This window comes from Leisingera sp. SA215 (genome assembly GCF_055902035.1).
In genome coordinates, this window is the sequence record NZ_JBVVXU010000026.1 from 1 (window position 1) to 56,993 (window position 56,993).

The 56,993-nt window shown below is 62.6% G+C and carries 40 protein-coding genes, 2 tRNA genes, 3 rRNA genes and 1 pseudogene; 23 read left to right on the forward strand and 23 right to left on the reverse strand.

Annotated elements, in window-relative coordinates; all coding sequences use genetic code 11:
• Nucleotides 1-517: 517 nt before the first annotated feature.
• From AC0KW6_RS19390 to AC0KW6_RS19415, 6 genes are all read left to right on the forward strand, one after another.
• Nucleotides 518-1,982, forward strand: a 16S ribosomal RNA gene (locus tag AC0KW6_RS19390).
• 259 nt (nucleotides 1,983-2,241) lie between these two features.
• Nucleotides 2,242-2,318: transfer RNA gene (locus AC0KW6_RS19395), tRNA-Ile, on the forward strand.
• A 20-nt stretch (nucleotides 2,319-2,338) separates the two neighbouring features.
• Nucleotides 2,339-2,414 (forward strand) — tRNA-Ala (locus tag AC0KW6_RS19400).
• 411 nt (nucleotides 2,415-2,825) lie between these two features.
• Nucleotides 2,826-5,667, forward strand: a 23S ribosomal RNA gene (locus tag AC0KW6_RS19405).
• Nucleotides 5,668-5,878: 211 nt separating this feature from the next.
• Nucleotides 5,879-5,993, forward strand: a 5S ribosomal RNA gene (gene rrf, locus AC0KW6_RS19410).
• Together the 16S, 23S and 5S rRNA genes with 2 tRNA genes alongside form the textbook arrangement of a ribosomal RNA operon.
• Nucleotides 5,994-6,392: 399 nt before the next feature.
• Nucleotides 6,393-8,294, forward strand: coding sequence for a methyl-accepting chemotaxis protein (locus tag AC0KW6_RS19415; protein ID WP_323784058.1), 1,902 nt, complete (start codon nucleotides 6,393-6,395; stop codon nucleotides 8,292-8,294).
• A gap of 83 nt (nucleotides 8,295-8,377) precedes the next feature.
• On the opposite strand, the gene AC0KW6_RS19420 is transcribed toward AC0KW6_RS19415, so the two are convergent.
• Both AC0KW6_RS19420 and AC0KW6_RS19425 read right to left on the reverse strand, forming a co-directional pair.
• On the reverse strand, nucleotides 8,378-10,591 hold the full coding sequence (locus AC0KW6_RS19420) for an NADP-dependent isocitrate dehydrogenase (RefSeq protein WP_474035793.1): 2,214 nt from the start codon (nucleotides 10,589-10,591) through the stop codon (nucleotides 8,378-8,380).
• A gap of 308 nt (nucleotides 10,592-10,899) precedes the next feature.
• On the reverse strand, nucleotides 10,900-11,397 hold the full coding sequence (locus AC0KW6_RS19425) for an SH3 domain-containing protein (protein WP_474035794.1): 498 nt from the start codon (nucleotides 11,395-11,397) through the stop codon (nucleotides 10,900-10,902).
• Nucleotides 11,398-11,605: 208 nt separating this feature from the next.
• Between AC0KW6_RS19425 and AC0KW6_RS19430 the strand changes: the two genes are divergently transcribed.
• The 5 genes from AC0KW6_RS19430 to AC0KW6_RS19450 all read left to right on the forward strand — a co-directional run bounded on the left by AC0KW6_RS19430 (nucleotide 11,606) and on the right by AC0KW6_RS19450 (nucleotide 19,559).
• Nucleotides 11,606-12,592 carry a 2-hydroxyacid dehydrogenase gene (locus tag AC0KW6_RS19430; RefSeq protein ID WP_474035763.1) on the forward strand — a complete coding sequence of 329 codons (987 nt, stop codon included), beginning with the start codon at nucleotides 11,606-11,608 and terminating at the stop codon, nucleotides 12,590-12,592.
• 41 nt (nucleotides 12,593-12,633) lie between these two features.
• The gene (ggt, locus tag AC0KW6_RS19435; protein ID WP_474035764.1) at nucleotides 12,634-14,412 is read left to right on the forward strand and encodes a gamma-glutamyltransferase; all 1,779 of its coding nucleotides are present in this window, start codon (nucleotides 12,634-12,636) and stop codon (nucleotides 14,410-14,412) included.
• 131 nt (nucleotides 14,413-14,543) lie between these two features.
• A complete protein-coding gene (locus tag AC0KW6_RS19440) occupies nucleotides 14,544-15,947 on the forward strand; it encodes an FAD-binding oxidoreductase (protein WP_474035765.1) in 1,404 nt (467 codons plus the stop codon).
• Nucleotides 15,948-16,486: 539 nt separating this feature from the next.
• Nucleotides 16,487-16,828, forward strand: a complete 342-nt coding sequence (locus AC0KW6_RS19445) for a hypothetical protein (protein ID WP_474035767.1) — start codon at nucleotides 16,487-16,489, stop codon at nucleotides 16,826-16,828.
• A gap of 223 nt (nucleotides 16,829-17,051) precedes the next feature.
• On the forward strand, nucleotides 17,052-19,559 hold the full coding sequence (locus tag AC0KW6_RS19450) for a GcvT family protein (RefSeq protein ID WP_323783538.1): 2,508 nt from the start codon (nucleotides 17,052-17,054) through the stop codon (nucleotides 19,557-19,559).
• Nucleotides 19,560-19,862: 303 nt separating this feature from the next.
• Here the strand turns inward: AC0KW6_RS19450 and AC0KW6_RS19455 are convergent, their stop codons facing one another.
• Both AC0KW6_RS19455 and AC0KW6_RS19460 read right to left on the reverse strand, forming a co-directional pair.
• Nucleotides 19,863-20,204, reverse strand: coding sequence for a GIY-YIG nuclease family protein (locus AC0KW6_RS19455; RefSeq protein WP_474035768.1), 342 nt, complete (start codon nucleotides 20,202-20,204; stop codon nucleotides 19,863-19,865).
• A gap of 90 nt (nucleotides 20,205-20,294) precedes the next feature.
• On the reverse strand, nucleotides 20,295-21,611 hold the full coding sequence (locus tag AC0KW6_RS19460) for a hypothetical protein (RefSeq protein WP_474035769.1): 1,317 nt from the start codon (nucleotides 21,609-21,611) through the stop codon (nucleotides 20,295-20,297).
• Between the two features lie 45 nt (nucleotides 21,612-21,656).
• Here AC0KW6_RS19460 and AC0KW6_RS19465 point away from each other — a divergent pair, with 45 nt between their 5' ends.
• Entirely contained in the window at nucleotides 21,657-22,634 is a 978-nt protein-coding gene (locus AC0KW6_RS19465; protein WP_323784096.1) for a PAS domain-containing protein, read from the forward strand.
• Nucleotides 22,635-22,768: 134 nt separating this feature from the next.
• Nucleotides 22,769-23,188 (forward strand): PRC-barrel domain-containing protein, encoded by a 420-nt coding sequence (locus AC0KW6_RS19470; RefSeq protein ID WP_323784094.1) that lies wholly within the window; start codon nucleotides 22,769-22,771, stop codon nucleotides 23,186-23,188.
• Nucleotides 23,189-23,259: 71 nt separating this feature from the next.
• Here the strand turns inward: AC0KW6_RS19470 and AC0KW6_RS19475 are convergent, their stop codons facing one another.
• Nucleotides 23,260-23,850, reverse strand: coding sequence for an HD domain-containing protein (locus AC0KW6_RS19475; RefSeq protein WP_323784092.1), 591 nt, complete (start codon nucleotides 23,848-23,850; stop codon nucleotides 23,260-23,262).
• 98 nt (nucleotides 23,851-23,948) lie between these two features.
• On the opposite strand from AC0KW6_RS19475, the gene AC0KW6_RS19480 reads away from it, so the two are divergent.
• Entirely contained in the window at nucleotides 23,949-24,800 is an 852-nt protein-coding gene (locus AC0KW6_RS19480; RefSeq protein WP_474035770.1) for a LysR family transcriptional regulator, read from the forward strand.
• Between the two features lie 274 nt (nucleotides 24,801-25,074).
• On the opposite strand, the gene AC0KW6_RS19485 is transcribed toward AC0KW6_RS19480, so the two are convergent.
• From AC0KW6_RS19485 to AC0KW6_RS19495, 3 genes are read right to left on the reverse strand one after another with little or no spacing between them, the layout of a single operon-like run.
• Nucleotides 25,075-25,731: a DUF938 domain-containing protein gene (locus tag AC0KW6_RS19485; protein WP_474035771.1), complete on the reverse strand. Its 657-nt coding sequence runs from the start codon at nucleotides 25,729-25,731 to the stop codon at nucleotides 25,075-25,077.
• Entirely contained in the window at nucleotides 25,731-26,801 is a 1,071-nt protein-coding gene (locus tag AC0KW6_RS19490) for an NAD(P)/FAD-dependent oxidoreductase (protein WP_474035772.1), read from the reverse strand. Before AC0KW6_RS19490 ends, AC0KW6_RS19485 begins: the two co-directional genes overlap by 1 nt.
• A 4-nt stretch (nucleotides 26,802-26,805) precedes the next feature.
• Nucleotides 26,806-27,750, reverse strand: a complete 945-nt coding sequence (locus tag AC0KW6_RS19495; protein ID WP_323780822.1) for an aldo/keto reductase — start codon at nucleotides 27,748-27,750, stop codon at nucleotides 26,806-26,808.
• A gap of 135 nt (nucleotides 27,751-27,885) precedes the next feature.
• Between AC0KW6_RS19495 and AC0KW6_RS19500 the strand changes: the two genes are divergently transcribed.
• The 3 genes from AC0KW6_RS19500 (at nucleotide 27,886) to AC0KW6_RS19510 (ending at nucleotide 30,249) form a co-directional block, all read left to right on the forward strand.
• Nucleotides 27,886-28,320: a hypothetical protein gene (locus AC0KW6_RS19500; RefSeq protein WP_323780825.1), complete on the forward strand. Its 435-nt coding sequence runs from the start codon at nucleotides 27,886-27,888 to the stop codon at nucleotides 28,318-28,320.
• Nucleotides 28,321-28,323: 3 nt separating this feature from the next.
• Complete coding sequence (locus AC0KW6_RS19505; protein ID WP_323780828.1) at nucleotides 28,324-29,559, forward strand: HlyD family secretion protein; 1,236 nt, start codon at nucleotides 28,324-28,326, stop codon at nucleotides 29,557-29,559.
• Between the two features lie 102 nt (nucleotides 29,560-29,661).
• Nucleotides 29,662-30,249, forward strand: a complete 588-nt coding sequence (locus AC0KW6_RS19510) for a hypothetical protein (protein ID WP_474035773.1) — start codon at nucleotides 29,662-29,664, stop codon at nucleotides 30,247-30,249.
• 71 nt (nucleotides 30,250-30,320) lie between these two features.
• Here the strand turns inward: AC0KW6_RS19510 and AC0KW6_RS19515 are convergent, their stop codons facing one another.
• The 7 genes from AC0KW6_RS19515 to xdhA all read right to left on the reverse strand — a co-directional run bounded on the left by AC0KW6_RS19515 (nucleotide 30,321) and on the right by xdhA (nucleotide 39,842).
• Nucleotides 30,321-31,397 (reverse strand): BMP family ABC transporter substrate-binding protein, encoded by a 1,077-nt coding sequence (locus tag AC0KW6_RS19515; RefSeq protein ID WP_323780834.1) that lies wholly within the window; start codon nucleotides 31,395-31,397, stop codon nucleotides 30,321-30,323.
• A 57-nt stretch (nucleotides 31,398-31,454) separates the two neighbouring features.
• On the reverse strand, nucleotides 31,455-32,375 hold the full coding sequence (locus AC0KW6_RS19520) for an ABC transporter permease (RefSeq protein WP_323780837.1): 921 nt from the start codon (nucleotides 32,373-32,375) through the stop codon (nucleotides 31,455-31,457).
• 1 nt (nucleotide 32,376) lies between these two features.
• Nucleotides 32,377-33,459 carry an ABC transporter permease gene (locus tag AC0KW6_RS19525; protein WP_474035775.1) on the reverse strand — a complete coding sequence of 361 codons (1,083 nt, stop codon included), beginning with the start codon at nucleotides 33,457-33,459 and terminating at the stop codon, nucleotides 32,377-32,379.
• Nucleotides 33,460-33,558: 99 nt separating this feature from the next.
• Entirely contained in the window at nucleotides 33,559-35,076 is a 1,518-nt protein-coding gene (locus tag AC0KW6_RS19530; RefSeq protein ID WP_474035776.1) for an ABC transporter ATP-binding protein, read from the reverse strand.
• Entirely contained in the window at nucleotides 35,073-36,032 is a 960-nt protein-coding gene (xdhC, locus tag AC0KW6_RS19535; RefSeq protein ID WP_474035778.1) for a xanthine dehydrogenase accessory protein XdhC, read from the reverse strand. The genes AC0KW6_RS19530 and xdhC overlap by 4 nt, the downstream gene beginning before the upstream one ends.
• Nucleotides 36,022-38,421 (reverse strand): xanthine dehydrogenase molybdopterin binding subunit, encoded by a 2,400-nt coding sequence (gene xdhB / locus AC0KW6_RS19540; protein WP_474035779.1) that lies wholly within the window; start codon nucleotides 38,419-38,421, stop codon nucleotides 36,022-36,024. The genes xdhC and xdhB overlap by 11 nt, the downstream gene beginning before the upstream one ends.
• Nucleotides 38,418-39,842 (reverse strand): xanthine dehydrogenase small subunit, encoded by a 1,425-nt coding sequence (gene xdhA, locus AC0KW6_RS19545; RefSeq protein WP_474035780.1) that lies wholly within the window; start codon nucleotides 39,840-39,842, stop codon nucleotides 38,418-38,420. Before xdhA ends, xdhB begins: the two co-directional genes overlap by 4 nt.
• 360 nt (nucleotides 39,843-40,202) lie before the next feature.
• On the opposite strand from xdhA, the gene dnaE reads away from it, so the two are divergent.
• A complete protein-coding gene (gene dnaE / locus AC0KW6_RS19550; RefSeq protein ID WP_474035781.1) occupies nucleotides 40,203-43,715 on the forward strand; it encodes a DNA polymerase III subunit alpha in 3,513 nt (1,170 codons plus the stop codon).
• A gap of 60 nt (nucleotides 43,716-43,775) precedes the next feature.
• Here the strand turns inward: dnaE and AC0KW6_RS19555 are convergent, their stop codons facing one another.
• Both AC0KW6_RS19555 and AC0KW6_RS19560 read right to left on the reverse strand, forming a co-directional pair.
• Nucleotides 43,776-44,213, reverse strand: coding sequence for a nuclear transport factor 2 family protein (locus tag AC0KW6_RS19555; protein WP_323783940.1), 438 nt, complete (start codon nucleotides 44,211-44,213; stop codon nucleotides 43,776-43,778).
• Between the two features lie 182 nt (nucleotides 44,214-44,395).
• Nucleotides 44,396-44,590, reverse strand: coding sequence for a SlyX family protein (locus tag AC0KW6_RS19560; protein ID WP_474035783.1), 195 nt, complete (start codon nucleotides 44,588-44,590; stop codon nucleotides 44,396-44,398).
• Between the two features lie 224 nt (nucleotides 44,591-44,814).
• Between AC0KW6_RS19560 and hisS the strand changes: the two genes are divergently transcribed.
• The 3 genes from hisS to hisG are packed head-to-tail and all read left to right on the forward strand — an operon-like array spanning nucleotide 44,815 to nucleotide 48,100.
• Entirely contained in the window at nucleotides 44,815-46,314 is a 1,500-nt protein-coding gene (hisS, locus tag AC0KW6_RS19565) for a histidine--tRNA ligase (protein ID WP_474035785.1), read from the forward strand.
• 2 nt (nucleotides 46,315-46,316) lie between these two features.
• Nucleotides 46,317-47,405: an ATP phosphoribosyltransferase regulatory subunit gene (locus AC0KW6_RS19570; RefSeq protein WP_323781601.1), complete on the forward strand. Its 1,089-nt coding sequence runs from the start codon at nucleotides 46,317-46,319 to the stop codon at nucleotides 47,403-47,405.
• On the forward strand, nucleotides 47,402-48,100 hold the full coding sequence (hisG, locus tag AC0KW6_RS19575; protein ID WP_323781604.1) for an ATP phosphoribosyltransferase: 699 nt from the start codon (nucleotides 47,402-47,404) through the stop codon (nucleotides 48,098-48,100). Before AC0KW6_RS19570 ends, hisG begins: the two co-directional genes overlap by 4 nt.
• Nucleotides 48,101-48,235: 135 nt before the next feature.
• Here the strand turns inward: hisG and AC0KW6_RS19580 are convergent, their stop codons facing one another.
• Nucleotides 48,236-48,667 (reverse strand): DUF1489 family protein, encoded by a 432-nt coding sequence (locus tag AC0KW6_RS19580; protein WP_323781607.1) that lies wholly within the window; start codon nucleotides 48,665-48,667, stop codon nucleotides 48,236-48,238.
• A 198-nt stretch (nucleotides 48,668-48,865) separates the two neighbouring features.
• Here AC0KW6_RS19580 and AC0KW6_RS19585 point away from each other — a divergent pair, with 198 nt between their 5' ends.
• The gene (locus AC0KW6_RS19585) at nucleotides 48,866-51,151 is read left to right on the forward strand and encodes an adenosylcobalamin-dependent ribonucleoside-diphosphate reductase (RefSeq protein ID WP_474035787.1); all 2,286 of its coding nucleotides are present in this window, start codon (nucleotides 48,866-48,868) and stop codon (nucleotides 51,149-51,151) included.
• 986 nt (nucleotides 51,152-52,137) lie between these two features.
• On the opposite strand, the gene AC0KW6_RS19590 is transcribed toward AC0KW6_RS19585, so the two are convergent.
• Genes AC0KW6_RS19590 through AC0KW6_RS19600 form a run of 3 tightly spaced genes read right to left on the reverse strand, consistent with a single transcriptional unit; the run spans nucleotide 52,138 to nucleotide 53,599 of the window.
• Nucleotides 52,138-52,539: a hypothetical protein gene (locus AC0KW6_RS19590; RefSeq protein WP_474035789.1), complete on the reverse strand. Its 402-nt coding sequence runs from the start codon at nucleotides 52,537-52,539 to the stop codon at nucleotides 52,138-52,140.
• Nucleotides 52,529-53,170, reverse strand: a complete 642-nt coding sequence (locus AC0KW6_RS19595) for a hypothetical protein (RefSeq protein ID WP_474035790.1) — start codon at nucleotides 53,168-53,170, stop codon at nucleotides 52,529-52,531. Before AC0KW6_RS19595 ends, AC0KW6_RS19590 begins: the two co-directional genes overlap by 11 nt.
• Nucleotides 53,171-53,185: 15 nt before the next feature.
• Nucleotides 53,186-53,599: a hypothetical protein gene (locus AC0KW6_RS19600; protein ID WP_474035791.1), complete on the reverse strand. Its 414-nt coding sequence runs from the start codon at nucleotides 53,597-53,599 to the stop codon at nucleotides 53,186-53,188.
• 1,100 nt (nucleotides 53,600-54,699) lie between these two features.
• Here AC0KW6_RS19600 and AC0KW6_RS19605 point away from each other — a divergent pair.
• Nucleotides 54,700-55,331, forward strand: a pseudogene (locus AC0KW6_RS19605) (tyrosine-type recombinase/integrase).
• A gap of 161 nt (nucleotides 55,332-55,492) precedes the next feature.
• Here AC0KW6_RS19605 and AC0KW6_RS19610 read toward each other — a convergent pair.
• Nucleotides 55,493-56,026, reverse strand: coding sequence for a hypothetical protein (locus tag AC0KW6_RS19610; RefSeq protein WP_474035792.1), 534 nt, complete (start codon nucleotides 56,024-56,026; stop codon nucleotides 55,493-55,495).
• Nucleotides 56,027-56,490: 464 nt separating this feature from the next.
• Nucleotides 56,491-56,993 (reverse strand): IS3 family transposase (locus AC0KW6_RS19615; RefSeq protein WP_474035266.1); only part of this gene is annotated, 503 nt, incomplete at its 5' end.

Sequence of the window (56,993 nt, forward strand, 5' to 3'; positions counted from 1 at the left end):
CCCCTCACCGGCGGCGCTGAGGCGCAGCGGGACACACCGGACGGGGCGGCGGCGACGCAGGAACGGACGGGAGACACGGCGGAGAGACGCCGGGACGGGCCGGAGAGACGGCAGGACACCCGGGAGAGACCGGGGCATTTTGCAGGATATGGCAGGCGGGCGCGCTGGGGAACTGGCGCATCGGTCCTGTTTTTGACCTCGGGATGTTTGCTCTTTGACATTGATGGATAACTGAAGAGATATGCGGGCGGTTTGGTTCATTTCGATGGATCAGCGTCTGTATGTCAACGCTCATAGGGGGTTCGCTTCCGATGATTGAGTGTCAGCTTCACTGTCTTGTTCGGCTTCGGTTTCTTTTGAAACCAAGCACAACAGACAGAGAATGATTGGTTGCAGTTCCGGTTCCTAGCCGGGTCGGATCGCAAGGCGTGTCAAACCCCCGTGTTTGGCGGCTTTGTTAAAGCAACCAGTGATGTGCAGAGGTTCGAACGTCAAGGATACGCTGGCAACGGCGTTTCAACTTGAGAGTTTGATCCTGGCTCAGAACGAACGCTGGCGGCAGGCCTAACACATGCAAGTCGAGCGCGCCCTTCGGGGTGAGCGGCGGACGGGTTAGTAACGCGTGGGAACGTGCCCTTCTCTAAGGAATAGCCACTGGAAACGGTGAGTAATACCTTATACGCCCTTCGGGGGAAAGATTTATCGGAGAAGGATCGGCCCGCGTTAGATTAGATAGTTGGTGGGGTAACGGCCTACCAAGTCTACGATCTATAGCTGGTTTTAGAGGATGATCAGCAACACTGGGACTGAGACACGGCCCAGACTCCTACGGGAGGCAGCAGTGGGGAATCTTGGACAATGGGCGCAAGCCTGATCCAGCCATGCCGCGTGAGTGATGAAGGCCTTAGGGTCGTAAAGCTCTTTCGCCAGAGATGATAATGACAGTATCTGGTAAAGAAACCCCGGCTAACTCCGTGCCAGCAGCCGCGGTAATACGGAGGGGGTTAGCGTTGTTCGGAATTACTGGGCGTAAAGCGCGCGTAGGCGGACCAGAAAGTAAGGGGTGAAATCCCAGGGCTCAACCCTGGAACTGCCTCTTAAACTCCTGGTCTTGAGTTCGAGAGAGGTGAGTGGAATTCCGAGTGTAGAGGTGAAATTCGTAGATATTCGGAGGAACACCAGTGGCGAAGGCGGCTCACTGGCTCGATACTGACGCTGAGGTGCGAAAGTGTGGGGAGCAAACAGGATTAGATACCCTGGTAGTCCACACCGTAAACGATGAATGCCAGTCGTCGGGTAGCATGCTATTCGGTGACACACCTAACGGATTAAGCATTCCGCCTGGGGAGTACGGTCGCAAGATTAAAACTCAAAGGAATTGACGGGGGCCCGCACAAGCGGTGGAGCATGTGGTTTAATTCGAAGCAACGCGCAGAACCTTACCAACCCTTGACATCCTCGGCCCGCCAGAGAGATCTGGTTTTCACTTCGGTGACCGAGTGACAGGTGCTGCATGGCTGTCGTCAGCTCGTGTCGTGAGATGTTCGGTTAAGTCCGGCAACGAGCGCAACCCACATCCTTAGTTGCCAGCAGGTCAAGCTGGGCACTCTAGGGAAACTGCCCGTGATAAGCGGGAGGAAGGTGTGGATGACGTCAAGTCCTCATGGCCCTTACGGGTTGGGCTACACACGTGCTACAATGGCAGTGACAATGGGTTAATCCCAAAAAACTGTCTCAGTTCGGATTGGGGTCTGCAACTCGACCCCATGAAGTCGGAATCGCTAGTAATCGCGTAACAGCATGACGCGGTGAATACGTTCCCGGGCCTTGTACACACCGCCCGTCACACCATGGGAGTTGGTTCTACCCGACGACGCTGCGCTAACCCTTCGGGGAGGCAGGCGGCCACGGTAGGATCAGCGACTGGGGTGAAGTCGTAACAAGGTAGCCGTAGGGGAACCTGCGGCTGGATCACCTCCTTTCTAAGGATGATGCTGGCATCATGGAGCTTGCTCCTGATCGTGCATCACTTAGCATGGGCAGCAATCAAAGCTGCCCGCATCGGGGCATCGCAAGATGCCCTCCGGACCGGACCGTCCTCATATCTCTTCAGGAACACACGCGGCAGCAGCCGTTACTGGCAGCTGTCCGGTGACATAACCACTGAGTGCTGCTCTCGGGCATTGCCTTGCAATACCCTGTCGCACACCGGTTTTGTTTTGCAGAGCGAAACGAAAACCTGGGTCGGTAGCTCAGGTGGTTAGAGCGCACGCCTGATAAGCGTGAGGTCGGAGGTTCAAGTCCTCCTCGACCCACCATTATCCCTCGGGGTATATTTGGGGCCTTAGCTCAGCTGGGAGAGCGCCTGATTTGCATTCAGGAGGTCAGGAGTTCGATCCTCCTAGGCTCCACCACCGCCCGCGGGGGCGCCGCAAGGAAGAACATATCTTCAAGCAGTTGATGACTGTTTGAACGTCTGTTCTTCAGACGAAAATTGACATCGTAAAGAGAGATACAATCAACAAGACTGTTGGCCGCCCGAGTGAGGGACCGGTCTCAGTCAGGTGCTGACTGTCCTTCGGGACGGGATGCGAGCTTCAGAATACGTCATGTTTCCTCAGACGTCCTGAAGTCTGCCTGATTGAAAAGACAGTGTTGTCCAAGTCAAGTACACTAACCCGCATGATCCGAGGATCATGCAACAAGTTCCTGGTCGCATCAGTGGCCGGGAGCGGGATAGTTTGCTTTTTGGTTCAGAAATAGCGGCGCCGGTTCGTTACCAGCTTCCGGTGCCCTGAAAGGTAACACTTTCTCTTTCTGGATCAAATCAAGCGCGAGAAGGGCGTTTGGTGGATGCCTTGGCAGTAAGAGGCGATGAAAGACGTGATACCCTGCGATAAGCTTGGGGGAGCCGGGAATAGGCTTTGATCCCAAGATCTCTGAATGGGGGAACCCACCTGAAAGTTTGTTATAATAGCCGCCGGTTCATTCCGGATGGCTGCTTATAATGGGCTTAACCAGGTACTTATGGACTGAATACATAGGTCTATAAGAGCAAACCCGGGGAACTGAAACATCTAAGTACCCGGAGGAAAGGACATCAATAGAGACTCCGTTAGTAGCGGCGAGCGAACGCGGACCAGCCGAGCCTGATGAGTGAGAAGAACATGTTGGGAACCATGGCCATAGCGGGTGACAGCCCCGTATTCTAAGCTCTGAGGGACGTATTAAGTAGGGCGGGACACGTGAAATCCTGTTCGAAGATCGGAGGACCACCTCCGAAGGCTAAGTACTCCTTACTGACCGATAGCGAACCAGTACCGTGAGGGAAAGGTGAAAAGCACCCCGGCGAGGGGAGTGAAACAGTACCTGAAACCGAACGCCTACAATCAGTTGGAGGCCCCTTGAGGGCTGACAGCGTACCTTTTGTATAATGGGTCATCGACTTGGTCTCACGAGCAAGCTTAAACCGTTAGGTGTAGGCGCAGCGAAAGCGAGTCTTAATAGGGCGCATGAGTTCGTGGGATCAGACCCGAAACCGAGTGATCTAGGCATGGCCAGGTTGAAGGTGCGGTAACACGCACTGGAGGACCGAACCCACATCCGTTGAAAAGGATCGGGATGAGCTGTGCCTAGGGGTGAAAGGCCAATCAAACTCGGAGATAGCTGGTTCTCTGCGAAATCTATTTAGGTAGAGCGTCATCCGAATACCCCGGGGGGTAGAGCACTGGATGGGTAATGGGGCCCCACAGGCTTACTGATCCTAACCAAACTCCGAATACCCGGGAGTACTGGATGGCAGACACACGGCGGATGCTAACGTCCGTCGTGGAGAGGGAAACAACCCTGACCTCCGGCTAAGGCCCCCAATTCATGGCTAAGTGGGAAAGCAGGTGAGACGTCCAAAACAACCAGGAGGTTGGCTTAGAAGCAGCCATCCTTTAAAGATAGCGTAACAGCTCACTGGTCTAATCAAGATGTCTTGCGGCGAAGATGTAACGGGGCTCAAGCCATGAGCCGAAGCCGAGGATGCACATCGTGCATGGTAGCAGAGCGTAGTGTGACATAGTCTCATTCCTCCTTAGTTCCTTCGGGAGCATTGGAGGAGAGAGGCTTTCGATGAAGCGGGCGCGTGAGCGATCCCGTGGAGAGATCACTAGTGAGAATGATGACATGAGTAGCGACAAAGAGTGTGAGAGACACTCTCGCCGAAAGTCCAAGGGTTCCTGCTTAAAGCTAATCTGAGCAGGGTAAGCCGGCCCCTAAGCCGAGGCCGAAAGGCGTAGGCGATGGGAACCACGTTAATATTCGTGGGCCAGGAGGATGTGACGGATTGTGAAGGTAGTTCATCCTTATCGGATTGAATGGGCTGCTGATCAGTCCCTGGAAATAGCCCTCCGTCAGACCGTACCCTAAACCGACACAGGTGGACTGGTAGAGAATACCAAGGCGCTTGAGAGAACGATGTTGAAGGAACTCGGCAAAATACCTCCGTAAGTTCGCGAGAAGGAGGCCCGGGTCCTACGCAAGTGGAATCCGGGGGCACAAACCAGGGGGTGGCGACTGTTTATTAAAAACACAGGGCTCTGCGAAGCCGCAAGGCGACGTATAGGGTCTGACGCCTGCCCGGTGCCTGAAGGTTAAAAGGAGGGGTGAGAGCTCCGAATTGAAGCCCAGGTAAACGGCGGCCGTAACTATAACGGTCCTAAGGTAGCGAAATTCCTTGTCGGGTAAGTTCCGACCTGCACGAATGGCGTAACGACTTCCCCGCTGTCTCCAACATCGACTCAGCGAAATTGAATTGCCTGTCAAGATGCAGGCTTCCCGCGGTTAGACGGAAAGACCCCGTGCACCTTTACTACAGCTTCGCACTGGTATCAGGATTGTGATGTGCAGGATAGGTGGTAGGCATCGAAACCGTGACGCAAGTCGCGGCGGAGCCTCCCTTGAGATACCACCCTTCGCACTCTTGATATCTAACCGCGGTCCGTTATCCGGATCCGGGACCCTGCGTGGCGGGTAGTTTGACTGGGGCGGTCGCCTCCTAAAGAGTAACGGAGGCGCGCGAAGGTTGGCTCAGAGCGGTCGGAAATCGCTCGTTGAGTGCAATGGCAGAAGCCAGCCTGACTGCGAGACTGACAAGTCGAGCAGAGACGAAAGTCGGCCATAGTGATCCGGTGGTCCCGAGTGGAAGGGCCATCGCTCAACGGATAAAAGGTACGCCGGGGATAACAGGCTGATACTGCCCAAGAGTCCATATCGACGGCAGTGTTTGGCACCTCGATGTCGGCTCATCTCATCCTGGGGCTGGAGCAGGTCCCAAGGGTACGGCTGTTCGCCGTTTAAAGAGGTACGTGAGCTGGGTTTAGAACGTCGTGAGACAGTTCGGTCCCTATCTGCCGTGGGTGTAGGATACTTGAGAGGAGTTGCCCCTAGTACGAGAGGACCGGGGTGAACGAACCACTGGTGGACCTGTTGTTGCGCCAGCAGCAGTGCAGGGTAGCTATGTTCGGACAGGATAACCGCTGAAGGCATCTAAGCGGGAAGCCCCCCTCAAAACAAGGTATCCCTGAGGGCCGTGGAAGACCACCACGCCGATAGGCCGGAGATGTAAGTGCAGCAATGCATTCAGTTGACCGGTACTAATCGCCCGATAGGCTTGATTTGATCCAGTAACAGACAGTGTTACGGAAACACCAAACAAGCAAACACATCCCAAATAACAAACACTTGGACAACCTTGATTGTAACGCCTGCCCTTGTGGATATGTCATGTGACATAGCTCAGGTGCGGCAACGCATGTTTGCTTCGCAAACACGCTGCCTGCCGCTGACCGAGAAACATCCACAAGCCGCAGGCTTGTTGGATTTTTCTCGGTTTGGTGGCTACAGCGCAAGTGAAACACCCGGTCCCTTCCCGAACCCGGAAGTTAAGCACTGCCGCGCCGATGGTACTTGGGCTCAAGCCCTGGGAGAGTAGGTCACCGCCAAACCTAGTAAAATCCAAATCTCTCGCAACGATGCTTATACACAAAACCGCCGCTGCGCATAACGCCAGCGGCGGTATTGCGTTCGGCAGTTCAAAAAAACAGGCCGGAAACAGGCTTTCGCCGCAATCCCCCAGCGCCATTGGCCCGGGGGCAATGGCCGGCGGCAACACCCGGCAGCGGCCACAGATTCAACAGCGCGCCTAACGTACTGGATCGCGGCTTTGCCGCAAGCATCCCGGAGCGGAAACGGAGTGGGCGCCAGGGGGAGGGCGGGTCTTTGCCTTTCCGGTTTGCGGCGTGAAGCTTGCTGAAAGCGGTGGAAATCTGCATCCGGCTAGGGAATTGTTAGAGGGTGCGGTTTAAACCTGCAGGCAACATTCACGCAATGAAGGTTCCGCACTGATGCCCCGACTTCCCGATTTTCTGTACCGTCTGCCTGTCCGGATCTATGCGCTGGCGGCGCTGGCTCTCAGCCTGACGGCTGTGCTGACGTTCCTGCTGCTGTCGCAATCCGTGAAAAACGCCTATGAAATGCGCTATACTGAGCTGCACAACGTCACGGACACTGCGGTCAGCCTGCTGCGCGATCTGGAGGAAGGTGTCAAAGACGGCCGCTTCACCGAAGAACAAGCCCGTGATATCGGCCGCGAGCGCCTGACGGCGCTGCGCTTTGGCGATTCGGGTTACGTGTTTGTCTTTGACCACGACCTGGTGGTGCAGGCGCATCCGACCGTGCCCGCCTGGAACGGCACCAACCAGGGCGCCTATGAGGATGTGACCGGTATCAAAGTGTTCCGGGAGCTGGAGAAGATCGCTGCCGCCAAAGGGGCAGGGGAGCTTACATATTACTTCAAGAAACCGGACTCCGAGGTGATCGAGGCCAAGATCGGCTATGTGCAGGCCTATGAACCCTGGGGCTGGATCGTCGGCACCGGCGCCTATGTCTCGGATATCGAGGCTGACGTTGCACGGATGCGCAATGAGGCGCTGATCCTTCTGGGCATCAGCCTGGTGGCGTTGTCGATTGCTGCTTATTTCATCACCCGCAGCGTCACCGGTCCGCTGAATGGCCTCAAATCCCGTATGCAGACACTGGCCGATGGCGACACAGACAGCGAAATCCCCCATGCCACTGCGCGCAGCGAACTGGGCGAGATTGCCCAAAGCCTTGATGTGTTCCGCCAGGCACTGATCCGCCAGAAGGATCTGGAGCGGGCCGAGCAGCAACGCAATGAAAAGCGCAGCAATGTCGTGAGTGTGCTCAGCAGCAAACTGTCAGCCCTGTCGCAGGGGGACCTGACCGCGCAGATCACCGGTTCCTTCCCGGAGGATTACGAGCAGCTGCGCCAGGACTTCAACACCACCGCGCAGAACCTCAGCGCGACCGTGGAACAGGTGATTGCCGCGGCCAGCAGCATCCGCAGCGGTGCGGCTGAAATCAGCCAGGCTTCGGATGACCTGTCGCACCGCACCGAAAGCCAGGCCGCGACTCTGGAAGAAACCGCTGCCGCCCTGGATGAGCTGACCGCTTCGGTCAAATCGGCAGCTGAGGGTGCCCGCAGCGTCGAGGCCACCATGGAAGACGCCAAGGGCGAAGCCCGCACCAGCGGCGAAGTGGTGCAAAGCGCCGTCGCCGCGATGACCGAGATCGAGGAATCTTCGGCGCAAATCTCGCAGATCATTTCGGTAATCGACGATATCGCCTTTCAGACCAATCTCCTGGCGCTGAACGCCGGGGTGGAGGCCGCCCGCGCTGGCGAAGCGGGCCGCGGCTTTGCGGTGGTCGCCTCCGAGGTGCGGGCGCTGGCGCAGCGGTCTTCGGACGCGGCGATGGAGATCAAGACCCTGATCGGCAACAGTTCCGGTCAGGTCGCCCGCGGCGTGGATCTGGTCGGCAAGGCGGGCGAAGCGCTGCAAAGCATCGTTTCGCAGGTCAGCCATATCTCGCAGCTGGTCTCCGGCATTGCCGAAGGCGCCGCCGAGCAATCCACCGGCCTGCATGAGATCAACACCGGTGTCACCCAGCTGGATCAGGTCACCCAGCAGAATGCTGCCATGGTGGAACAGGCCACTGCGGCCGGCCATTTGCTGAAGACCGACGCCACCAAGCTCAGCGATCTGGTGGCGCATTTCAAAATCCCCGGCGGCGGCATTGCGGCAGCTCCGGCCCAGGCGGCCAGGGCACCGGCGCAAACCGCCCACGGCAGCGCTGACTGGAACATGGAGACCGCGCCGCAGCCTGCCCCGCAGCCTGTTGCCGCGGCCGGCGGCAGTGCAGCCAAGAAGCTGTGGCAGGACTTCTGATCCGTCTGCGAACCCGTCACAGGCAAACAGAAAACGCCCGGGGATTTCCCCGGGCGTTATTTATTGCGGACTGTCCGGAAAGATCAGCCAATGATCGCATTCAGCGTTGCCGAGGGGCGCATCACCTTGGCCTTCAGCGCTGCACTCGGGCGGTAGTAGCCGCCAATGTCTGCCGCCTGGCCCTGGGCTGCGGCCAGCTCGGCCAGGATCTGCGCCTCCTTGGCCGCCAGCTCTTCAGCGATCGGGGCAAAATGCGCCGCCAGCTCCGCATCCCCGGTTTGGGCCGCCAGAGCTTCGGCCCAGTAGCGGGCAAACCAATAGTGGCTGTCGCGGTTGTCCGGCTCGCCGACTTTGCGGCTGGGAGAGCGGTTGTGGTCGAGAATACCTTGGGTGGCGTCTTCGGCCGCAGCGCCCAGCACGCCGGCCTTGGCGTTGCCCTTGGCGTCGGCCAGGAAGTTCAGGCTTTCCCCCAGGGCGCAGAATTCACCCATCGAATCCCAGCGCAGGTGGTTTTCCTCAACCAGCTGCTGCACATGTTTCGGAGCAGACCCGCCGGCACCGGTTTCAAACAGCCCGCCGCCCTGCATCAGCTTGACGATCGACAGCATCTTGGCCGAGGTGCCCAGCTCCAGGATCGGGAACAGGTCGGTCAGATAATCGCGCAGCACGTTGCCGGTGATGGCGATGCTGTCGTTGCCCGCGGTGATCGTTTCCAGCGACTGGCGGGTTGCCTCGCGCGGCGCCAGGATCAGGAACTTGTCCGCAACGCCCGCCGCTTCCAGCGCCGGTTTCACATAGTTGATCAGCTCGGCGTCATGGGCACGGTTTGCGTCCAGCCAGAAGATCGCCTCGGAGCCGGTCAGGCGCTGGCGGTCCATCGCCAGCTCGATCCAGTTCTCGATCGGTGCCTTCTTGACAGTGCAGGCCCGCCAGATGTCACCCGCCTCGACGTCGTGCGAATGCAGCGTTCCGCCGTTTGCCAGAATCACCCGGATGGTGCCATCTGCGGGCGCTTCGAACGTGGTCGGGTGGGAGCCGTATTCCTCGGCCTTCTGCGCCATCAGGCCGACGTTGGCGACGGCACCGGCGGTGGTCACGTCCAGCGCGCCATTGGCTTTGAAAAAATTGATGGTCTCGTCATAGACCGTGGCATAGCAGCGGTCGGGGATCACGCAGTTGGTGTCGCCCTTGTTGCCGTTCTGGTCCCAGCCCTTGCCGCCGGCGCGGATTACCGCGGGCATCGAAGCGTCGATGATCACATCGGACGGCACATGCAGGTTGGTGATGCCCTTGTCGCTGTCCACCATATACATGTCCGGCCGCTTGGCCCGCACGGCATCGATTTCGGCCATGATCTCCGGGTTGTCCTTCACCCGGTTCAGCAGGTCGCCCATGCCGGAATTCGGGTTGACGCCCAGGGCCTCCATCTGGGGGCCGAATTTTTCAAACACTGGCGCCAGCCAGGCCTTCACCGCGTGGCCGAAGATAATCGGGTCGGAGACCTTCATCATCGTCGCCTTCATGTGCAGCGAGAACATGGTGCCGTCGGCCTTGGTGTCCGCGATGGCCTCGGCCAGAAAGGCGGCCAGCGCCTTGGCGGACAGGAAGGTGGCATCGGCCACGGTGCCCTCTTCCAGCGTCCAGGCGTCTTTCAGAACGGTGACGGAGCCGTCCTTGGCGACAAATTCGATCTTCGCGTCCCCTGCCTGCGCGGCGGTGATGGTCGCAGATTTTTCGTTTGCATAGAAGTCGTCGCCCGGCATCGACGACACTTTGGTCTTGCTGCCGGCCGACCAGCTGCCCATCGAATGCGGGTTCTTCCGGGCATAGTTCTTCACCGCCTTGGCGGCGCGGCGGTCGGAGTTGCCCTCGCGCAGGACCGGGTTCACCGCCGAGCCCTTGATCGCGTCATAGCGGGCGCGGATCTCTTTTTCGGCGTCCGTCGCCGGCTCTGCGGGGTAGTCCGGAATGGCATAGCCCTGAGCTTGCAATTCGGTGACAGCGGCAACCAGCTGCGGCACCGAGGCGGAGACGTTGGGCAGCTTGATGACATTGGCGTCCGGGGTTTTCACCAGTTGGCCCAGCTCGGCCAGATCATCGCTCTGGCGCTGGTCTTCGGTCAGGTTCTCCGGGAAAGCTGCAATGAGGCGGCCGGCCAGTGAAATGTCCTTGGTGCCGACAGAGACACCGGCGGCCGCGGCGAACTTGCGGATGATCGGCAGGAAGGATGCCGAGGCCAGCTCGGGCGCTTCGTCTACAATGGTATACAATATGTCCGGGGTTTGATTTTCTGCCATGTTCCACAACCTTTCAGCGATCTCGGAGGCTTTTGTGACGTCAGCGCAGACAGGCCGCGCCAGGTTCGGGTAGTCCGGAGCTGCCGCGGCGGTGCCCTGAAAATGGGCGGACCCCGGCCTGGCAGCCAATGGGATGGCCCCCATGTAGAACACGATTGCTGCGGGTGCAATGGTTTGGCGCATCCGGCGCCCCGCGCGGATTGCCGCGGCCGGGCCTGGGGACGCAACAGAGGGGCGCTGCCCCTCTTGGGCCGATGGCCCAATTCACCCCGGAGTATTTCCGGAAAGATGAACATCGCGGCAGGGGATCACTCGCGCAGTTCGTCCGGGGCGACGCCCCAGAGCTTTTTCTTCGGCGCCCAGCCGCTGTAGCCGCCTGCCGAGATTTCGCACCAGCTGGTTTCGCACTCGCCCAGCCGGGCGACCACGCCCAGCTCGAAGGCGGCGGTCACCGGCGCGCGGCTGTCCGGCCGGGAATGCACGGTCAGCATGTCCTCTTCGATCAGCACCGTGCGCACGCCCGACAGCAAGGCGTAATGCACCCAGCCGCCGGCCCCCTCGCGGTCCTGCACCCGGCGCCAGTGGCCGTATTCCGCGGTGATCTCCAGCGGCATGCCGCGGCGTTTGAACACCCAGTCGATCTTGTGGGTCAGCGACGGGCCGCGGCGCACATTGCCCTCGGCGGCCTTCATCGAGACATAGCGCGGCAGCGGCAGATTGGTGACGGGGCCGCGGGATTCGGCGGCGCATACGGTCCCCGCCATCGCCAGGGATACCGCTGCCGCTGCCAGATGGCGCAATGCCATTGCCGCTTTTTTCACTGTCTGCCGCCTCTTCTTGCCCAGCCGGACCAGGCCCAGCGTCCTGTTCCGGTCTTTTGCCCGTTTTCCTGCTGCGCCCGTGAAAATTCCGGCCAGCAGCAAGGGAGTTGCGCTTGGGTTCTTGTGCCCGTCCGCGTCCTGCGCCACGATGCCATGGAGGCGTGCGGATTGAAAAGCCCAAGGGAGAGCGCAAGTGCCAAGAGACCGACTGAGTGTTGTTGTTACGCGACGGTTGCCGGAGCCTGTGGAAACCCGGCTGAGCGAGCTGTTTGATGTCCGCCTGCGCGAGGATGACGCGCCGATGACCCGGGCCGAGCTGGCCGCGGCAGTGAAAAATGCCGATGTGCTGGTGCCGACTGTCACCGATACCATTGACGCAGGGATTTTGGGCCAGGCGGGGGAGCGGCTGCGGCTGATCGCCAACTACGGTGCCGGGGTCGACCATATTGATGTGGCCACTGCGCGTCAGCGCGGCATCCTGGTGTCCAACACGCCCGGGGTGCTGACCGACGATACTGCCGACATGGCCATGGCGCTGATCATGGCGGTGGTGCGGCGCATGCCCGAAGGGCTGGCCGTGATGCAGAAGGGCGACTGGCAGGGCTGGGCGCCGACAGCGCTTTTGGGCGGGCGGATTGCCGGGCGGCGGCTGGGCATTCTCGGCATGGGCCGGATCGGCCAGGCCGTGGCCAGGCGCGCCGCCGCCTTTGGCATGCAAATCCATTACCACAACCGCCGCCGGCTGCGTCCCGAGATCGAAGAGACGCTGGAAGCCACCTATTGGGAAAGCCTTGATCAGATGGCGGCGCGGATGGATGTGCTGTCGATCAACTGCCCGTCGACCCCTTCAACCTTCCACCTGATGAATGCCCGCCGCCTGAAGCTGATGAAGCCCTCGGCGGTGATCGTGAACACCTCGCGCGGCGAGGTCATCGACGAGCACGCGCTGACCCGGATGCTGCGCGCCGGTGAGATCGCCGGCGCGGGGCTCGATGTTTATGAACACGGCACCGACATCAACCCGCGCCTGCGCGAGCTGCCCAATGTGGTGCTGCTGCCGCATATGGGCTCCGCCACCATCGAGGGCCGGATCGAGATGGGCGAGAAGGTGCTGCTCAATATCAAGACTTTCGAGGACGGCCATCGTCCGCCGGACCAGGTGGTGCCGTCGATGCTGTAAGCGCCCGCACGCCGGGCCGGAATCCGAGAAAGGACTTTTCCATGAAGCACTTGGTTCTGGCCTGTATCGTCTGCGCCGGCAGTGCCGCCGCGCAGGACGCCGCTGACGCCGTTGCGCCCGAAGCGGCAACCGCCGGCACGTTTCAGGCGCTTTCGGCGGAGGTGGCTGCCGCGCTGGAGGCCAAATCGGCAGGCCGGCCTGTGGAAGCGGAAAACTGGATGGTCGCTGCTGCCAATCCGCACGCTGTTGAAGCCGGCGCCGCCGTGCTGCGCGCAGGCGGCACTGCGGCGGACGCGATGGTGGCGGTGCAGACCGTTCTGGGGCTGGTGGAGCCGCAATCCTCGGGCCTCGGCGGCGGCGCGTTCCTGGTCTGGTATGACGCCGCCACCGGCGAGCTGACCACGCTGGACGGGCGTGAAACCGCGCCGCTGGCCGCCACGCCGACCCTGTTCCAGGATGAAAGCGGCGAACCGTTGAAATTCTTTGATGCGGTGGTCGGCGGTCTGTCGGTCGGCACGCCCGGCACCCCGGCCCTGCTGGAGGCGGCGCACCGCCGCTGGGGCCGCGCCAACTGGCCGTCGCTGTTCGAGCCGGCCATCCGGCTGGCGGAGGAAGGCTTTGCCGTCTCGCCGCGGCTGGCCTCGCTGGTGGCGGGCGACGCCGAACGGCTGGCGCGCTTCCCGGCCACAGCGGATTACTTTCTGCCGGGCGGTGACCCGATTGCCGAGGGCGCGGCCCTCCTGAACCCGGACTATGCCGCCACCTTGCGGGCGCTGGCCCAGGGCGGGGCAGGCGCGTTCTACGCCGGTCCCATCGCGGCAGAGATCGTCCGGGCCGTGACCGCTGCCGAAGGCAACCCGGGGGTGCTGGCCGTCGCGGATCTGGCACTCTACCAGGTTAAGGAACGTCCGGCGGTCTGCGCCGCCTACCGCGATTTCGAGGCCTGCGGCATGGGGCCGCCGTCCTCGGGGGCGCTGACCGTGGGGCAAATTCTGGGGATGCTGAATTCCTATGATCTGGCGGAACTGGGGGCCGAAAGCGCCGAGGCCTGGCGGTTGATCGGCGATGCCTCGCGCCTCGCCTTTGCCGACCGGGGCCGTTATATGGCCGACGCGGATTTTGTGCCGGTGCCCAGCCACGGGCTGGTGGCGGCGGATTATCTCGCCACCCGGGCCGGGCTGCTGCAGGGCGATGATGCATTGCCCGAGGTGGCGCCGGGGGCGCCGGAATTCGATCACGCGCTGCTGCTGGCGGATGACGAGTCGATCGAGCTGCCCTCGACCTCGCATATCTCCATCGTCGACAGCTTTGGCAACGTGCTGTCGATGACCACGACAATCGAAAACGCCTTTGGCTCGCGGCTGATGGCGGGCGGGTTCCTGTTGAACAACGAGCTGACGGATTTTTCCTTCCGCACCCATGCGGACGGCGTGCCCATCGCCAACCGGCTGGAGCCGGGCAAGCGGCCGCGCTCCTCGATGGCGCCGACCATTATACTGAAGGACGGCAAGCCGGTGCTGGCCATCGGCTCCCCCGGCGGCAGCCGGATCATCGGCTATGTTGCGAAATCCATTGTGGCTTGGTCCGACTGGGGGCTGGATATCCAGGCGGCGCTGGCGCTGCCGCATCTGGTCAACCGGTTCGGCACCTATGATCTGGAGGCAGGCACCAGCGCCGAGGGGCTGGCGGGGGCGCTGACGGATTTGGGCTATGAGGTCAATATCCGCGATCTGACCTCCGGCCTGCACGCGATTGAGATCGGAGACGGGCTGAAGGGGGCAGCGGATCCGCGCCGGGAGGGGATAGCACTGGGTGGATAAAGCCTCCGCCCGGCTGCCGGGCCGGGTTACGGGTTTCTACCGGCTACTGGGTATTGAAGAACTGCAGGTGCCGGGCGTAGGTTAACTGGTGAAGTTCCGGGCTCTGTGCCCCGACCCCAAGGAGATCTGCCATGGTGCAAGCCACCTCACTGCCGCGCAACGAAGCCGGGATCGCCGCCGCCGTCGAGACGCTGAAACAGCGGTTCGGCGACCAGCTGCAAACCGGCCAGGCCATTTGCGAGCAGCACGGCCACACCACCACTTGGATCACCAACCAGGCGCCGGATGCGGTGGCCTTCCCGACCTCCACCGAACAGGTTGCCGAGATCGTCAAGGTCTGCGCCGAGCACGGCGTGCCGGTCATCCCGTACGGCACCGGCACCTCGCTGGAGGGCCATGTGAACGCCCCCGCCGGCGGTATCTGCATCGACATGATGCGGATGGACAGGATCATCGCCGTCCATGCCGAAGACCTCGACGTGGTGGTGCAGCCCGGCGTCACCCGCGAGCAGCTCAACACTTACCTGCGCGATCAGGGCCTGTTCTTTCCGATCGACCCCGGCGCCAATGCCTCGCTCGGCGGCATGGCCGCCACCCGGGCGTCGGGAACCAATGCAGTGCGTTACGGCACCATGAAGGATAACGTTCTGGCACTGGAAGCGGTGATGGCCGACGGCGGTGTGATCCGCACCGCGCAGCGGGCCAAGAAATCCTCGGCCGGCTATGACATGACGCGCCTTCTGGTCGGCTCCGAGGGCACCCTGGGCCTGATCACCGGGCTGACCCTGAAACTGCAGGGCATCCCCGAGGCGGTGCGCTCCGCCCGCTGCTCCTTCCACAGTGTGGACGACGCCTGCCGCGCGGTGATGATGACGATCCAATACGGTATACCTGTTGCCCGGATCGAACTTCTGGATGCGCTCAGCGTGCGGGCAGCCAATGCCTATTCCGGCCTCGACCTGCCGGAAAACCCGCTGCTGCTGCTGGAATTCCACGGCTCCGATGCGGGTGTGGTGGAACAGAGTGATATGTTTGCCTCCATCGCTGAGGAATTCGGCGGTTTCGACATCGCCGCAACCTCGACGGCCGAGGAGCGCAACAAGCTGTGGCAGGCGCGGCACGACATGTATTGGGCCAGCCTGCAACTGCGCCCCGGCGCCAAGGGGATCTCCACCGATGTTTGCGTGCCGATCTCGCGTCTGGCCGAATGCGTCGGCGCCGCGCGCGACAAGGCCGAAGGCATGGGGCTGATGGCGCCGATCGTCGGCCATGTGGGCGACGGCAACTTTCACGCGCTGCTGCTGATCGATATGGATAGCGGCAATGAGCGGCAGAAGGCGGATGAGTTTGTCGGCTGGCTCAACGATCTGGCGATCTCGATGGACGGCACCTGTACCGGCGAACACGGCATCGGCCAGGGCAAACGGCCCTATCTGCAAAAGGAACTGGGCGAGACCACCCGTTACATGGCGGCGGTCAAGGCCGCATTGGATCCGGACAACATCATGAACCCGGGCAAGATTCTGGAGATGTGATCCGCAAACGCCCGCCAGCGGCCCGCACTGGGCCGGCGGCGGGATTTGAGTATTTCTGAAAAGATGAAGAGGCACGCACCGGCGCTTCATCTTTTCAGAAATACTCACTGCACAACGGCTGCGCCCGGACGCGACCTCAGAGCGTTGCGCCTCCGGCGTACGCCCCTGTCACCGCATTTTAAACCCCATATGCCACTCTTTCTCTTGATCGCGGTCACCGCCGGGACTGACACCCCCGGCACTTTGGAACAGGGCCCTTTGGCAAGGGCACGCAGAAACGACGTTCAGTGTGCGGGAGGAAGCTCCCGTCCCGCCTCCTTGGCGGCGCCGCCACTCCTTACTGCTGACGGTCATGGCATCAGACAGCACCCAGGGATAAGCACCGGCAGAATGCAGCAGCAACCGGCAGGGCAGCGGCCCTGGCCGGGCAGCGGCACGTGCACGGCAGTTTTCGCCGAAATGCCGGAAAGCTGCCGCAATTCTGCGCCGGCTCCTGATTTGGGATGAAGCCGCAGCATTTCGTGGAACCGGAGACCGGCATGGGACTGAAAAAGGCAATGGGCATCCTGGTGTTCAGCACCCAGGCGGTGATCGGCTATGATTACTACATCCAGACCCGGGACGCGGGGCTGAATTGGGGCGATCTCAGCGCCACCGACTACGGCACCATCCTGCAGGACCGCTTTACCCGCGCCCGTGCCGCCAAGGAGGCAACCAGCCTCGCCGCCGTTGCAGCCGGCGGCGGCCAGACAATCCTGGGCGGGACGGCCAGCTATGGCAACAGCCTTATATCGGGCCGCGAGCAGGTTGCAGAGGCGCAGAACAGCGAGGACGCGCCTCAGCCGGTCTGCATCCGCCGCGGCAATGTCGCGGACTGCTGACGGCCCCGAAGCGGCCTGAGCAAGGAACCGCTGGGGGCGAAGGCGCCGCTGCCCTTTTCGCGGCACAGAAAAACACCCTTTCCGGCAGGGCTGCGGTAAAATCCGATAGGCTGCGGCGCGCAAGGTCGGTTTTGGATGCTTTAGCGTCGGATGGATTTTGCGCGGATTTCAATGCGCGGGCATAACCGCATCCAAGAATCTCATAAAGCTGGAGAGCCGGAGAATGAAAACCCAAGTCAAAGCACTTGTTGTCGGCGGCGGCGCCGTTGGCACCTCGATTGCCTATCACCTGGCCAAGGCCGGCTGGGAAGACGTCATGCTGATCGAGCGTGACGAGCTGACCTCCGGCTCGACCTGGCACGCAGCCGGCCTTCTGCCGCTGTTCAACATGTCCTATGCGACCACCCACATCCACAAGTACTCGGTCGATTTCTACAAGACCCTGGAAGAGGAAACCGGCCTGAACGCAGGTTTCGCCGTGGTCGGCAACCTGCGGATGGCCCAGACCCAGGAGCGCATGGATGAATACATGCTCTATGCCTCCATCGCGGAAACCTGCGATGTGCCCTATGAATGGTTGACCCCGGATGAGATCAAGGCACGCTGGCCGCTGATCGAAACCTCCGACCTGAAGGGGGCGATCTACCACACCGAGGACGGCTATATTAACCCCGCCGACGTGACCCAGGCGATGGCCAAGGGCGCCCGTCAGCGCGGCGTCGAGATCGTCCGCAAGCTGCAGGCCGATGAATTCCACTGGACCGGCACCCACTGGGAAGTCACCTGCACCAAGATGGTGGAAAAGGGCGGCAACCTGGTTGAGAGCGACGAGAAGGTGGTGATCACCGCCGAGCATGTGGTGACCGCATCGGGCAACCACGCGCAGCGCACCGCCAAGATGCTGGGCATCAAGATGCCCGCGATCCCGGTCGAGCACACCTTCATCGTCATGGACAAGGACCCCGAGCTGGTCAAATGGCGCGAGGCCGGCAACCCCGAGCACCCGGTTGTCCGCGACGCCGACAATGAATCCTATGCCCGCGAAGAGCGCGGCGGCTGGATCCTCGGTATTTATGAGCGCGGCGCCCCCGCGCGGTTCGAACACGGTGTGCCGGACAGCTTCCGTGCTGACCTGTTCCCGCTTGATCTGGACCGGATCGCCGATCAGTACATGGCGATGGCCGAACGGGTGCCCTCCTGCGCCGAGAGCGGCCTCAAGGACGACTTCAACGGCCCGATCTGCTACACCCCCGACGGCAACCCGCTGGTCGGCCCGGCACCGGGCCTGCGCAACATGTGGCTGGCGGAAGGCTTCTCCTTCGGCATCACCGCCGCGGGCGGCACCGGCTACTACCTGGCGCAGATGATGGTGGACGGCGAGGCCGAAATCGACATGGCGTCGCTCGACCCGAAACGCTATTCCTCCAACTGGATGACCACCGAGTTCGCGGCGCGCAAGAACGAAGAGTGCTATGAGCACGTCTATATTCTGCACCACCCGGACGAAGAGCGCCCGGCAGCCCGTCCGCTGCGCACCGCCCCGGCATTTGACCGCCAGAAGGCCCGCGGCGCACAGTTCGGCTGGGTCAACGGCTGGGAACGTCCGAACTACTTCGGTCCGCTGGACGCAGCTGACAATTTTGACGAGGAAGCCCGCTCCTTCCGCCGCGGCGGCTGGTGGCAGCACGCTGTCGACGAGGCAAAAGCCATCCGCGAAGGCGTTGGCCTGGTGGATGCAACCGCCTTTACCAAGCATATCGTCAAAGGCCCCGGCGCAACCCAGTTCCTGGACTGGTTCACCTGCAACAAACTGCCGAAGGTCGGCCGTATCAACCTGACCTATGCGCTGACCGTTGCCGGCACCACCCGCACCGAATACACCATCGTCCGCCTGAAGGACGACGAGTATTACCTGGTGTCGGCGGGCGCCTGGACCGAATACGACGCCGACTTCCTGAAGAAGGCGATCGCGGACAAGGAAGCCGAGTTCGGCCGTATCGAGCTGCAGGACGTGACCACCCAGTGGGGCGTGTTTGCCATTGCCGGACCGAAATCGCGCGACGTGCTGAAAGAGATCATCGTTGATGCCGATCCGGAAACCGCGCTGTCCAACAAGCGGTTCCCCTGGCTGTCGGCCCGTCAGATCGAACTGGGCATGTGCCCGGTCAATGCGATCCGCGTGGCCTACACCGGTGAGCTGGGCTGGGAACTGCACCACCCGATGGAGATGCAGAACTACCTCTTTGATCTGCTGGAAAAAGCCGGTGAAAAGCATGGCATGAAGCTGGTCGGCGCGCGCGCCCAGAACTGGCTGCGCCAGGAGAAATCCTACCGTGCCTTCGGCAACGAGCTGGGCCGCGACGCGACCCCGCTGGAAGCCGACCTGCCGCGCTTTGTCGACCTGGAAAAAGACTTCCACGGCAAGGACAAGCTGATCGAGACCGGTGTGCGGGTGAAATGCTGCACCCTGCTGATCGACGGTCCGGAAGACGCTGATCCCTGGGGCCGCGAGGCGCTGTACGCCGAAGACGGCACCCGTGCGGGCCGCCTGACCTCGGGCGGTTATTCGGTGGCCTTCGAGAAATCCATCGGCATGGGCTATGTAAAGCCCGAGCTGGCGGTCGAAGGGACCAAGCTGAAGGTCAAGATCCAGGACAAGCTGTGGGATGCGGTCGTCACCTGCGACAGCCCCTATGACCCGAAGAACGAGACCATCCGCCAGAACGGCTAAGGCCTGACGGAGAAGTTAAAAAAAAACCCGGTCTTTGTGCTGACGCATTCCGCGTGGTGGGACACTGGCCGGGCTGCCTTAACCCGTCTGTGAAATACAGGCATTTCTGCGCCCCGATTTGGGGCGCAGTTTTTTATTTTTTACAATGCCTTATGACGTCCGTTCTCTGGAGAGGTCCCAGTTCCGAAACTTTCGGCTGTTTCGCCTGGTTGCTGCTCTCTGCTGCAAGTCGCAGGTTTTTGGCGTGATCGAACGAAGCCCGTGCATTTGAGAGATACTTGCCGCCATCTGCGCGTCAGGCTTTCAATCCTCGATCCTTACGATCTTTTGAACAGTCGGATCGTAACGATAGAGATGCATGGTTCCATCCTTGATCAGTTCCACCGCTTCAGCCACATGTTCGGGCAGGACATAAAACCACTCCCGAGGGAAGACCTTCTTCCCAATGCGGTCTGTTATGGTCAGGCCTGAAGGACGGGCAGCATCAAAGAACCTGTGGAGCAGGTCTTCGATCTTCATTCTGGAAAGATTTCGCAGTTCGTAGGTTGCACCGATATCTACATCGGCAAGTAGAAAGGTTGCATCATTACGTGCGTCTGCCACCCGGCGCCGAACGTCCTGAGACGTGACACCGATCTTGTGCAAGATGTAGCGGACCACTTTTTTTCTGGGCGCTCTGACCTGCTGCGCGCCGCATAAATGGTGCCGGTCAGTTCCAAAGCATCCTCTTCCCACTCAGGATCGAGAGGGCCAAGGCCTGGTCTGTGAAGGTACCATTACGCTCTGAACGTTCTTGAGCAACGGCGTATCAAAGGCGCGTGATGCAACGTCAAAACCTTCCCTGAATGGGTTGATCGTGTCGATCAGGTCAATATCCAACTCGCGCACATTGATGAAGCGCTTCACCATGTTGAGAAGAGAATGGTTCGGGCCGTCGTCGCCCTCTTCATCTTTCCCCTTGAATGCCTCGGCCTGGTCATTGAACCCGGGATTGTCTTCGCGGCGTTTCGCCATCCAGATCAGGTTCATCCGAGCAACCAGATCCTGCCTGTCATCGTAGACGATCGCCCGAGCCCGCGGAGTGGGTGGTTCCAGAAGCCCGCCGAGGCCGATGTTGACGCGGCCTTCCTTGCCCACATGCACTGGCTCTCGGATATTGCCGTCCCCGTTCGTGTAAGTGTCCCGGGTGGTGGCGCCCTTGTACGATCCCCGTTCATCGGTGTCATCGACGCGAAAGCCAAACCAACCTTCGGAGATCTCGCGGATCCTGGCGATCATGCCGTCGGTGCAGTCCATGATCTCTTTGCGTTCGTCCTGCTGATCCTTCGTCCTCTTTGGCATCCGCCGCTTGGCACGTATCTGGAACGCTCGGATCTCGTTCACGCAGGCCCCAAAAAACTGGCTTTCATGAAACCGGCCAGTTGGACGCTGCCATGAAAACTTCAGCGCCGATGCGACCTTACTCCCGGGGTATTCTTGTGAGAGGTTTTGGGGCTGCCCGTCTTCGTCCAGATAAGTCGAGTTGAAAACATCAAGGGGTGCAACCCTGGGATCGAAATCAACATCGAGCCGATACACGTAACCGCTACGTGCTTCGGCAGTGACCGCGCAGTTCAACTGGGTATTCCGCCGGTCTGCCGCGGTTTCCCAGTTCACTGTCAAAACCATGTCATCATGGCTGAGGCGACGCTCGATCAACTCGCCGCTCTTTTCGACCTTTGCCTTCCAGCGGCGCAGCCTCTCGCGCTCGTGGGCAAGGTAGACCTCCTCGAACCAGGCGATGCGATCGTAGATGCGGGACATGCCGATGCTTTTGCCGGTCGCAATGCCAAGGGTTCTCTGAATATCAATGATACCTGCGCTGTTCCGGACCGCACCGAGGATGCGAAGGTTGTCCGCGGTGTTCTTTTGCCCGGCATGAGGCCAGGAAACAGAAAAGCGCGCGCCTTTCTTGCCCTTGCACGGTTTGAGCACCACCCGAATGGATTTTGGAGCGGCGTTTCTCTTCGCAGGCTTGCCGTCCCGGACCCCATTGCCGCACAGGGCGTTCACGCCTAGGCTGAGACACCTGCACGGAATGCGCCAGGAGTTTCAGAAATGCCCCTAACTGAGTGGAGCTTAAGCTCTGGCAGGGAGATCGCGGACACCATCATCCGGAACGTCCGTCTGCCGCTGTGCATCACCGACCCGAAACTGCCGGACAACCCGATTATCTATGCCAACCCGGCATTCTGCGAGCTGACGGGGTATCCGCTGGACGAGGTGACCGGCCGCAACTGCCGGTTCCTGCAGGGACCGGACACCACGCCCGAAAGCGTCGCTGCTGTCCGGGAGCTGCTCAGCGGACAGACGGTCGGCACGGTGGAGATCCTCAACTACCGCAAGGACGGCACAGCGTTTCTGAATGCGCTGCAGACCGGACCGGTGCTGGGCGCAGACGGCAAGGCGGAATACTTCTTCGGCTCGCAGCTGGACATCTCTGCCATACGCGCGGCGGAACGGCAGGCGCAAGCGCTGGCCGACCGCGAATTGCGGCACCGGCTGGGTAATATTGTCAACGTGATGTCGGTGATCATCCGGATGACGGCGCAGGAGGAATCCAGCAACAGCGGTTTTGGCAAAACCCTGACCGGCCGCTTGGAGGCGCTGGGAAAGGCGCATATCGATTCCATCGTCCAGCCCGCGCAAGTCCGGCCCGGGTTGCATGCGCTGGCAGAGCAGCTGCTTACTGTCTATGCCCCGTTGGGCAGACGCCAGGTCAGCCTGTCCGGCGCTGATTTTACTCTGCCGGAGCATCTGGTTTCGCCGCTGACATTGCTGCTGCACGAACTGGCCACCAACGCGGTCAAGCACGGAGGGCTCAGCTGTGCCGGGGGCAAGGTGCGGCTGTCCTGGACAGCTGAGGGCGCTGACCTGCAGTTGAAGTGGCAGGAAACAGGCGGCCCCGCTGTCTCGGTCCCCAAGCGCCGGCATGGATCCGCCATCATCCGCAAACTGGTGGCGGCTTCCGGTGGCAGGCTCGAATTTGACTGGCAGCCGTCCGGGCTGGTGGCCACAGCGGCCTTCACAGCCTAGCTTCGTGCTCAGCAGGCGCTGCAGGCTGACGACGGCAAGGCACAGACGGCAGAAAGGATTTTTCAACTTTTCTGGAACCTTCCCCCGGGCTGGGCCGTTCTCCTCATGAACGAAGCAGCACAGGAGATATCACATTGAAACGCTTAACCATGATCGCCTTCGCCGCCGGTTTCGCCGCTGCCCCGGCAGTTGCAGAAATGCAGACGGACGCAGGCCACCTGATCCGCACCCGTGATATCACGGGCGGCGACATCTATACCCTGAACGGCCCGATGGATGCCGACACCTGGGGCAATTGGGAGGCCGCGGGCGTTGGCCCGGACTGGAACGACATTGGTGAAATCGAAGACATCATCCTGGACCGCAAGGGCGCCATGAAAGGGATTGTCGCTGAAGTCGGCGGTTTTCTGGATATCGGCGATAAACATGTGATGATCCCGGTGGAGGACATGCGTCTGGCCCCGGTCGACGACAAACGCTACGTGATCGTCACCCGCTATACCGAGGAACAGCTGGAGCAGTTGCCAGAGGTTGACGAGGGCTGGTGGGACTGATCACAGTTTTTTTTGAAAAGAGGGGCCATTCGGCCCCTCTTTCCGTGTCCGGACCAGTGTCAGGCCGGGGTTTAATCCTCCGCGGTTTCTGCCAGTTCCATGTGGCCCCAGCCGCGCGACAGCACCCGGCGCAGGATCGGCTCGAAGAACTCCAGCGGCTTGGTCGGATACGCCGGATCAAAGGCGCATTGGTCGTATGTCTCGCAGAAATACCGGCAGTCCTCCCAATGCGGGCTGTCGCGGTATTTGTCCCGCGCGTTGCGGTCGCCGCCGAAGTAGTGGTTGTAGTAGAAGCCCTGGAACACGCAGTGGTGCTTGAGGATCCAATAGGTCTTCTCGCTGACGTAGGGCTTCATCATCGCCGCCGACAGCTCGCCGTGGTTGTAGGGCGACAGGATGTCGCCGGTGTCATGGATCAGTGCAGCCACGATGATTTCATCATTGGCACCATCCGCATGGGCGCGGGTCGCAGCCTGCAGGCTGTGCTGGTAGCGGTTCACCGGGTAGGGGGTCCAGTCCTCGTCCAGCGAACGGATCGCATCCAGGATCCGCTCGGGCAGGGCGGCGTTGTAGGCTGCCTCATAGGCTTCGACTGCGGCCCAGTCTTCGGCAGTGGCGTTCTGGAAACTGGTCCAGGTCGGTTTGTGGCTTTTGTCCAGCATAGGCGGGTCCTCTGGTTGATCTCAGGACAGGATAGCGGCCGCTGGGCAAGCAGAAAAACGAATTGATTTGCTCAGTCTGAGCAGAAATAGTGATTGCCATGCAGATCAACGCTTTTGAAACTTTTCTGGCGATCGAGGCCGCTGGCAGCTTTCATGGCGCGGCGCGGCGTCTGCACATCACCCAGACCGCGGTCAGTGCCCGGATCAAAGGGCTGGAAGACAGCCTGGGGGCAACACTGTTTGAGCGCGGCCCGGGCGGCACGCGGCTGTCGGCGGCGGGGCGGCAGTTTCTGCCCTATGCCGAGCAGATGATGCGCACCTGGGAGTTTGTCTCGGGCGATTTGCGCGCCAGCCTGGCAGGGCGGGTCTCGCTGCGGCTGGGGGCGCAGCTGTCGGTCTGGGACCCGCTGCTGGTGGATGTGGCGGTCTGGCTGGAGCAGGCGCAGGGCACGGTGCCGTTCACGCTGAACTATGACCACGGGCTGAACATGGCTGAGGCGGTGTCGCGCAGGCTGCTGGATCTGGCGATCGTGAACGAGGTGCCGGCCGGCACAAGGCTGGGCGTCGAGGCGCTGCCGCCGGAGCCTTTGGTTCTGGTGTCGGATCAGCCGCTGCGGCTGGGACAGGACGAGCTGCCGCTGTTCATCAATCTGGAGTTCGGCAGCGAATATGCGGCGCAGGTGCAGCAAGTGCTGCCCAGGCGCAGCCGTCAGCATATTGTGCTGGGCAACGCGCCGATGGGGTTGCGCTATCTGATGAAGCGCGGCGGCATGGGGTATTTCCCGGCCTATATGGCGGCAGAGGCGCTGGCGGCCGGGCAGATCCACAGGGTTGAAGAGGCGCCGCAGATCAGCCTTAGCTGCAAGGTGCTGTACCTGACTGACAACCCGGCGCTGGAGCAGATCCGCCAGGTGCTGCAAGGGCTGCGGGAGGTCCGGGGCAGCGGTTAGGAAGGGAATATTTTCCGCGCAGCAGACTGTGCGTCAGCTGATCAAAGCAGTTTATCGCCCTGGCCGCCTGTTTATTGCTGGTCTGCTGCCCTGGACCAGCGCCTTGCCAAGGGCGCCAAAGGCCCCAGGGCGTCCGGCATGGCCGCGGTCGGATTGCGCCGGCCTTTGCGGGTTTCAATCAGTTCCCCGTGCCGGCCTGTCTGCTGCTGCTTCGGCCATTTTTTCTAATGGCCGGAGGTGTTCCGCTGGCAGGGGCGGGCGGCCCTGATCCGGATCACAGGGATGGTTTTTCTGCAACCAGCGCCAGATTATTGGCGGGCATTTCAACGGCCTGCAGCAGCTCCAGCCCGGCGCTGTGCAGCCAGCCGATGGTGTCGAAATCATCCTTGTAGCCGATCTGCGGATCGTGGGCGGTGAGGCTGGCGTGGAAGCTCCGGTCGCCCTCGCTGGTCAAGGCGCCGCCGCGCAGGAAGGGGCCGTAGATCACGAAGCGGCCGCTGGGGGCAAGGGCGGCGGCGGCTTCGCGGATCAGGGTTTCCGCCTCCCCCTCGCTGATCAGATGCAGCAGGTTGACCAGCACGATCAAATCCTGCCCCGGGTGATCCGCGCTCCAGCCGGGGGCGGTGGCGTCCAGCGCCACCGGCGGCGCGATGTTCGCCAGGCCCGCCCCGCCGGCATAGGCCCGGATACTGGCAAGCCGGGCCGCGTCCGCTTCGCTGGGCTGCCAGGTCAGGCCGGGCAGGCGGGCGGCATAGGCCGCCGCATGCTGGCCGGTGCCGCTGGCCAGTTCCAGTGCGCGGCCCTGTGCCGGCGCCACCTCCTCCAGCAGATCACACAGAACCCCGCTGTTGCGGGCAGCGGCGGGGGCGAACAGCTTGCCGCCCTCCGGCGCTGCGACCGAGGCTGATCCGGGGACAGACCGCACCGGCATCAGCGCAGCCTTGCAGGCGACAGGGCGGCGACCGCAGCGGCCCCCAGCACCGGTGAGCGGCCCGCCACCAGATCGGCAATCAGCTGCGAGGCGGAGGGCGCGGTCATGATGCCATAGCCGCCTTGACCCGCGCACCAGATGAAATCCGGCGTGTCCGGGTCCGGCCCCAGCACCAGGGTGCCGTCGGCCACAAAACTGCGCAACCCGGCAAAGTTGCTTTCAACCCGCGTGACCGGCTCGGTCACCATTTCCTCGTAGCGCGCCAGCCCCTCGGCCAGCACCATGTCGTCGGCATAGGCGTCATGCGGATCCACCGGATCGGCATCGGCGGGAGAGACCAGCAGCTTGCCGGCATCGGGCCGGGCGTACCAGGTTTCGCCGACGCCGAACATCATCGGCCAGCCGCTGACGTCGTGACCGCCGGGGGCGGGCAGCCGCGCCATCGAGCGGCGCTTGGGCTGCAGACCGATGCCGGCGACCCCGGCCAGCGCCGCCACCTGATCCGCCCAGGCGCCCGCAGCATTGACCAGATTGCGGGCCTCATAGGCGGTGCCGCCCGCAGTGACCTGCCAGCCGCCGCTGATCCTTGTGATCGCGGTCACCTGCGCCTTGGTTGCAATCTGCCCGCCGGCGGCGCGCAGCGCCTTGGCGAAGTCCTGCAGCATCCGGTCGGTGTCGATATCCTCGGCCTCACCGCTGATCGCGGCAAAGCCCACGGTTTGCGGGTTCAGGATGGGAACCATGGCGCGGGCCTCGTCCAGGTCCAGCGTCGCCATCTGCAGTTCGTCCACATCGCGGGCAAACCCGTCGGCATCATCCCTGGCCCCGACCAGCATCAGCCCGCGCGGCGACAGGTAGCCGTTGTCGCGCAGATGCGCGGCGCTGGCGCGGTTCAGATCGACAGTGGGGCCGTGGCCATAGTTTTCCTCGAACAGCGCGGCGGAGCGGCCCGAAGAATGGTAGCCAAGCGCATCCTCCATTTCCAGCAGCGTGACGCTGCCCAGATGGGCAAGCCGGGCAGCGGCGCTGGTGCCGGCCATGCCGCCGCCGATGACGATGAAATCCTGCATGGGTTCAGTCCTGTTCTTCCAGCCGGTCGGTCGCGGGTGCGGGTCGCGGGCTGAGTGTTTCAAGTGTTTGGTAAAGGTCCGCATCCATATCGAAATCCAGCGCCGCCAGCGACGGGCGGAGCTGGTCAGCGGTGCGGGCGGAGATGATCGGGAGGGGCGCCGCCGGATGCGCAGCCGCCCAGGCCACGGCAAGGGTGGCCGGATCGGTGCCGCGCTCTGCTGCCAGTGCGGCCAGGGCGCCTGCGGTCTGATGCATGAAGGCTTGCCCGTAGCGGATGCCGTAGCCTTTGTCTTCGGTGAGGCGGCCGCTGCCGCCGGCGGCGTATTTGCCGGTCAGCAGCCCGCCGCCCAGCGGGGAATAGGGCACCGCGGTGATGCCTTGATCGGCGCACATCGGCAGAATCTCGACCTCGGCCTGGCGCTTCACCAGCGAATACATCGGCTGCAGGATGTCGACCCGGATGCCAGAGGCCAGCCCCGCCATCTGCGCCTTCATCACCTGCCAGGCGGCAAAATTCGACAGTGCTGCATAGCGGATCAGCCCGTCGTCCTTGAGCGCGGCAAAGCAATCCATGGTTTCGCGCAGGCCGGTTTCCGGATCGAACCGGTGCAGATAGAGCACGTCCACCATGTCAAGTCCCAGCCGGCGGCGGCTTTCGTCAAACTGCGCGCGGATGTTGGCGGCGCCTGCACCGCCGGTATAGCCGGCCTTGGTGGCGATCAGCAGCTGGTCGCGCTCAGCCCGGATCAGACGGCCCAGGATCTGTTCCGAGCGGCCCCCGGTATAGATCCAGGCGGTGTCAAAGTGGCTGATGCCGGCGGCACGGCAGGCAGCGTACATCCGGGCGGATTGCGCCTCATCGGCGCGGCCGCCGAACTGCATGCAGCCAAAGGCGAAACGGCTGGCGGGGGTGCCGTCGGGGGCGGTTGGAAACGCAGGTCTGGTCATGCGGCGAACCTGCCATGCCGGCCGCCGCAGGCAAAGGGAATTCCGTTGGCGGGCGACAAAAGGCTTTGACGGGGCGCAAGGCAGTGCAAGTATTGAGCCAGTTCAAGCAAGTAATTTAAAACGAGGGAAAAACGAATGACGACGTCAGACGTGCATCCGATGGCATCGGGGCACATACCGGGATATGTGACCGCCGCGGATGGCAGTGACTTCCTGTTCACCTTCATGGCGGTGTTCACCATCGTCCTGATCCTGCTGATCGGGGTCGCCTATTTCACCCTGCATGCGCTGCCCGAAAAAATGGCGCACAAAAGCAATCACCCGCAGTTCCAGCTGGTCGGCATCCTGGCGCTGCTGGCGCTGTTTACCCATAACAACATCTTCTGGGTCGCAGCGATCCTGATGGCAGGCTTCCAGATCCCGGACCTCGCAGCGCCGCTGCGCTCGATAGCGGATGCGATCCGCGGCCAGCGCGATCCGTCCGCAACGGCCGAGGGGCCGCCGCCGCCGCAGGACCCGCCGGAGCCCGCCGCGCCGTCCCAGGCACAGCCGACAGCAGAGGGGCACTGATCCATGATTGAGACTATGCTGTGCGCGCTGATTACCATCCTGCCGGATTTTCTGTACCGCCGTTTTGTCCAGGGCAAACGCATCGGCCAGGAGCTGACGCTGTTTTCCGTCTGGTATGAGCTGCGCTGGGGCCTGACCGCTTGTGTGATGCTGACGCTGACGGTGATCACCACGCTGTTCTACTTTCACCCGGCAACCAAGACGGTGGTTTCATACTACCGCACCGTGACCATCCTGCCGCAGGTCGGCGGCCGGGTCGCAGAGGTTTATGTCGAGAACAATCAAGAGGTTAAGGCAGGGGATCCGATCTTGAAGCTGGAGGGTTTCTCGCAGCAGGCGGCGCTGGAAGCGGCCCGAGCGGCAATCGCCGAGGTGGAGGCCTCGCGCAAGCTGGCCGAGACCGATCTGGCCAAGTCCAGGGCGGGGATCGCCCAGGCCAAGGCAGCGCTGGCCCAGTCGCGCGATGATCTGGAGCGCAATCAGCAGCTGCGCGATCAGGGCTCCAGCGCGGTGCGCCTGACAGAGATCGAGCGGCTGGAGAACCTGGTGGCCCAGCGTCAGGCCGCGCTGGAAGCCGCCGAGGCGCAGCAGGCCGCGGTGCAGCAGCAGATCGACGTGCTGATCCCGGCCCAGATGTCCAGCGCCGAGGCGCAGCTGCATCTGGCGCAGGCCGAGCTGGACAAGACCCTGGTCACCGCCGGTGTCGATGCCCGGATCGAGCAGTTCGCGCTGCAGGTGGGCGATTACGTCAACCCGATCCTGCGCCCGGCGGGCATCCTGGTGCCGCTGGAGTCGGGCCGCAACCGTTTCCAGGCTGGTTTCAACCAGATGGCGGCGCAGGTGATCAAGCCCGGCATGGTGGGCGAGATCGGCTGCATGACCAAACCCTTCACGGTGATCCCGATGGTGGTTATCGCGGTGCAGGATGTCATCGCCACCGGCCAGCTGCGCCCCACGGATGAGCTGCGCGACCTGAAAAACATGCGCGAACCCGGCACCATCACCGTCGTCATGGAGCCGCTGTACGAAGGCATGACAGAGCCGCTGCCGCCGGGCAGCAACTGCATCGCCAATGTTTACACCAGCAACCACGAGAGGCTGGAGCATGACGAGAGCCTCAGCACCCCCCATTGGCTGTTCCTGCATGTGGTGGACACCATCGGCGTGGTCCATGCGGCCGGCCTGCGGCTGCGGCTCTTGCTGATGCCGGTGACAACGCTGGTGCTCTCCGGCCACTGACGGCGGGGGCAGCAGGGTTCAGCAGGGGGCGGCAAGTGCCATATTGCCGCCCCCTTTTTCTTTTATCAGCTTCCGCCATAACATGCGCAACGGAGGCTCCCGGTGAAACAGATCCTGACAATAGCAGCTGCAACACTGCTGGCGGCCTGCTCAGCCCCGGAAAAACCCGACTACTGGACTGCGACGCGGGCCGGTTACGGGGGGGGGAACGGCGGTTCCGCCGCGGCCGGCGGCAGCTACCGCGCCGGCGCCGAGGCCGCCCTCAGCCCCGATGCCGCGATGCGCCCGGGCCTGCACAAAACCCGCACCGGCGCGCCATGGCTGGTCGCCCATTCGGCCGGTTTCCAGGCAGGCGGCGCACGGCTGGCGCCCCGCGAGGCCGCCGGGGCTGCGCTTGCCTACAAGGCGTCTGAACGCAGGACGCCCTATGCGGCGAAGACCCATCTGGGGGATGCGCGGACCCGGTTCCGGATTGTCACCGTGGACGGCAGCAGTTTTGCAGTGCTGTTTGCCATCAGCCTGCCCAAGACCGGGCAGCCGGCCGGGCAGCAGATTGGCAGCAGTGCCGCGCTGCACGCGCTGACAGCCTATGCCGCGCAGATTTCAGGCTGCACGGTGACCGGTGCGCCGCTGGCTGAACGCGACGGCGGCCAGGTGCGGCGGCTGGCGGCGCCGGTGCGCTGTTCCTGACCGGACCGCGGACCGCGGACGCAAAAGGCCCGCCGATCGGCGGGCCCATCCAGTGCTAAGGGACGCGCAGCTTACTGCGGGATGTCGCCTTCGAGGCCTTCGACATAAAAGTTCATGCCTGCCAGGGTGCCGTCGTCCGCGGTTTCGCCCTCTGCCAGCCAATCAGTGCCGTCCTGCTTTTTCAGCGGGCCGGTGAACGGGTGGTAGCTGCCGTCTGCGATGGAGGCCTTGAGGGCCAGCGCCGCCTCTTTCACGTCAGCCGGAACCGCGTCGGAAATCTCGCCGATGCCAACCATGCCGGCGCCGATGCCGTCCCAGGTGTCAACCGACTCCCAGGTGCCGTCGATCACCGCCTTGGTGCGGGCGATGTAATAGGGCGCCCAGTTGTCGATGATCGAGGACACCCGCGGTTTCGGCGCGTATTCGGCCATGTCGGAGGCCTGGCCGAAGGTGATCACGTTGCCGGCAGCCTGTGCGGCGGCCTGCGGCGCGGTGGAGTCGGTGTGTTGCAGAATCACGTCGGCGCCCTGTTCGATCAGCACTTTGGCGGCGTCCGCCTCTTTGGCCGGGTCGAACCAGGTAAAGGCCCAGACGATCTTGAACTCGACGTCGGGGTTCACCTTCTTGGCGTGGATATAGGCCGAGTTGATGCCGCGGATCACTTCCGGGATCGGGTAGGAGCCGATGTAGCCCACCACGTTGCTCTCGGTCATGAGGCCCGCAATGGTGCCCTGCACCGCACGGCCTTCATAGAAACGGGCGGAGTAGGTGGAGACGTTGCCGGCGCGTTTATAGCCGGTGGCGTGTTCGAATTTCACGTCCGGGAATTTCTTGGCGACGTTGATGGTGGGGTCCATGTAGCCAAAGGAGGTGGTGAAGATCAGGTCGGCGCCCTGCAGTGCCATCTGGGTCATGACCCGCTCGGCATCCGGGCCTTCGGCCACGCTTTCCACATAGACGGTTTCGACCTGGTCGCCGAACTCGGCCTCGACCGCCTTGCGGCCCTGGTCGTGCTCATAGGTCCAGCCGCCGTCGCCGACGGGGCCGACATAGACAAAGCCCACTTTGGTCTTGTCTTGGGCCCAGGCCGCCCCCGCGGCGAGGCCAAGCGCCACCGCAGCGCTGGTCAGAAGGTTGGTCAGTTTCATCAAATTCTCCCCAGTTTGGATCTATTGGCCCCGGCTCCGAGGCAGTGGAAAGCCCCCTCAGCGGGAGGCATGGAAGTTGCGGCCAAGCGATGCTGGTGCGCTGCTTTTGTCCGCCGAAAGAATAACAAGCACAATAATTGTAATCAGATAGGGCGACATTGCCAGATACTCGACCGGGATGGCAACGCCTGCCGCCTGCAGATTGAGCTGCACAACAGTGACCCCGCCGAAAAGATAGGCCCCCAGCAAGGCGCGCCAGGGTCTCCAGCTGGAAAAGACCACCAGGGCAAGGGCGATCCAGCCGATGCCGGCGGTCATGCCCTCGGTCCACTGCGGCACCCGGATCAGGCTGATATAGGCGCCGCCAAGCCCGGCGCAGGCACCGCCGAACATGATCGCCATCAGGCGGATCTTCAGCACCTTGTATCCCAGCGCATGGGCGGCGTCGTGGTTTTCCCCCACCGCACGCAGCACCAGGCCGATGCGGGAATATTTCAGAACCCACCAGACCGCGGCGGTCAGGGCAATGCCGAAATAGAGGATGATGTCATGGCCGAACAGGATCGGGCCGACGACGGGCAGGTCGCTGAGCACCGGAATATGGATATCGCCCATCCGCGGCGGCTTCACACCGACATAGGACTGACCCATCAGCGCCGACAGGCCGAGGCCGAACAGCGTCAGCGACAGGCCCGAGGCCACCTGGTTGGCCTGGGCAAACTGGGTGAGGATGGCAAACAGGACCGACAGCGCCGCGCCCGCGACGGCGGCGGCAATGAAACCAAGGAGAGGAGAGCCGCTTTCCACCGCCACGGCAAAGCCCGCGATGGCGCCCACGATCATCATCCCCTCGACGCCGAGGTTCAGAACGCCGGATTTTTCGACCACCAGCTCGCCGATCGCCGCCAGCAGGAGCGGGGTTGCCGCCACCATCAGCGAGGCGATGAGCAGGACCGGGTTGATTGCAGACAGATCCATGTTACGCCACCTCCGGCTTGCTGAGTGCGATGCGGAAATTGGTCAGCAGGTCGAAGGCCAGCAGGAAGAACAGCAGCATCCCCTGGAACACCTGGATCGCCGCCGCGGGCAGCTGCAGGTTCGACTGCGCGATGTCGCCGCCAATATACGTCAGCGCCATCAGCCCGCCTGCCAGCAGGATGCCGACCGGGTGCAGACGGCCCAGGAAGGCGACGATGATGGCGGTGAAGCCATAGCCCACATTGAAGTCGATGGAGATCTGGCCGGAGGGGCCCGAGACCTCGAACATTCCCGCCAGCCCCGCCAGCGCGCCGGAGGTGCCAAGGCAGAACAGCACCAGACGGGCCGGGTTGACGCCGGCGAATTTGGCGGCGCGCGGCGCCTCGCCGGTGAGGCGGATGTGATAGCCGGTCATATGGCGGTTCAGCAGCACATAGGCAAAGATCACCGCAATCAGCGCCGCCACCACGCCCCAATGCATGCCGGTGCCGGTAATCAGCTCGGCGTTATGGGCGCTGTCCCAGGCCTGCAGGTTGCGCGAGCCGGGAAAGCCAAAGCCTTCGGGGTTCTTCAACAGCCCCAGCGAGACCGATGCGAGGAACTGCTCGGCCACATAGACCAGCATCAGCGAGACCAGGATTTCGTTGGTGCCAAAGCGGGTTTTCAGCACCGCCGGGATCATCGCCCAGATCCAGCCGCCGAACGCACCGGCGATGACCATGAACGGAAAGATCAGGAAGGATTCGGAGGGGTAGAAGGCAAGGCCCGCCCCGGCGCCAAAGATGGCGCCCATGATGTACTGGCCTTCGGCGCCGATGTTCCAGATGCCGGCCCTGAAACCCAGCGACAGGCCGATGGCGATCAGTACCAGCGGCGCGCCTTTGACCAGCAGCTGCGGCCGGTAGTAGAAAGCGAACTCGCCGAACAGCGGTTCCCAGAAAATGATGCGGATCGCCTCCACCGGCGGTTTGCCAAGCGCGGCGAACAGCAGCCCGCCGAACAGCATCGTCGCCAGCACCGCCACCAGCGGCGTCGCCAGCGACCAGGCCCGCGACGGCTGCGGCCGTTTCTCAAGCCGGATCATGACGCGGCTCCCTGTTTCATCTTTCCAAAAATACTCATGCGCCTCGCGCGGCGGCGGACTGCGCCGCCGGGGGGGGAGACGTGAAGGCAGCAGGTGGCGTCAGACATGCGCCACCTCCATGCCATGCGCGCCGCCCATCATCAGGCCGATTTCCTCGACCGTCAGGCCCGCGGCCTCGCGCGGAGCACTCAGGCGACCTTCGTTCAATGCGGCAAAACTGTCGGAGATCTCCATCAGCTCATCCAGATCCTGACTGATGCAGATCACCGCAGCGCCCTTGGCGGCCAGATCCAGCAGCGACTGGCGGATGGCGGCGGCGGCGGCGGCATCGACGCCCCAGGTCGGCTGATTGACCACCAGCACCTCGGGGTCCTGCAGAACCTCGCGCCCGATCACGAATTTCTGCAGGTTGCCGCCGGACAGCGACCGCGCCGCATTGCCGGGGCCCGGCGTGCGGACGTCAAAGGCCTTGATGATGCGTTCGGCAAATTCCTTGGTTGCAGCCCAATCCAGAAAGCCGTTCTTTTCCAGCCCCTCGCGCACCGATCCGGTCAGCATGGCATTTTCGGTCAGGCTCATATCCGGGGCGGCGGCGTGGCCGAGCCGTTCTTCGGGGGCTGCCAGCACGCCGAGCTTGCGCCGGGCAGCGGGGCCAAGCCGGCCGATGGGCTGCCCATGCAGTTTCACCGCATCGGCGTCGGTCAGGACCTCGCCGGACAACACGCCCAGCAGCTCATCCTGGCCGTTGCCGGCCACGCCGCCAATACCGAGGATCTCGCCCTTGCGGACTTTCAGATGGAGGTTCTTCAGCGCGGTGCCGAAGGCCGAGGGGGCGGGAACCGAGAGGCCGGTAATGTCCATCGCCACATTGCCAAACTCGCGGCTGCCGCGCTGCGGGGTCAGCAGGGTGCTGCCGACCATCATTTCCGCCATGTCGCGGGCCGAGGTCCCGGCCGGGGTGCATTCGCCCACATTCTTGCCCAGGCGAAGGATCGTGGCGTGGTCGCAGAGCGTGCGGATTTCCTCCAGCTTATGCGAGATATAGAGGATCGAAGTGCCCTCGGACTGCAGTTTCTGCAGCGTCTTGAAGAGGATTTCCACCTCCTGCGGGGTCAGCACCGAGGTCGGCTCATCCATGATCAGCAGCTTCGGCTCCTGCAGCAGGCAGCGGATGATCTCGACCCGCTGGCGCTCACCGGCGGACAGATCGCCGACGGTGCGGAACGGGTCCAGCGGCAACCCGTAGGTCTCCGACACCTCGCGGATCCGGGCGGCGAGGTCGCGCAATTCCGGCGGCTTCTCCATCCCCAGCGCGATATTCTCGGCCACGTTCAGCGCGTCGAACAGCGAGAAATGCTGGAACACCATGGCGATGCCGTCGGCGCGGGCCGCGCGCGGCTCGGCCGGGGCAAAGGGCTCGCCGCGCAGAAGCATCTGGCCGCTGTCGGGCTTCACCAGCCCGTAGATCATTTTGACCAGGGTCGATTTTCCGGCGCCGTTCTCGCCGAGCAGGGCATGCACCTGGCCCTCGCCGATATCAAAGGAAACGGTGTCATTGGCCACAACCCCGGGGTAGGCCTTGGTCAGGCCTTGCAGGCTCAACAGTGGTACGGTCACGCGCGCCGGTCCTTTCTCAGTTCATCTTCTGCACTCAGCCGCAGCAGCTGGGCCGCGACGCCGACCGCAATCATCTGCGGATGTTTACCAAGCTGCGGATCGCCGATCGGGCAGGTGATCCGTGATATCTGTTCCGGGCTGTGGCCCAGGGCGGCAAGGCGCGAGCGGAACCGCGCCCATTTGGTTTTCGAACCGATCAGCCCGGCAAAGGCGAAGCCCCGCCGCAACAGCGCGTGGCATAGCGCCAGATCCAGCGCATGGGAATAGGTCAGCACCAAATGCATAGCGTTTTCAGGTGCATGCGGCACCAGAAGCGCAGGATCAGAAGCCGGAACCGTGGCGGCGCCGGGCGGGACCTGGGCCGGGAACCGGTCCGCCGTTGTGTCCACCCAGGTGATGTCCAGATCCGGCAGCGGCGCCAGCACGCCGGCCAGCGCCCGGCCCACATGGCCCGCGCCCCAGATCCACACAGGCTGGGCGGGCCTGTGCACCGGCTCGATCATCCAGCCCTCCGCCAGCTGCGGCGCCGGGGCAATGCCCTGGCTGCGGGCGGCAGCGAGGATGCGTTTCACCGGCATGGGGATGGACGGGGGCATGGACGGGGGCATCGGCGCCGGGCTGACCGGGCGGGCGATGATCTCCTCGTCCAGCGCGGCCAGATCAGCGGCGTGATAAACTTCGCTCAGCAGGGTGACCGCACCGCCGCAGCATTGCCCCAGGCCCGGCCCCAGCGCATGGGTGCTGAGCGTTCTGGCAACCGCCTGCAGGCGGGCGGCCGCTGCGGCCTCAAACTCCAGGGTGCCGCCGCCGATGGTGCCGCTCTGGCCGCCGTCCCAGACCAGCATGGCGGTGCCGGGCTCGCGCGGGGAGGAGCCGCGGATGGCGGCAATCACCACCCGCACAACGCGGCCGTGGTCCCCGACGGCCCTCCGGAGAGCTGCAACGTCAAATCCCATCACGCACTCTCCGGATGGCGCGCCAGACTTCCTCGGCGGTGGCGGGGGCATTCAGCGCCGGGTAATCCGGGCCAAAGGCTGAGACCGCATCGCTCAGTGCCAGCCATGCGGAAATGCCCAGCATGAAGGGCGGCTCCCCCACCGCCTTGGAGCGGTAGATGGTGTCTTCGCGGTTCTTGCCGCCGTAGAGGGAGACGTTGAACACATCCGGCCGGTCGGAGCAGGCGGGGATCTTGTAGGTGGAGGGCGCATGGGTGCGCAGCCGCCCGGCATCATCCCAGACCAGTTCCTCGGTGGTGAGCCAGCCGGCGCCCTGCACATAGCCGCCTTCGATCTGGCCAATGTCCAGCGCCGGATTCAGCGAGGCGCCGGCGTCATGCAGGATGTCGCAGCGCAGGATGCGGTTCTCGCCGGTCAGCGCGTCCACGGCGACCTCGGTGATGGCAGCGCCATAGGCGAAGTAAAAGAACGGGCGGCCGCAGCCCCGGATCCGGTCCCATTCCACCTTTGGGGTCTTGTAAAAGCCGGTGGCGGACAGGCTGACACGGTTTTCATAGGCCAGCTTGGCGGCTTCGGCAAAGCTCAGCACCTCGCTGCCGGCATGCACTTCGCCGTCGGCAAAACGGATGTCGCGGGTCTGGTAGCGTTCGGCCAGCAGATCCTCGATCCGGCGGCGGATCTCGTCGCAGGCGGCCTTGACCGCCATGCCGTTGAGGTCGGAGCCGGAGGAGGCGGCGGTGGCCGAGGTGTTGGGCACTTTGGCGGTGTCGGTGGCGGTGATCTTGACCATTTCCAGCGGCACGCCAAAGCGGCTGGCGGCGACCTGGGCGACCTTCTGGAACAGGCCCTGGCCCATTTCGGTGCCGCCGTGGTTCATGTGGATCGAACCGTCCTGGTAGACATGCACCAGCGCGCCCGCCTGATTGAGGTGGGTGAGGGTGAAGGAGATGCCGAATTTCACCGGCGAGAAGGCGATGCCCTTCTTGATGTATTCATGGTCCCGGTTCCAGTCCCGGACCGCGGCGCGGCGCTGGGCGTAGTCCGCGCTTTCCACCAGCTGATCGGTCATCCCGTGCAGAATGAAATCCTCGACCGGCATGTGGTAGGGGGTGGTCTGCACGCCGGCAGGCGGCTCGGGCGGGGGGGCGGGCTGCGGCGGCGCCCCGCGCGAGGCGAGGTCGGCGGTGCCATCGGCAGGCAGGCTGCGCTGGTCGCGGGGGGCGCCGGGGGCGGCCTCCGCGGTCTGCATCGGCGCGTAATAATTCAGGCGGCGCAGCTCCAGCGGGTCCAGCCCCAGGTCATGGGCGATATGGTCCATCACCCGTTCGATGCCGATCATCCCCTGCGGGCCGCCAAAGCCGCGGTAGGCGGTGGCGCTTTGCCGGTTGGTGCGCAGGCGGTGGCTCTCAATCCGGATATTGGGGATCAGATAGGCGTTGTCGGCGTGCAGCATGGCGCGGTCGGCCACCGGCAGCGACAGATCCTGCGCCCAGCCGCAATCGGCCAGATGCAGGAACTCGACCCCCAGCAGGCGGCCGCCGCCGTCGAAACCGGCCCGGTAGGAGATCCGGAAAGCATGGCGCTTGCCGGTGATCACCATGTCGTCGTCGCGGTCATAGCGCATCTTGCAAGGGCGCCCGGTGAGGCGCGCGGCGATGGCGCAGGCGACGGCCAGCGCGTTGCCCTGGCTTTCCTTGCCGCCAAAGCCGCCGCCCATGCGGCGGGTCTCGACCCTGACACTGTGCATCGGCAGGCCGATGGCGTCGGCGACCTTGTGCTGGATTTCGGTCGGGTGCTGGGTGGAGGAATGCACATGCATGCCGCCATCCTCCTGCGGCAGCGCCAGCGCCGCCTGGCCTTCGAGATAGAAATGCTCCTGGCCGCCCAGCTCGAAACGGCCCTCGACGCTGTGCGGCGCGGCATCGATGGCGGCAGCGGCATCGCCTTTGTGATAGATCCGCGGGCCTTCCTCAAACCGGCTGTCGGCGGCAAGGGCCGCGTCCAGTGTCAGCAGGGCGGGTTCCGCAGCGTAATCCACCCGGCCCTTGCGGGCGGCGATGCGGGCGTTGCGGTGGCTGTCGGCGACCACCAGAAACACCGGCTGGCCGGCATAGTTGACGGTGCCCGCCGCCAGCAGCGGCTCGTCATGGATCGAAGGGGAGACGTCGTTGGAAAACGGCAGCCCCTTGGCGGTCAGCACCGCGGCCACGCCGGGGCTGCGCTGCACATCCGTCAGGGACATGCCGGTGATATGGCCGCGGGCGATGGGCGAGGTGCCGAAGGCCAGATGCAGGGTGCCGGCGGGCGAGGGGATGTCGTCCACATAGCGTGCGGCGCCGGTCACATGCAGATGCGCCGCGTCATGGGGGAGGGGCTTTGTGACAGTCATGGCCGCACCTCCAGCACCGAGATGGCCGCGCCGTTCATTTCGGCGAAATAGCGGGAGAGCATATTGCGCGCGGTTTCCAGCCGGTATCCGGCGGAGGCGCGCATGTCGCTCATCGGGGTGAAATCCTGGTCGAAGGCGGCAGCGGCGGTCAGGACCGCCGCCCCGGTCCAGGGTTGGCCAAGGAGGGCGGCTTCCGCATGGGCGGCGCGTTTCGGGATGCCTGCCATGCCGCCGAATGCGATACGGGCGGCTGTCACGGCGCCGTTTTCGACGGTGATATTGAATGCGCCCAGCACGGCGGAAATATCCTGATCGAACCGTTTCGACAGCTTGTAGACCCGAAGCGCGTCGGGCTGGCGGTGGAAGCTGACGGCCTCCACAAATTCACCCGGCTGACGGTCCTGTTTGCCGTAATCAAGGAAGAAATCCTTTAGCGGCAGCGCGCGGCGGCTGGCGCCCTTGCGCAGGTGCAGGGTGGCATCCAGTGCGATCAGCGCGGGCGGGGTGTCGCCGATGGGGGAGCCATTGGCGATATTGCCGCCGACGGTGGCGGCGCCGCGCACCTGCTGCGATGCGAAACGGCGCAGCATTTCGGCAAAGGAGGGGTGCAGCGGTTCCATTGCCGCGCGCAGGGCGTTCAAGTCTGCCATGGCGCCGATACGGACGGCGGTGTCCGTGACCTCGATCTCTTTCAGGTCTGCGCAGCCGTCAAGGAAGATCATCTGCGGCAGATGGCGGAGATCCTTGGTGACCCAGAGGCCGACGTCGGTGGCGCCGGCCACTAGGGTTGCATCCGGGTTGGCGCTGTAGAGGTCTGCCAGCGCGTCCGCGGAGGCCGGGAGCAGCGGGGGCGCTGCCGCGGGTTTGCCGGAGGGGGGCGCTGCCCCCCGGCCTGCGGCCTCCCCCCGGAGTATTTCGGGAAAAGTGAAAGAGGTTTCTTCCGCGATCCAGTCCGGGACCGGGGCGCTGCGGGCGGCCTCGGCGGCGCGGATGATCGGGGCGTAGCCGGTGCAGCGGCAGAGGTTGCCGGCCAGCTGGTCGTCAAAATCGGTGGCGCCGTTGGTGTGGGCGGTCACCATCGACATGATGAAGCCGGGGGTGCAAAATCCGCATTGGCTGCCGTGATGGTCCACCATCGCCTGCTGCACGGGATGCAGGCTGCCGCCGGGTCCTGCCGCGCCTTCGACGGTGCGGATGGATTTGCCATGCAGTTGCGGCAGGAACAGGATGCAGGCGTTCAGTGCCTTTGAGCCGCGTTTATCGGTGACCATGACGGTGCAGGCGCCGCAATCGCCTTCGTTGCAGCCTTCTTTAGTGCCGGTGAGACCTTTGACGTCGCGCAGCCAGTCCAGCAGCGTGGACGTTGGGTCTGCGTTTTCGATCAGAACGTCGTCACCATTCAGACGAAAGGTGAGTGCCATCTTCCCGAGACCCGCCGCGTTACCCCGTTGACCCGATGTGCCTTCCTTCGATGCGGCGTAGAAGGAGAGGCGGGCTGATTATTGCTTGCTGACACCAGCCTAGGGAGCAGCCCCTTGTCAAAGCAAGAAAAACCGCCGCCGCACTGCAGTATTTATCAGCGTAAGAAAATTGCGCCGGCCGCGGGTATGGCGCTCATTTTATGATGTTTTGCCTGCGCCCTTCAAAGCACCCGTTGCTCTGCCGGAGAAAGAGTTTCAACAAAATGGATAAAATGCGGGAGTCACCATGATGGTTTTTAAGGGGGGTGGGCGCGCAGTTCGCCCTTTTACCGCATCGCGGCAATACGATAGCGTGGCGGCATGACAAGCTCTCCCCGATTCATTCATCTGCGCACCCATACCGAATACTCCTTGCTGGAAGGGGCCCTGCGGCTGAAAAAGCTGCCGGACCTGTGCAGGAAACACGGCATGCCCGCGATCGCGGTGACCGATACCAATGCCATGTTCTCGGCGCTGGAGTTTTCGGTGACGCTGTCCGGTGCAGGCATTCAGCCGATATTGGGCTGCCAGGTCGATCTGACCTTTCAGGAGGCAGAGCCGGGCGGCAAGCCGAAGCTGCCCGCGCCCCTGGTGCTGCTGGCGCAGAGCGAAGCGGGCTATGAGGGGCTGATGCGGCTGTCGTCCTGCCTTTATGTGGACAAGGGCGGGCAGCTGCCGCAGGTCACCTTGGACGATCTGGAAGCAAACAGCGCCGGGCTGATCTGCCTGTCCGGCGGGCCGGACGGACCGGTGGGGAAACTGCTTCAACAGGGCCAGCGGCCGGCGGCGCAGGCGCTGATGCAGCAGCTGAAGCGGATCTTTCCGGACCGTCTGTATGTGGAGCTGCAGCGCCACCCGGGCGAGCATGGCCAGCCGGAGGCGGAGAAGCTGACCGAGCGCGGCCATGTGGAGATGGCCTATGCGATGGAGCTGCCGCTGGTTGCGACCAACGACGTCTATTTCCCCAACACCGAGATGTTTGAGGCCCATGATGCGATGATCTGTATCGCCGAGGGCGCCTATGTCGACCAGTCGGAACCGCGCCGCCGCCTGACCGCGCAGCATTACTTCAAAAGCCAGGAGGAAATGGTTGCGCTGTTTGCCGACCTGCCCGAGGCGGTTGAAAATACGGTGGAAATCGCCAAGCGCTGCGCGTTCAAGGCCTATTTGCGGGATCCGATCCTGCCCAAATTCGCCGATGACGAGGTGTCTGAACTGCGCCGCATCGCCAATGAGGGCCTGCAGAAACGGCTGGCGGTGATCCCCCATGCGGTCAGCCCGGAGGAATATCAGGCGCGGCTGGATTTTGAGCTGGGCATTATCGAAGGCATGGGCTTCCCCGGCTATTTCCTGATCGTTGCGGACTTTATCCAATGGGGCAAGGATCAGGGTATCCCGGTGGGGCCGGGGCGGGGGTCTGGCGCGGGGTCTTTGGTGGCTTATGCGCTGACCATTACCGACCTTGACCCGTTGCGCTATTCGCTGCTGTTCGAACGGTTCCTGAACCCGGAGCGGGTGTCGATGCCCGACTTCGACATCGATTTCTGCATGGACCGCCGCGAAGAGGTGATCCGTTATGTGCAGCAGAAATACGGCCGCGACAAAGTCGGGCAGATCATCACCTTCGGTGCGCTGCTGTCCAAGGCGGCGGTGCGCGACATCGGGCGGGTTCTGCAAATGCCCTATGGCCAGGTGGACCGCCTCAGCAAGATGATCCCGGTGGAAGGGGTGAAGCCGGTTTCCATCGAAAAGGCGCTGGTGGATGAGCCGCGGCTGAAGGAAGAGGCGCGCAATGAGCCGGTGGTCGACCGGTTGCTGACCTATGGCCAGCAGGTTGAGGGGCTGCTCAGGAATGCCTCGACCCACGCGGCGGGCGTGGTGATCGGCGACCGGCCGCTGGATGCGCTGGTGCCGCTGTATCAGGATCCGCGATCCGACATGCCGGCCACCCAGTTCAACATGAAATGGGTGGAGCAGGCGGGGCTGGTGAAATTCGACTTCCTCGGTCTGAAGACCCTGACCGTCATTCAGAACGCGGTGGATCTGATCAAACAGTCGGGCCGCGACCTGCATATCAGCGAGGACGGCACGCAATTGTACGAGCCGCCCGAAGGCGCGGTGAATGAGATCAACGCCATCCCGCTGGACGACAAGGTCACCTATGACCTTTATTCGCGGGCCAAGACGGTGGCGGTGTTCCAGGTGGAATCCACCGGCATGATGGATGCGCTGAAGCGCATGAAGCCGACCTGTATCGAGGACATCGTGGCGCTGGTGGCGCTGTACCGGCCCGGTCCGATGGAGAACATCCCGACCTATTGCGAGGTGAAGAACGGCCTCAAGAAAATCCAGTCGGTGCATCCGCTGATCGACCATATCCTGGAGGAAACCCAGGGCATCATCGTCTATCAGGAACAGGTGATGCAGATTGCCCAGGTGATGGCCGGCTACAGCCTGGGCGGCGCCGACCTGCTGCGCCGGGCGATGGGCAAGAAGATCAAGGAGGCGATGGACGCCGAGCGCCCGAAGTTTGAAAAGGGCGCGGCGGAAAACGGGGTGCCTGCAAAGAAGGCCTCGGAGGTCTTCGACCTGCTGGAGAAATTCGCCAACTACGGTTTCAACAAATCGCACGCGGCGGCCTATGCGGTGGTCAGCTATCAGACCGGCTGGCTGAAGGCGAACCACCCGGTGGAGTTCATGGCCGGCGTCATGAACTGCGATATCCATCTGACCGACAAACTGGCGATCTACTTTGAAGAGGTGAAGAAGGGGCTGGGGCTGAAATACGTGCCGCCCTGCGTCAACCGGTCGATGGCGGCCTTCAACGTGGTCAAGGGTGAGCTGGTCTATGCGCTGGGCGCGCTGAAGAACGTCGGTGTCGACGTGATGCGGCTGGTCACCGAGGCGCGCAATGAGGGCGGGCATGAGCGGGTTTTCGTGAACCTGTTCGATTTTGCCCGCCGGGTGAATTTGAAGCGTGTCGGCAAGCGGCCGTTGGAGATGATGGCGCGGGCCGGGGCATTTGATCAGCTGGACCCCAACCGGCGCCGGGTGTTCGAGAGCCTGGAGGCGCTGGTCAGCTACTCTGCCGCGATCCATGACCAGAAGAACTCAAGCCAGGTGTCGCTGTTCGGCGAGGCGGGCGATGATCTGCCGGAACCGCGGCTGCCCTCGGTGCCGGACTGGCTGCCGGCCGAGCGGCTGAGCGAGGAATTCAAGGCGATCGGCTTCTACCTGTCGGGGCATCCGCTGGACGACTACATGCCCGCGCTGAAGCGCAAGGACGTGCTGACGCTGGACGAGGTCACTGCCAAGGCGGAACGCGGGCCGTTCATGGCCAAGATGGCGGGCGTGGTGGCCGGGCGGCAGGAGCGCAAATCAGCCCGCGGCAACCGCTTTGCCTTTGCCCAGCTGTCGGACCCGTCGGGCGCCTTTGAGGTGACGCTGTTTTCCGAAGTGCTGGAGAAATCCCGGGAGTTTCTGGAGACCGGCGCCAAGGTGGTGATCACTGCCGAAGCGACGATGGAGAGCGACCAGCTGAAGCTGCTGGTGCGCTCGGTCGGGCCGGTTGACAGCGCCATCGCCGACGCCGGGCGCAGCAGTTTACGGGTCTATCTGAGCGAAGCCGCCGCCGTCGGCACCGTGGCGCAGGTGCTGGAAGACGCCAAATCCGCGGCCCGCAATGCCTCGCGCGGGGAGATCTACATGTATCTGCAGGACCCGGGCCTGCCCGGCGATGTGGAAATGGAGCTGGGCCAGCCGTTCCCGATCAACCCGCAGATCAAGGGCGCGCTGAAGTCGCTGGACGGGGTGCTGGATGTGGAGGAGATCTGAGAGCGGGCGGCAGAGGCTGCCCTCAGGTCGTGCATTCGGGCAATCGCGCTGCCCGGCAGGTTATTTCCAGACCAGCTCCGCACCGCTGAGGCAGACAGGCAGGGTGTCGGGCGGCATCTGGCCCAGACCCTCGAACAGCTTGATGTAGTTCAGGCTGGAATGGATCGCGGAAATCTTGCCGTCTTCGACCTTGAAAACCATCTGGCCGTCGAAATCGAAGGGCGGGCGGTGCGGGTGGCTGGTGACATGCACGTCGAAACAGGTGATGATCCAAGGCCCGGCCTCTTCGAACACGCGAAAGGTGAACTCCGGCGCGCCGCCCAGCAAGGCCTTCATCGTGGTGACGAAATCGGAAGCAGCGAACTGTTTGCCCATCAGGTTGGACACCGGGCCGGTGGCCTCGGTTCTGTCCGAAAACATGTCCTGAAGAACAGCATCGTTGTCGCGGTACCAGACCTCTTCAAACCAAAAGCGTACCAGCTCTGCATTGCTTGTCACTGCTGCCGTCCAATTCCGTGCGTTTTTCTAAGGCTTATATGCGGGCACAAGCTCTTGCCAAGGCCCATTCCGCTTCAGCGTGCATTATCCTGCTGCAACTGCACAGGTTTTAAGCGCGCGCGGCGATAATCGCGGCCCGGTAGCCGTGACCACGCGCACGCCCGAACAGACCCCGGCAGGCGTCAGTAATGCGGCGGGCGTTCGTCGCCGAAGACCGCGCCGCCGGTGCCGCCCTGCTCGCGGCTGGCCTCGCGCTGCATCAGCATGGCGACGCGGCGGGTCAGGGTGTCGATCTCCTGCTGCTGGCGGGCGATCACGTCGCTCATCTCCTCCACGCTGCGGGTCAGATGGGCGATTTGCTCTTCCAGATGCTGCATGGGGTATCTCCTGGGGTCTGGTTTGTCTGATACAGAAGCTGGCTCCGAAAGCAAGGGGTCGCCCGCCCCGCCCCCCACGGGGCGGGCGCTGCCCTGCGCGCTTGAAACGAGCACTTCTTTTTCCGCCTCTTCGTCACCCGGCGCCGCGGCTCCTTCTTGCTGTTGCGGCCTGCTTCCGCTAGACCGCCGGGCGAGTGAAACCGCTACCCGTGAGGAGGCCTCAGATGGCCAAAGTGAAGAAACAGCCCCGCCCCAAGGCGCAAACGCCCAAGGGGTTCCGTGACTATTTCGGTGCGGAGGTGACCCAGCGCAGCGAGATGCTGCGGGCCATCGCGGGTGTGTATCATCATTACGGGTTCGAGGCGCTGGAGTCGGCGGCGGTGGAAACCGTCGAGGCGCTGGGCAAGTTCCTGCCCGATGTCGACCGCCCCAATGAGGGCGTGTTTGCCTGGCAGGAGACCGAGGACGACGGCAGTTCAAATTCCGGGGGCGACTGGATGGCGCTGCGGTATGACCTGACGGCGCCGCTGGCGCGGGTCTATGCGCAGCACCGCAATGATCTGCCGACGCCCTACCGCCGCTATGCGATGGGGCCGGTCTGGCGCAATGAGAAGCCGGGGCCGGGCCGCTTCCGTCAGTTTTATCAGTGTGACGCGGATACCGTGGGCACCGCCTCGATGGCGGCGGATGCGGAGATCTGCGCGATGCTGTCCGACACGCTGGAAACCGTCGGCATTCCGCGCGGTGATTACCTGGTGCGCGTGAACAACCGCAAGGTTCTGAACGGCGTGCTGGAGGTCATGGGTCTTGGCGCCGAAGATGCCAAGCGCGACGACGTGCTGCGCACCATCGACAAATTCGACAAGGTGGGGGAAGCGGGCGTGCGCGAGCTGCTGACCAAGGGGCGGCTGGATGCCTCCGGCGCCTATATCGACGGGGTTGGTCTCAGCGACGATCAGGCCGCGCCGGTGCTGGCCTTCCTGACCTCCAAGGCGGCGGAGGCGGCGGGCACCATTGCCAATCTGCGCGCTGCGGTGGGAGACAGTGCGGTGGGCCAGGAGGGGATTGCCGAGCTGGAGCAGATCGGAGAGCTGCTGGCTGCGGGCGGTTATGGCAAGGACCGGATCGAGATCGACCCGTCGGTGGTGCGCGGGCTTGGCTATTACACCGGGCCGGTGTTCGAGGCGGAGCTGACCTTTGAAATCCTCGACGAGAAGGGCCGCAAGCGGCAGTTCGGCTCGGTTGCGGGCGGCGGGCGCTATGACGGTCTGGTGAAACGCTTCACCGGGCAGGAGGTGCCTGCGGTGGGTGTGTCGGTCGGCGTCGACCGGCTGCTGGCGGCGCTGCATGCCAAGGGGCGGCTGACGGCCGAGGCGGCTGGCCCTGTGGTGGTCACGGTGATGGACCGCGCCCGGATGGCGGATTACCAGGCGATGGTGGCGGAGCTGCGCAATGCGGGCATCCGGGCCGAGGTTTACCTGGGCAACCCCAAGAATTTCGGCAACCAGCTGAAATATGCGGATAAGCGGAATTCACCGGTGGCGGTGATCGAAGGCGGCGACGAGAAGGCCAGCGGCGTGGTGCAGATCAAGGACCTGATCCTGGGCGCCAGAATTGCCGAAAGCGCCACATTGGAAGAGTGGAAAGAACGCCCCAGCCAGTTTGAAGTGCCGCGTACGGAACTGGTTGCCAAGGTGCGCGAAATCCTGGACGGGCAGGGCTGATCATGGCGCTTCGTTCTGACATTCAGGCCCGCGCGGCACAGCTGCGGCTCCGCTTTGAGGCTGCAGGCGCGCAGGTGGTGGATACACCGCTGCTGCAGCCGGCCGGCACGTTGCTGGATCTGTACGGCGAGGACATCCGGGCGCGTGCCTATGTGACCTCAGATGCGCTGCACGGCGAGCAGATGCTGCGCCCGGATTTCACCGTGCCGGTGGTGGAGGCGCATATGCGTCACGGCGCCGAGCCTGCGCGCTATACCTATTCCGGGGAAGTGTTCCGGCGTCAGGAGATCGACCCGGACCGGCCCAATGAATATCTGCAGGTTGGCTATGAGGTGTTTGAGCGCAACGATGCGGCGGCGGCGGATGCCGAGGTGTTTGCGCTGTTTGCGCTGCAGGTGCGCGGGCTGCCCCTGCGGGCGGCAACCGGCGATATCGGCATTCTGATGGCCGCCGTGCAAGGGCTGAACACCACGGAGAAGCGCAAGGCGGCGCTGATGCGCCATATCTGGCGGCCGCGCCGGTTCCGGGCTTTGCTGGACCGGTTTGCAGGCCGGGTGCCGGTGCCGGAGAGCCGCCGGAAGCTGCTGGAAACCGAGGGCGACCTGACCGGCTCTGCGGTGCAGCTGGGCAAACGCCGTGCGGCCGAGGTGCAGGCGCGGGTGGAGGCGCTGCGGGAAGATGCCAAATCGCCGCCGATTGCCGAGCATGAGCTGCTGGCGCTGGAGGCGCTGATGGCGGTGCGCGAAACGGTGCCCTTTGCCACCGAGCAGATGCGCGACATCGCGGTGGACCTGCCGCAGATAAACCCGGCGCTGGACCGGCTGGATGCACGCACCGCGGCGATGAAGGCGCGCGGCGTGGATGTGGATAACCTCGATTTCGAGGCGTCCTACGGGCGCACGTCGATGGAATATTATGATGGGTTTGTGTTCGGCTTCTATGCCGAGACGCGTCCGGATCTGCCGCCGATCGCCAGCGGCGGGCGGTATGATGCGCTGACCCGGCGGCTGGGGGACGGTGAGGAGATCCCGGCGGTGGGCGGTGTGCTGCGCCCCGATTTGATGCTGCAGCTTGAGGAGGCCCGCGCATGAGTCTGAAGCTGGGGGTACCGTCCAAGGGGCGGCTGATGGAAAAGACCTTTGATTGGTTTGCCAAACGCGGTGTGACCCTGTCGCGCAGCGGGTCCGACCGGGAATATGCCGGTGTGGTCGAGGGGGTTGCAAACATGGAGCTGGTGCTGCTGTCGGCGGGGGAAATCCCGCGTGAGCTGGCGGCCGGGCGGATCCATCTGGGTGTCACCGGCACCGATCTGGTGCAGGAGAAGCTGCCGCGGTTCGAACAGCAGGTTGAAACCCTGGCCAAACTGGGCTTCGGCCATGCCGACCTGATCCTGGCAGTGCCGCAGTTCTGGCTTGATGTGGACACGCTGGATGACCTGGATGCGGCGGCTTCGGCCTTTCGCGCCACGCATGGCCACCGGCTGCGGATTGCCACCAAATACCACCGGCTGGTGCGCGAATTCCTGACCGATGCCGGGGTTGCGGATTACCAGCTGGTGGACAGCCAGGGGGCAACCGAAGGCACGGTGAAGAACGAGACCGCCGAGATGGTGGCCGACATCACCTCGACCGGCGAAACCCTGCGGGCCAACCACCTGAAGCTGCTGGCAGACGGGCTGGTGCTGAAATCCCAGGCGACGCTGTGGCGCAGCCGGGTGGCCAAATACCGGCCGGACGAGAAGGCGGCGCTGAACACGCTGCTGGATCTGATGGAAGGCCGCAAGTAGGCACTGCCGCCCGCGTTCCAGCGCGGGCTCCCGCCCGGAGCAGAGGCATCACAGATGCCTCCGCCCCGGTTGGACCGGGCGCCGGGCTGACGCCCGGCGCTGGCGAGGCGTGCCGCGGGGGGAGTGCGGACAGCCTCAGATCACGCCGATTTCCGCCAGCGCCTGGGAAAGCTCCAGCGGCAGCGGCTCTTCCTGGCTTTTGCCGGCGGGCAGATCGGCGGGGGAGTCTTCGGTCTTCAGATAGCGCCAGCCCTGGAACGGCCGTTTCGGTGCGGTATGGGTCCGGTGCAGTTCCGGGTCCAGGATGATGGCGCAGCGGCGGATGCCGTCTTCTCCGGTGGCCTCATCCATGCGCAGGATGCGCTGGCGGCATTGGATCAGCCCCTTGATCACCCAGTAGATCGAGCCGCCGTTGAGAATCTCCGCCGCGCGCTTGGGCCACATGCGGGTGACATGGCGCGGCAGGCCTTCGGGCAGCTCGCGGCGGCGCATCTCCTGCCAGGCCATCAGGCTTTCGACGCTTTCGGTGCCGACCGAGAGCTTCACAAGGTTCACACGCTTATCCACAGGTTCCCCACAGAGTCGTCCAGAGTTTCAACTTTATATTGTAGCTCGACGGCCTTCGGGGGCAAGGTCTTGTGTCTTGGAGGGTGCGCCTGCAGATAAAAAATGCTAAGATTGACCTAAACGCCGTTGAGGCAGGGCGCCGCAGCGGCTATCCAGTCGCCCACTCTATATTCACGACCGACCACAGGGATTCGCCATATGAGCCGCTTTGCCGCCCCCATCGCCGAGCAGATCTGGGATATGAAATACCGTTTCAAGCAGGCCGATGGCACGCCGATCGACGTCACTGTCGAGGACAGCTGGCGGCGAATCGCACGCGATCTGGCGCGGGCGGAACAATCGCCGGATGCCTGGGAAGAGAAATTCTTTGCCGCGCTGGAAGACTTCAAATACCTGCCCGCAGGCCGCATCACTGCAGGCGCCGGCACCGCGCGCCAGGTGACGCTGTTCAACTGCTTTGTGATGGGCACCGTGCCGGACAGCATGTCGGGGATTTTCGACATGCTGAAGGAAGCGGCGCTGACCATGCAGCAGGGCGGCGGCATCGGCTATGACTTCTCGACCATCCGGCCGCGCGGCGCCGATGTGAAGGGGGTGGCGGCGGATGCCTCCGGCCCGCTGTCGTTCATGGATGTGTGGGACGCGATGTGCCGCACCATCATGTCGGCCGGCTCTCGCCGCGGCGCGATGATGGCAACCATGCGCTGCGACCACCCGGATATCGAGCAGTTCATCACCGCCAAATCCGACTCTGCCCGCCTGCGCATGTTCAACATGTCGGTGCTGGTCACCGATGATTTCATGGATGCGGTGAAGGCAGACGGTTCCTGGGACCTGCAGTTTGACGGCAAGATCTATCACACCGTGCAGGCGCGTGATCTGTGGAACAAGATCATGCAGGCGACCTATGATTACGCCGAGCCGGGCGTGATCTTCATCGACCGCATCAACAAGGCCAACAACCTGTCTTATGTCGAGCAGATTGCGGCCACCAATCCCTGCGGCGAGCAGCCGCTGCCGCCCTATGGCGCCTGTCTGCTGGGCTCGGTCAATATGGCGCGGCTGGTGGCCAATCCGTTCGAGAAAGATGCGCATCTGGACCAGGAGGCGATGCAGGAGCTGGTCGCCACCGCCGTGCGGATGATGGACAATGTGGTGGATGTGTCGAAATTCCCGCTGGAGGCGCAGGCTCAGGAAGCCAAGAACAAGCGCCGGATCGGTCTGGGTGTCACCGGCCTGGCCGATGCGCTGTTGATGCTGGGACTGGAATACGGCTCGGACGAGGCGGCGCGTCAGACCGATGAATGGCTGCACGCGATCGCCCGCGCCGCCTATCTGGCGTCGGTGGAGCTGGCCAAGGAGAAGGGGGCGTTTCCGCTGTTCGATGCCGAGGCCTACCTCAACTCCGGCAACATGCTGAACATGGACGAGGACGTGCGCGAGGCAATCCGCGAGCATGGCATCCGCAATGCGCTGCTGACCTCGATCGCGCCGACCGGCACCATTTCGCTCTATGCCGGCAATGTGTCCTCGGGCATCGAGCCGGTGTTTGCCTATGCCTATACCCGCAAGGTTCTGCAGAAGGACGGCAGCCGCACCGAGGAGGAAGTGGTCGATTACGCAGTGCAGATGTACCGCGAGAAATTCGGCGCCGACGCCAAGCTGCCCGGCTATTTCGTGAACGCCCAGACCCTGCCGCCCGCAGCCCATGTCAAGATGCAGGCGGCGGCGCAGAAATGGATCGACTCGTCGATTTCCAAGACCATCAACTGCCCCGAAGACATCTCTTTTGACGCCTTCAAGGACGTCTACATGCAGGCCTGGGACCAGGGCTGCAAGGGCTGCACCACCTACCGCCCGAACGATGTGACCGGCTCGGTCCTGTCGGTGAGCGAAAGCGCCGACACCGCACCGGGCGAAACCGCACAGGCGCCGCATGAAAGCGACAGCGCCGAGGTCGTCTATATGTCCGAGCCGCTGGACCGTCCGCAGTCGCTGGAGGGTCATACCTACAAGCTGAAGTGGCCGGACAGCGAGCATGCGATCTATCTGACCATCAACGACATCATCATCAACGGCCACCGCCGCCCGTTCGAGGTCTTCATCAACTCCAAGAACATGGAGCATTACGCCTGGACGCTGGCGCTGACGCGGATGATCTCGGCGGTGTTCCGCCGCGGCGGCGACGTGTCTTTTGTGGTGGAAGAGCTGAAAGCGGTGTTCGACCCGCGCGGCGGCGCCTGGGTGCAGGGCAAGTATATCCCCTCGATCCTGGCGGCGATCGGCGGGGTGATTGAGACCCACATGATCAAGACCGGCTTTTTGGAAGGCGAGGGCATGGGGCTTAAATCCGACCCGCAAGCACAGGTGGTAAACCTGAACGCCCCGCGCGGCAAAGCCTGTCCCAGCTGCGGCCAGTTCGATATGCAGATGGTCGAGGGCTGCATGACCTGCCGCAGCTGCGGCCATTCTAAGTGCGGCTGAGAGCAGGGGGCTTCAGATGTATGTGTAATTGAAAGGACTAATTGTCCTTTTGGGGTGGTTTTTTGGCCATTCTGATAAGCACAACGTGACCACCGGGCGGAAACGCCCGGTTTTCGCAGCTTGAGCTCCTGAAGCATGATGCCCGAGGTTCGACTCTGTCCCAAGGGATATGGTGCGGGAGGAGTGCCGCCCAAAACCGAATTCGAAGAAATTCTTATCTGGTTTCGAATTCTCCAGAACAGGTGGCAAGCCAATTGCTCCTTGTCGAGTGTGGTGCGGTTGACCCTGGACCAGTGGGTCGTCCGGAACAGTGTAGCTTCCGTGGGATCAACGTGTTGAGTGGCGCAGCTGTTGTCTGTTGGCCAAGGCGATAGGTCGTCTCACTGGGATTGAAAACCCGATGGCACTTGTACTGATCAGATCTTTCGCGAGCGGAAACGCAAATGGGGCGGCCAAAGGCCACCCCACTTCTCGTCTTTTTTGTCTGGCTTATGTACGGGTTACTGTTCGTGCGCGTAGCGCTGCCTCTATCCGGGCATAGGCTATGAGAGCCTCGTGGTGCAAATGTCTACCATCACAGCAAGCGTAAGGGATCAAAGTACTCCCTGATCTGACCACCAAAAAATAGCCATCGGCCGGGCTGAAATGTCCATTTCGCAAGCGAAATAAGTCAATCGGGCGGAAACGCCCGATTTTCTCGTTTCAGGACCCGCTGTGAGGTAAATGGCGGTTCGGCACTCTGAATGAGGATATGGGGCGGGGTTTTGCGGACAAAAAACGAATTGAAGAATTTTCGTCGGCGACGGTCATTCCAACGTTCGGCTGCAAAGCCAGACCGACCAACCTCTGGGGTGTACTTGGTGAAAGCTCTGCCTATGTATTTTGAGGTGTATCAGCACATCATCATGCCCTGAGATGAAGGCCTTAACCCTGTCCCAGTTTTTCAACAAAAAAAGGGCGGCTCACGCCGCCCCTCAAGACCTTTTTCACTCGCTCTCAGATGTTCGCCAGGCCCGTATCGCGCTTTCGACGCGCGCATAGGCCTTCAACACCTCATGCCTCGAATGGTGTCCATCGCATGCTGCGCATCGGTACTTTTTCTCGCTCGTCTCTTGGAACTTGTAGCCCAACGCGAAGAACGCCTCCACAGCGACTGGAGCCAGGCTGATCGATTGCGAAGCCGTAGCGATGACGGCAAGGCCGGCGATCTCGCGACCGCGTTGAGTGTGATGCCGATCAATTAGGACCCGTGCCTTCGACAAGGGGAAATTTTGATTCAGCCAAAGCGAGACATCGCAGATATCCTGCTCGAGACCGAAGGCGCCCGGGTTCTCTCTAAGTCGCTTTTCGCGGAAAAACTGTAGCACACAACGCGGCTCAGAGGGCATGGCGAAAGCTCCCGTAAAGCTCGCTGATCCGGGCGCCGTGCCATCGGGTTGTGTCGGATGCTGCGAAGTTTCGCTCGACACCGATGCGGTCGAGCGAAGACAGCGTCTGTTCCGCGAGGACGCGGCCGATATCGTGCAAGGCGTCTTCGACAGCATCTGCATCCGGAAACGGTTGGCTGAATGCGCTATGCAGACGGCACAGCGCTTCAAAGCCCGCGGGATCGTCGAGCGCGTCGAGCAGATCGCACAGACTGGCACCATTTCGGCGCAGATGCCTTTCTGTCGCGGCGACCGCATCATAGCGGGCCTGGCTGATATTCGTGGTGTTGGTGTTGAGCATGTCTGTCTCCCTTGCATGCGTGAAAAATGCGGGTGGTGCCTTTTCTGCGGCGTCATCATCACGGCGTTCGGGAGATCCCTGGGGGCATGTTCCTTTCAGTTGGTTGTAGAGGCTGGTGCTGGTGGTGGTGCTGGTGAAGAGAACATTGGTCGTTCTATTGAGTGACGAAGAAGAAATCTGCCGACGGGGTGAATTCTCTTGTTCGAGGTCGGAGGCAAAGAAGCGGTCTTGGGCCTGCGCATCACAGCTTTCCATCGGCCGAGAGAATGTCGGCGGCCGGGCGGGACGCATGGCCGCCGATGCATGTCATGCCGCGCTCTGTTTCAGGAGGCTGAGGGCCGACGCAACACGATCGGCGTCCAATTCGCCGATATCGATCAAGAGGTCATAGAGCCGGTCTGCAAGCAGGCAGAATTCTTCTACCTCGGCGCTTGCGGGATCGAGAAGGATCCAGGAGGACAGGTCTGGTTCGAACGCTTCGATCACTGGATCGAGGGACAGGAGCCGATGCAGATCGACCAGCCTGCGCCGCGTTGTACGGTCGAGCCGCGATGCTTCACGCAGGGCCGAAATGAGACGCAGGACGCGAGCGCAGCCAGTCTCACCGTCGATCAGCTCTGCGGCATTGCAGAGGGCAGTTCCGTGCTTGGCGAAATGTTCACGGACGAGGGCGAGTTGCGGGTCTGCGGACAGTGTCGTCGTGGGAAATTTGCACAACAAGATGGGCCTCCGATTTGTTGCGTCTGCCGTTCATGGCAGCATCAAGCCTGTCCGTGTCCTAAGGTTTGCGTTTGCGTTGTGGCCGCTTCATTTCTGCTTCTCGACATGGACATTGGCCAACTACCCGGAGGACGAAGAAAAAACTTCGATACTCTGAAAGCCCGCCGCCGAAGATCTCAAGCCAAGCCATCCCGGTTTGAGCTGACGCCGTGCTGCGGCTGTCGCTTGTGCTCAGAAATACAATGCCCACCGACCTTATTTTCAAACCCTCCCTTCCAAGGGCGGAGGAGGTCCAGCGATGCTCCGAGGCTGGTATGTTGAAGTTTTTCAGGTTTTGGTCAGAAAAAGCTTCTGTCGAACCACGACCATTCCATTTCCTGTGTATGACGGACGGGCATGGAGATGCCGTCGACGACTGCACGGAGAGCGAAAAGAAAGGAGATGGCACAAGTTCCAGATGACCTGGACGCTCACGAAATTTGTACATCACTGAAGACGCAGCGCGCTGCTGGGATCTGATCATTCCCCAGAGATGTTGGCATTCATTTGAGTGGAAGCCGAAACGTGCATCCGAGACGCCACCCCATTTCGTCTGTCAAAGAAGGCTGACCTTGGCGGCCTTCAATTTCCCGGCCACCGACGGGAGACGACCACGAGCGCGGTGGCGCTCGTTCCAACCGCAGCGGAAAACAGTCACTTTGATAGCGCAAGCTTTGAGTTTCAATTTTATAACCAAGCGGCCCGGGCAGCTGACAGGGTAACTCTGACGCGCGTAGCCTGCGGTCGGAGGTTGCTCGGCGTGTTTACCCTAAGCATGGCAATCTCATTGAAAAACCGCTTTCGAGATTTCAGGTCGGCAACGGCAGGCGATGTGCCCGGCGTTTTCGACCAGAGCCGACGTTCGTGGAGCACTCCCCGAGCGGCGGCAATGGGCAGTTTTTCCCGCGCGAGTTTGCTGCGGCTGCAAAGTGCTGCAACTGCTCGCTCGGTAGATTGGGCTCATACCGGACCTTCTCCGCAGTCGCACCACGGCGTGCTACCCTGAACCACCAACGTCGTGTTGGTGCTGGGGCGGATCGTGGCGGATGGGAGTATCCATCATGACCATCGCTAACCTACCCGCCATTCGCGCATGTCGCCCGCCTGGAACAAGGGCCGCGTCGTCGGCCAAAAGCGTCCCCTCGTGCCGAAACACGTCTGGGCCATCTGGGTGCGTCTCGAGATCGCAAAGAACCATCGTGACTTGGCGCTATTCAACCTCGCCATCGACAGCAAGCTGCGCGGGTGCGACCTCGTCAAGCTGAAGGTCGCCGACATCTATGTCTCCGGTCAGGTCAAGGAACGCGCGTCGGTCATCCAGAGCAAGACCCAACGGCCGGTGCGCTTCGAGATCACCGAAGGCACGCGCAAATCGATCCTGCGCTGGATGGAGGAACCGCTGATGATCGGTCCCGAATACCTCTGGCCAGGGCGGTTTCACGAACGGCTGCACATTTCGACGCGCCAGTATGCCCGGCTGGTTCGAGAGTGGGGGTGGTCCATCGGGCTCGATCCGACGTCCTACGGGACGCATTCAAGGCGCCGGACAAAAGTCGCTTACATCTACCGCAAGACCGGCAATTTACGAGCTGTTCAGCTTCTGCTGGGTCATACCAAGATGGACAGCACCGTTCGGTATCTCGGCGTCGAACTTGAAAATGCCCTGGCGATTGCTGAGGCGGTCGAGATTTGAACAGCTTGGGCCGTTCCGAAGGGACGGCCCTGAACGGACATTCGTTGTCCCCATTGGTGCTGCGATGCAGCTTCCCCGAACCGGCCTTTCGAAGCACCGTACAGAATGTTCGGACAGGGAGGAATCAGCAAGGCAAGGGTTTCACGAGTTTGATCAACGACTCAGATAATCGCGATCTCCAGACCCAAGCCGAGCGATTTGGAGATTTGCTCTAAGTTCCGCTTCTTTTGATCAGTGCTGCTGTGGGTTTTGATGAAGTAGGGCGGCACCTCAATGTCGTTGTACTTTTTTGACTTTTCCTTGGCCGCAATGTTCTCGCCATTCACGAGAACCCCGACACTTGCCACCCGCTCGCACCCAATACGCTCGATCACTTTTGCGAGCGTCTGCGCGGCCGTTTTCTCTGCCAAGGTCGATCCGTCATTGAATGTTACCAAGAGCCTCGTACGAGAGGCTTTAGACGCAGAAAGAATTGTTCGTGCGGTTTGAAATTCTTGCTCGGCATCCTCTTCAGTTTCATCTTCGGAGAAAGTCTCCAGCCATTCGTTCGCCAAGGTCTCGACCCGATCACAGAACGCTTGAAGCTGTCTGCCGCGATCCGTCAAGGCCTTTGCTTCTTCGTACCGTGATCCTCGGAAAAGCTCGCTGCCTTGAGAGTTGAGGTCCTCGACTGCGGTCTCCAGTTCGAGTTTCATCAGTTCAAATGCCGTTGAAACGCTACTCATATGATTTCTCTCATGTGAAATTGGGTGCCCAAAATTCATGATGGCTGAAAACCGCCTCGGCTCGGCAGCGCATACTGCGAAGTTACAAGAAGTCCAACCTGGTCGCCAAGCTATCCTTTTCCAAGGCTATCCTCCCTGTGAGACTCTCGCAAGATCCTGGATGTGGAAGCGCCTTGCGCAGGTGCAGGACTTACGGCGGGGCGGCTGCAGCAACGCGTCGTCACCAGCGGTTCATGGCGATCCCGGCCCTGAGCCGCCGTTAATCATCACCCTCCACCGCTGCGGTGCGGCCCGCCAATCCAGACTTTCGCTGCACCCGCGAAATTTCAGAGGTAGCGAATTCACAGTCTGCGGGAGTTCCGGACATTCGCCTGCGCAGCAGGTTGCACCAAACTGGAGTTCGTCCCGATATCCGGACAGTTTGATTATTGACCCTATGCTGCGCTTTTCCAAGTCATGGTTTCGTAGGCTTGCGCGGGGGTTAGGTAGCCGATTGCGGAATGACGCCGCTGGCGATTGTAGAAGACCTCAATGTATTCGAAGATCGCCGCCTTTGCCTGGACGCGCGTTTTGAAGCGCTCCCTATGAACCAGTTCCTTTTTCAGTGATGCGAAGAAACTTTCCATTGGAGCGTTATCCAGGCATTCGCCCGTACGGCTCATGGATTGCGTGATGCGTGCCGCCCCGAGCAATTTGCGGTATTCTTCTCCTGCGTATTGCACGCCGCGATCCGAATGATGAATGAGCCCTGGAACCGGTCCACGGCGCCCCAGGGCCATGTTCAAGGCATCACAGCACAGTTCGGATCGTAGATGATCGTCCATTGCCCAGCCGACGATTTCACGTGTTGCCATGTCTTTGATAGCGGCGGCGTAGAGCCATCCTTCGTCCGTATCGACGTAAGTAATGTCAGCAAGCCAAACCCGGTTTGGAACGG

What these genes read in the sequence shown, in the direction of transcription:
- xdhB (WP_474035779.1), bottom strand. Translation starts at nt 38,421, where the DNA reads ATGACTGTCACAAAGCCCCTCCCCCATGACGCGGCGCATCTGCATGTG.
- AC0KW6_RS19415 (WP_323784058.1), top strand. Translation starts at nt 6,393, where the DNA reads ATGCCCCGACTTCCCGATTTTCTGTACCGTCTGCCTGTCCGGATCTAT.
- AC0KW6_RS19450 (WP_323783538.1), top strand. Translation starts at nt 17,052, where the DNA reads ATGAAAACCCAAGTCAAAGCACTTGTTGTCGGCGGCGGCGCCGTTGGC.
- AC0KW6_RS19610 (WP_474035792.1), bottom strand. Translation starts at nt 56,026, where the DNA reads ATGAAACTCGAACTGGAGACCGCAGTCGAGGACCTCAACTCTCAAGGC.
- AC0KW6_RS19475 (WP_323784092.1), bottom strand. Translation starts at nt 23,850, where the DNA reads ATGCTGGACAAAAGCCACAAACCGACCTGGACCAGTTTCCAGAACGCC.
- AC0KW6_RS19485 (WP_474035771.1), bottom strand. Translation starts at nt 25,731, where the DNA reads ATGCCGGTGCGGTCTGTCCCCGGATCAGCCTCGGTCGCAGCGCCGGAG.
- xdhA (WP_474035780.1), bottom strand. Translation starts at nt 39,842, where the DNA reads ATGGCACTCACCTTTCGTCTGAATGGTGACGACGTTCTGATCGAAAAC.
- AC0KW6_RS19590 (WP_474035789.1), bottom strand. Translation starts at nt 52,539, where the DNA reads ATGCCCTCTGAGCCGCGTTGTGTGCTACAGTTTTTCCGCGAAAAGCGA.
- AC0KW6_RS19525 (WP_474035775.1), bottom strand. Translation starts at nt 33,459, where the DNA reads ATGATCCGGCTTGAGAAACGGCCGCAGCCGTCGCGGGCCTGGTCGCTG.
- AC0KW6_RS19505 (WP_323780828.1), top strand. Translation starts at nt 28,324, where the DNA reads ATGATTGAGACTATGCTGTGCGCGCTGATTACCATCCTGCCGGATTTT.
- AC0KW6_RS19500 (WP_323780825.1), top strand. Translation starts at nt 27,886, where the DNA reads ATGACGACGTCAGACGTGCATCCGATGGCATCGGGGCACATACCGGGA.
- xdhC (WP_474035778.1), bottom strand. Translation starts at nt 36,032, where the DNA reads ATGGGATTTGACGTTGCAGCTCTCCGGAGGGCCGTCGGGGACCACGGC.
- dnaE (WP_474035781.1), top strand. Translation starts at nt 40,203, where the DNA reads ATGACAAGCTCTCCCCGATTCATTCATCTGCGCACCCATACCGAATAC.
- AC0KW6_RS19490 (WP_474035772.1), bottom strand. Translation starts at nt 26,801, where the DNA reads ATGCAGGATTTCATCGTCATCGGCGGCGGCATGGCCGGCACCAGCGCC.
- ggt (WP_474035764.1), top strand. Translation starts at nt 12,634, where the DNA reads ATGAAGCACTTGGTTCTGGCCTGTATCGTCTGCGCCGGCAGTGCCGCC.
- AC0KW6_RS19570 (WP_323781601.1), top strand. Translation starts at nt 46,317, where the DNA reads ATGGCGCTTCGTTCTGACATTCAGGCCCGCGCGGCACAGCTGCGGCTC.
- AC0KW6_RS19515 (WP_323780834.1), bottom strand. Translation starts at nt 31,397, where the DNA reads ATGAAACTGACCAACCTTCTGACCAGCGCTGCGGTGGCGCTTGGCCTC.
- AC0KW6_RS19440 (WP_474035765.1), top strand. Translation starts at nt 14,544, where the DNA reads ATGGTGCAAGCCACCTCACTGCCGCGCAACGAAGCCGGGATCGCCGCC.
- AC0KW6_RS19520 (WP_323780837.1), bottom strand. Translation starts at nt 32,375, where the DNA reads ATGGATCTGTCTGCAATCAACCCGGTCCTGCTCATCGCCTCGCTGATG.
- AC0KW6_RS19585 (WP_474035787.1), top strand. Translation starts at nt 48,866, where the DNA reads ATGAGCCGCTTTGCCGCCCCCATCGCCGAGCAGATCTGGGATATGAAA.
- hisS (WP_474035785.1), top strand. Translation starts at nt 44,815, where the DNA reads ATGGCCAAAGTGAAGAAACAGCCCCGCCCCAAGGCGCAAACGCCCAAG.
- AC0KW6_RS19420 (WP_474035793.1), bottom strand. Translation starts at nt 10,591, where the DNA reads ATGGCAGAAAATCAAACCCCGGACATATTGTATACCATTGTAGACGAA.
- AC0KW6_RS19560 (WP_474035783.1), bottom strand. Translation starts at nt 44,590, where the DNA reads ATGCAGCATCTGGAAGAGCAAATCGCCCATCTGACCCGCAGCGTGGAG.
- AC0KW6_RS19480 (WP_474035770.1), top strand. Translation starts at nt 23,949, where the DNA reads ATGCAGATCAACGCTTTTGAAACTTTTCTGGCGATCGAGGCCGCTGGC.
- AC0KW6_RS19465 (WP_323784096.1), top strand. Translation starts at nt 21,657, where the DNA reads ATGCCCCTAACTGAGTGGAGCTTAAGCTCTGGCAGGGAGATCGCGGAC.
- AC0KW6_RS19425 (WP_474035794.1), bottom strand. Translation starts at nt 11,397, where the DNA reads ATGGCATTGCGCCATCTGGCAGCGGCAGCGGTATCCCTGGCGATGGCG.
- AC0KW6_RS19595 (WP_474035790.1), bottom strand. Translation starts at nt 53,170, where the DNA reads ATGCGTCCCGCCCGGCCGCCGACATTCTCTCGGCCGATGGAAAGCTGT.
- AC0KW6_RS19445 (WP_474035767.1), top strand. Translation starts at nt 16,487, where the DNA reads ATGGGACTGAAAAAGGCAATGGGCATCCTGGTGTTCAGCACCCAGGCG.
- AC0KW6_RS19495 (WP_323780822.1), bottom strand. Translation starts at nt 27,750, where the DNA reads ATGACCAGACCTGCGTTTCCAACCGCCCCCGACGGCACCCCCGCCAGC.
- hisG (WP_323781604.1), top strand. Translation starts at nt 47,402, where the DNA reads ATGAGTCTGAAGCTGGGGGTACCGTCCAAGGGGCGGCTGATGGAAAAG.